Annotated in this window: 55 protein-coding genes (2 of these 55 only partly in view); 29 read left to right on the top strand and 26 right to left on the bottom strand. The window is 58.5% G+C overall.

Going from position 1 to position 56,902, the window contains the following annotated elements:
• The 5 genes from trxB to infA all read left to right on the top strand — a co-directional run.
• Nucleotides 1-570 carry the 3' portion of a thioredoxin-disulfide reductase gene (gene trxB / locus ABLU95_RS24000; protein ID WP_002898019.1) on the top strand. Its footprint begins 399 nt before the window's first position, so only the last 570 of its 969 coding nucleotides appear in the window; its start codon lies off the left edge, out of view; the stop codon is at nt 568-570.
• Between the two features lie 114 nt (nt 571-684).
• Entirely contained in the window at nt 685-2,451 is a 1,767-nt protein-coding gene (gene cydD, locus ABLU95_RS23995) for a cysteine/glutathione ABC transporter permease/ATP-binding protein CydD (RefSeq protein WP_023289008.1), read from the top strand.
• On the top strand, nt 2,452-4,173 hold the full coding sequence (cydC, locus tag ABLU95_RS23990; RefSeq protein ID WP_023289007.1) for a cysteine/glutathione ABC transporter ATP-binding protein/permease CydC: 1,722 nt from the start codon (nt 2,452-2,454) through the stop codon (nt 4,171-4,173).
• Nucleotides 4,174-4,212: 39 nt separating this feature from the next.
• Nucleotides 4,213-4,914, top strand: a complete 702-nt coding sequence (gene aat / locus ABLU95_RS23985; RefSeq protein ID WP_023289006.1) for a leucyl/phenylalanyl-tRNA--protein transferase — start codon at nt 4,213-4,215, stop codon at nt 4,912-4,914.
• 353 nt (nt 4,915-5,267) lie between these two features.
• On the top strand, nt 5,268-5,486 hold the full coding sequence (gene infA, locus ABLU95_RS23980; protein ID WP_001040187.1) for a translation initiation factor IF-1: 219 nt from the start codon (nt 5,268-5,270) through the stop codon (nt 5,484-5,486).
• Between the two features lie 122 nt (nt 5,487-5,608).
• Here infA and clpA read toward each other — a convergent pair whose 3' ends face one another.
• Together clpA and clpS are read right to left on the bottom strand one after the other, a co-directional pair.
• The gene (gene clpA / locus ABLU95_RS23975) at nt 5,609-7,888 is read right to left on the bottom strand and encodes an ATP-dependent Clp protease ATP-binding subunit ClpA (RefSeq protein ID WP_032455257.1); all 2,280 of its coding nucleotides are present in this window, start codon (nt 7,886-7,888) and stop codon (nt 5,609-5,611) included.
• Between the two features lie 30 nt (nt 7,889-7,918).
• The gene (gene clpS, locus ABLU95_RS23970) at nt 7,919-8,236 is read right to left on the bottom strand and encodes an ATP-dependent Clp protease adapter ClpS (protein ID WP_002896520.1); all 318 of its coding nucleotides are present in this window, start codon (nt 8,234-8,236) and stop codon (nt 7,919-7,921) included.
• 325 nt (nt 8,237-8,561) lie between these two features.
• On the opposite strand from clpS, the gene cspD reads away from it, so the two are divergent.
• Nucleotides 8,562-8,783 carry a cold shock-like protein CspD gene (gene cspD, locus ABLU95_RS23965; protein ID WP_002896516.1) on the top strand — a complete coding sequence of 74 codons (222 nt, stop codon included), beginning with the start codon at nt 8,562-8,564 and terminating at the stop codon, nt 8,781-8,783.
• A 76-nt stretch (nt 8,784-8,859) separates the two neighbouring features.
• Here the strand turns inward: cspD and macB are convergent, their stop codons facing one another.
• The 3 genes from macB to ABLU95_RS23950 form a co-directional block, all read right to left on the bottom strand.
• Nucleotides 8,860-10,800, bottom strand: coding sequence for a macrolide ABC transporter ATP-binding protein/permease MacB (gene macB, locus ABLU95_RS23960; RefSeq protein WP_044521907.1), 1,941 nt, complete (start codon nt 10,798-10,800; stop codon nt 8,860-8,862).
• Nucleotides 10,797-11,912: a macrolide transporter subunit MacA gene (macA, locus tag ABLU95_RS23955; protein ID WP_085550642.1), complete on the bottom strand. Its 1,116-nt coding sequence runs from the start codon at nt 11,910-11,912 to the stop codon at nt 10,797-10,799. Before macA ends, macB begins: the two co-directional genes overlap by 4 nt.
• A gap of 146 nt (nt 11,913-12,058) precedes the next feature.
• Nucleotides 12,059-13,717: an ATP-dependent endonuclease gene (locus ABLU95_RS23950; protein WP_023289003.1), complete on the bottom strand. Its 1,659-nt coding sequence runs from the start codon at nt 13,715-13,717 to the stop codon at nt 12,059-12,061.
• Nucleotides 13,718-14,135: 418 nt separating this feature from the next.
• Here ABLU95_RS23950 and aqpZ point away from each other — a divergent pair, with 418 nt between their 5' ends.
• From aqpZ to hcr, 4 genes are all read left to right on the top strand, one after another.
• Nucleotides 14,136-14,831, top strand: coding sequence for an aquaporin Z (gene aqpZ, locus ABLU95_RS23945; protein WP_004201355.1), 696 nt, complete (start codon nt 14,136-14,138; stop codon nt 14,829-14,831).
• A gap of 115 nt (nt 14,832-14,946) precedes the next feature.
• Nucleotides 14,947-15,846 carry a lysine exporter LysO family protein gene (locus tag ABLU95_RS23940; RefSeq protein ID WP_048334579.1) on the top strand — a complete coding sequence of 300 codons (900 nt, stop codon included), beginning with the start codon at nt 14,947-14,949 and terminating at the stop codon, nt 15,844-15,846.
• 143 nt (nt 15,847-15,989) lie between these two features.
• Nucleotides 15,990-17,642, top strand: coding sequence for a hydroxylamine reductase (gene hcp / locus ABLU95_RS23935; RefSeq protein WP_262962909.1), 1,653 nt, complete (start codon nt 15,990-15,992; stop codon nt 17,640-17,642).
• A 10-nt stretch (nt 17,643-17,652) separates the two neighbouring features.
• Nucleotides 17,653-18,621 carry an NADH oxidoreductase gene (gene hcr / locus ABLU95_RS23930; protein ID WP_032455254.1) on the top strand — a complete coding sequence of 323 codons (969 nt, stop codon included), beginning with the start codon at nt 17,653-17,655 and terminating at the stop codon, nt 18,619-18,621.
• 86 nt (nt 18,622-18,707) lie between these two features.
• On the opposite strand, the gene ABLU95_RS23925 is transcribed toward hcr, so the two are convergent.
• Nucleotides 18,708-19,142, bottom strand: a complete 435-nt coding sequence (locus ABLU95_RS23925; protein WP_032455253.1) for a DoxX family protein — start codon at nt 19,140-19,142, stop codon at nt 18,708-18,710.
• A gap of 151 nt (nt 19,143-19,293) precedes the next feature.
• Between ABLU95_RS23925 and poxB the strand changes: the two genes are divergently transcribed.
• The 4 genes from poxB to ABLU95_RS23905 all read left to right on the top strand — a co-directional run bounded on the left by poxB (nt 19,294) and on the right by ABLU95_RS23905 (nt 24,606).
• Nucleotides 19,294-21,012 (top strand): ubiquinone-dependent pyruvate dehydrogenase, encoded by a 1,719-nt coding sequence (gene poxB / locus ABLU95_RS23920; protein ID WP_023288997.1) that lies wholly within the window; start codon nt 19,294-19,296, stop codon nt 21,010-21,012.
• Nucleotides 21,013-21,050: 38 nt separating this feature from the next.
• A complete protein-coding gene (gene ltaE, locus ABLU95_RS23915) occupies nt 21,051-22,052 on the top strand; it encodes a low-specificity L-threonine aldolase (protein WP_023288996.1) in 1,002 nt (333 codons plus the stop codon).
• Between the two features lie 10 nt (nt 22,053-22,062).
• Nucleotides 22,063-23,505, top strand: coding sequence for an SDR family oxidoreductase (locus ABLU95_RS23910; protein WP_023288995.1), 1,443 nt, complete (start codon nt 22,063-22,065; stop codon nt 23,503-23,505).
• Between the two features lie 87 nt (nt 23,506-23,592).
• The gene (locus tag ABLU95_RS23905) at nt 23,593-24,606 is read left to right on the top strand and encodes an NAD(P)-dependent oxidoreductase (RefSeq protein WP_002896399.1); all 1,014 of its coding nucleotides are present in this window, start codon (nt 23,593-23,595) and stop codon (nt 24,604-24,606) included.
• Here ABLU95_RS23905 and ABLU95_RS23900 read toward each other — a convergent pair.
• Both ABLU95_RS23900 and ABLU95_RS23895 read right to left on the bottom strand, forming a co-directional pair.
• Nucleotides 24,603-25,433 (bottom strand): N-acetylmuramoyl-L-alanine amidase, encoded by an 831-nt coding sequence (locus tag ABLU95_RS23900; protein WP_101861863.1) that lies wholly within the window; start codon nt 25,431-25,433, stop codon nt 24,603-24,605. The genes ABLU95_RS23905 and ABLU95_RS23900 overlap by 4 nt on opposite strands.
• Before the next feature lie 31 nt (nt 25,434-25,464).
• Nucleotides 25,465-26,604, bottom strand: a complete 1,140-nt coding sequence (locus tag ABLU95_RS23895) for a GGDEF domain-containing protein (RefSeq protein ID WP_023288993.1) — start codon at nt 26,602-26,604, stop codon at nt 25,465-25,467.
• A 361-nt stretch (nt 26,605-26,965) separates the two neighbouring features.
• On the opposite strand from ABLU95_RS23895, the gene yahO reads away from it, so the two are divergent.
• The 7 genes from yahO to artJ all read left to right on the top strand — a co-directional run bounded on the left by yahO (nt 26,966) and on the right by artJ (nt 32,021).
• Complete coding sequence (yahO, locus tag ABLU95_RS23890; protein ID WP_023288992.1) at nt 26,966-27,238, top strand: DUF1471 family periplasmic protein YahO; 273 nt, start codon at nt 26,966-26,968, stop codon at nt 27,236-27,238.
• 254 nt (nt 27,239-27,492) lie between these two features.
• Nucleotides 27,493-28,008, top strand: a complete 516-nt coding sequence (locus tag ABLU95_RS23885) for a lipoprotein (RefSeq protein WP_023288991.1) — start codon at nt 27,493-27,495, stop codon at nt 28,006-28,008.
• A 226-nt stretch (nt 28,009-28,234) separates the two neighbouring features.
• A complete protein-coding gene (gene artP / locus ABLU95_RS23880) occupies nt 28,235-28,963 on the top strand; it encodes an arginine ABC transporter ATP-binding protein ArtP (protein ID WP_032428704.1) in 729 nt (242 codons plus the stop codon).
• Between the two features lie 20 nt (nt 28,964-28,983).
• Nucleotides 28,984-29,715, top strand: coding sequence for an arginine ABC transporter substrate-binding protein ArtI (artI, locus tag ABLU95_RS23875; protein WP_002896390.1), 732 nt, complete (start codon nt 28,984-28,986; stop codon nt 29,713-29,715).
• Nucleotides 29,716-29,721: 6 nt separating this feature from the next.
• Nucleotides 29,722-30,438 (top strand): arginine ABC transporter permease ArtQ, encoded by a 717-nt coding sequence (gene artQ / locus ABLU95_RS23870; RefSeq protein ID WP_023288989.1) that lies wholly within the window; start codon nt 29,722-29,724, stop codon nt 30,436-30,438.
• A complete protein-coding gene (gene artM / locus ABLU95_RS23865) occupies nt 30,438-31,106 on the top strand; it encodes an arginine ABC transporter permease ArtM (RefSeq protein ID WP_004201338.1) in 669 nt (222 codons plus the stop codon). Before artQ ends, artM begins: the two co-directional genes overlap by 1 nt.
• Before the next feature lie 183 nt (nt 31,107-31,289).
• Nucleotides 31,290-32,021, top strand: a complete 732-nt coding sequence (artJ, locus tag ABLU95_RS23860; protein WP_004201336.1) for an arginine ABC transporter substrate-binding protein ArtJ — start codon at nt 31,290-31,292, stop codon at nt 32,019-32,021.
• Nucleotides 32,022-32,104: 83 nt separating this feature from the next.
• On the opposite strand, the gene ABLU95_RS23855 is transcribed toward artJ, so the two are convergent.
• The 12 genes from ABLU95_RS23855 to ABLU95_RS23800 all read right to left on the bottom strand — a co-directional run bounded on the left by ABLU95_RS23855 (nt 32,105) and on the right by ABLU95_RS23800 (nt 43,224).
• Nucleotides 32,105-33,577, bottom strand: a complete 1,473-nt coding sequence (locus tag ABLU95_RS23855; protein WP_048334568.1) for an ATP-binding protein — start codon at nt 33,575-33,577, stop codon at nt 32,105-32,107.
• Nucleotides 33,574-34,290 (bottom strand): response regulator transcription factor, encoded by a 717-nt coding sequence (locus tag ABLU95_RS23850; protein WP_023288987.1) that lies wholly within the window; start codon nt 34,288-34,290, stop codon nt 33,574-33,576. Before ABLU95_RS23850 ends, ABLU95_RS23855 begins: the two co-directional genes overlap by 4 nt.
• Before the next feature lie 78 nt (nt 34,291-34,368).
• Complete coding sequence (gene rlmC, locus ABLU95_RS23845) at nt 34,369-35,496, bottom strand: 23S rRNA (uracil(747)-C(5))-methyltransferase RlmC (RefSeq protein WP_348880443.1); 1,128 nt, start codon at nt 35,494-35,496, stop codon at nt 34,369-34,371.
• Nucleotides 35,497-35,537: 41 nt separating this feature from the next.
• Nucleotides 35,538-36,026 carry a YbjO family protein gene (locus ABLU95_RS23840; protein WP_023288985.1) on the bottom strand — a complete coding sequence of 163 codons (489 nt, stop codon included), beginning with the start codon at nt 36,024-36,026 and terminating at the stop codon, nt 35,538-35,540.
• Nucleotides 36,027-36,083: 57 nt separating this feature from the next.
• Nucleotides 36,084-36,929 carry a putrescine ABC transporter permease PotI gene (potI, locus tag ABLU95_RS23835; RefSeq protein ID WP_023288984.1) on the bottom strand — a complete coding sequence of 282 codons (846 nt, stop codon included), beginning with the start codon at nt 36,927-36,929 and terminating at the stop codon, nt 36,084-36,086.
• Entirely contained in the window at nt 36,926-37,879 is a 954-nt protein-coding gene (potH, locus tag ABLU95_RS23830) for a putrescine ABC transporter permease PotH (RefSeq protein WP_004201331.1), read from the bottom strand. Before potH ends, potI begins: the two co-directional genes overlap by 4 nt.
• A 10-nt stretch (nt 37,880-37,889) precedes the next feature.
• Nucleotides 37,890-39,023 (bottom strand): putrescine ABC transporter ATP-binding subunit PotG, encoded by a 1,134-nt coding sequence (gene potG / locus ABLU95_RS23825; RefSeq protein WP_044521950.1) that lies wholly within the window; start codon nt 39,021-39,023, stop codon nt 37,890-37,892.
• A 161-nt stretch (nt 39,024-39,184) separates the two neighbouring features.
• On the bottom strand, nt 39,185-40,297 hold the full coding sequence (gene potF, locus ABLU95_RS23820; RefSeq protein ID WP_004201329.1) for a spermidine/putrescine ABC transporter substrate-binding protein PotF: 1,113 nt from the start codon (nt 40,295-40,297) through the stop codon (nt 39,185-39,187).
• A 348-nt stretch (nt 40,298-40,645) separates the two neighbouring features.
• Entirely contained in the window at nt 40,646-41,125 is a 480-nt protein-coding gene (locus ABLU95_RS23815) for a YbjN domain-containing protein (protein WP_002896365.1), read from the bottom strand.
• Nucleotides 41,126-41,213: 88 nt separating this feature from the next.
• Complete coding sequence (gene rimK, locus ABLU95_RS23810) at nt 41,214-42,116, bottom strand: 30S ribosomal protein S6--L-glutamate ligase (protein WP_023288981.1); 903 nt, start codon at nt 42,114-42,116, stop codon at nt 41,214-41,216.
• A gap of 114 nt (nt 42,117-42,230) precedes the next feature.
• Nucleotides 42,231-42,953 (bottom strand): nitroreductase NfsA, encoded by a 723-nt coding sequence (nfsA, locus tag ABLU95_RS23805; protein WP_348880442.1) that lies wholly within the window; start codon nt 42,951-42,953, stop codon nt 42,231-42,233.
• Nucleotides 42,937-43,224: a YbjC family protein gene (locus tag ABLU95_RS23800; RefSeq protein ID WP_004201326.1), complete on the bottom strand. Its 288-nt coding sequence runs from the start codon at nt 43,222-43,224 to the stop codon at nt 42,937-42,939. Before ABLU95_RS23800 ends, nfsA begins: the two co-directional genes overlap by 17 nt.
• Before the next feature lie 202 nt (nt 43,225-43,426).
• Here ABLU95_RS23800 and ABLU95_RS23795 point away from each other — a divergent pair, with 202 nt between their 5' ends.
• A complete protein-coding gene (locus ABLU95_RS23795; RefSeq protein ID WP_002896352.1) occupies nt 43,427-43,690 on the top strand; it encodes a GrxA family glutaredoxin in 264 nt (87 codons plus the stop codon).
• A gap of 6 nt (nt 43,691-43,696) precedes the next feature.
• Here ABLU95_RS23795 and ybjM read toward each other — a convergent pair whose 3' ends face one another.
• The gene (ybjM, locus tag ABLU95_RS23790; protein WP_002896351.1) at nt 43,697-44,080 is read right to left on the bottom strand and encodes an inner membrane protein YbjM; all 384 of its coding nucleotides are present in this window, start codon (nt 44,078-44,080) and stop codon (nt 43,697-43,699) included.
• A gap of 267 nt (nt 44,081-44,347) precedes the next feature.
• Between ybjM and ABLU95_RS23785 the strand changes: the two genes are divergently transcribed.
• Nucleotides 44,348-46,033: an aspartate:alanine antiporter gene (locus ABLU95_RS23785; RefSeq protein ID WP_004179131.1), complete on the top strand. Its 1,686-nt coding sequence runs from the start codon at nt 44,348-44,350 to the stop codon at nt 46,031-46,033.
• A gap of 178 nt (nt 46,034-46,211) precedes the next feature.
• On the opposite strand, the gene ABLU95_RS23780 is transcribed toward ABLU95_RS23785, so the two are convergent.
• Nucleotides 46,212-46,775 (bottom strand): TetR family transcriptional regulator, encoded by a 564-nt coding sequence (locus ABLU95_RS23780; protein WP_044521890.1) that lies wholly within the window; start codon nt 46,773-46,775, stop codon nt 46,212-46,214.
• 82 nt (nt 46,776-46,857) lie between these two features.
• Here ABLU95_RS23780 and ABLU95_RS23775 point away from each other — a divergent pair, with 82 nt between their 5' ends.
• Together ABLU95_RS23775 and ABLU95_RS23770 are read left to right on the top strand one after the other, a co-directional pair.
• Nucleotides 46,858-48,060, top strand: a complete 1,203-nt coding sequence (locus ABLU95_RS23775; protein ID WP_044521889.1) for an MFS transporter — start codon at nt 46,858-46,860, stop codon at nt 48,058-48,060.
• Entirely contained in the window at nt 48,060-48,872 is an 813-nt protein-coding gene (locus ABLU95_RS23770; protein ID WP_104467258.1) for a Cof-type HAD-IIB family hydrolase, read from the top strand. Before ABLU95_RS23775 ends, ABLU95_RS23770 begins: the two co-directional genes overlap by 1 nt.
• Nucleotides 48,873-48,910: 38 nt before the next feature.
• Here ABLU95_RS23770 and kdeA read toward each other — a convergent pair whose 3' ends face one another.
• Nucleotides 48,911-50,143 carry a multidrug efflux MFS transporter KdeA gene (gene kdeA, locus ABLU95_RS23765; RefSeq protein ID WP_004201293.1) on the bottom strand — a complete coding sequence of 411 codons (1,233 nt, stop codon included), beginning with the start codon at nt 50,141-50,143 and terminating at the stop codon, nt 48,911-48,913.
• A gap of 326 nt (nt 50,144-50,469) precedes the next feature.
• On the opposite strand from kdeA, the gene ybjG reads away from it, so the two are divergent.
• Together ybjG and deoR are read left to right on the top strand one after the other, a co-directional pair.
• A complete protein-coding gene (ybjG, locus tag ABLU95_RS23760) occupies nt 50,470-51,063 on the top strand; it encodes an undecaprenyl-diphosphate phosphatase (protein ID WP_023288976.1) in 594 nt (197 codons plus the stop codon).
• Between the two features lie 102 nt (nt 51,064-51,165).
• Nucleotides 51,166-51,924 (top strand): DNA-binding transcriptional repressor DeoR, encoded by a 759-nt coding sequence (gene deoR, locus ABLU95_RS23755; RefSeq protein ID WP_023288975.1) that lies wholly within the window; start codon nt 51,166-51,168, stop codon nt 51,922-51,924.
• 39 nt (nt 51,925-51,963) lie between these two features.
• Here deoR and dacC read toward each other — a convergent pair whose 3' ends face one another.
• Nucleotides 51,964-53,166 carry a serine-type D-Ala-D-Ala carboxypeptidase gene (gene dacC, locus ABLU95_RS23750; protein ID WP_004201290.1) on the bottom strand — a complete coding sequence of 401 codons (1,203 nt, stop codon included), beginning with the start codon at nt 53,164-53,166 and terminating at the stop codon, nt 51,964-51,966.
• Nucleotides 53,167-53,421: 255 nt separating this feature from the next.
• Between dacC and ABLU95_RS23745 the strand changes: the two genes are divergently transcribed.
• Nucleotides 53,422-54,048 (top strand): glutathione S-transferase family protein, encoded by a 627-nt coding sequence (locus tag ABLU95_RS23745; protein WP_044521882.1) that lies wholly within the window; start codon nt 53,422-53,424, stop codon nt 54,046-54,048.
• A 2-nt stretch (nt 54,049-54,050) separates the two neighbouring features.
• Here the strand turns inward: ABLU95_RS23745 and ABLU95_RS23740 are convergent, their stop codons facing one another.
• On the bottom strand, nt 54,051-55,160 hold the full coding sequence (locus tag ABLU95_RS23740; protein ID WP_277475309.1) for a PQQ-dependent sugar dehydrogenase: 1,110 nt from the start codon (nt 55,158-55,160) through the stop codon (nt 54,051-54,053).
• A gap of 115 nt (nt 55,161-55,275) precedes the next feature.
• A complete protein-coding gene (bssR, locus tag ABLU95_RS23735) occupies nt 55,276-55,659 on the bottom strand; it encodes a biofilm formation regulator BssR (RefSeq protein ID WP_348880445.1) in 384 nt (127 codons plus the stop codon).
• Between the two features lie 371 nt (nt 55,660-56,030).
• Between bssR and ABLU95_RS23730 the strand changes: the two genes are divergently transcribed.
• Nucleotides 56,031-56,902, top strand: partial view of an oligosaccharide MFS transporter gene (locus ABLU95_RS23730; RefSeq protein ID WP_023288971.1) — the 5' portion only. 370 nt of this gene lie beyond the right edge of the window; 872 of the gene's 1,242 nt are visible here — the first part of the coding sequence; the start codon lies at nt 56,031-56,033; the stop codon falls past the right edge of the window.

Raw genomic sequence — 56,902 nt, 5'->3', positions numbered from 1 at the left:
TCCGCGTGCGCCACCTGTGACGGATTCTTCTATCGCAACCAGAAAGTGGCGGTGATCGGCGGCGGCAACACCGCGGTTGAAGAGGCCCTGTATCTGTCGAACATCGCCTCTGAGGTACATCTGATCCACCGTCGCGATTCCTTCCGTGCGGAAAAAATCCTCATCAAACGCCTGATGGACAAAGTGGCAAGCGGCAACATCGTGCTGCATACCGATCGCACCCTCGAAGAGGTGACCGGCGACCAGATGGGCGTCAGCGGCCTGCGTCTGCGCGATACCAAAAACAGCGACAACGTCGAGTCCCTGGAAGTAGCCGGTCTGTTTGTCGCCATCGGCCACAGCCCGAACACCGCCATCTTTGAAGGTCAGCTGGAGCTGGAGAACGGCTACATCAAAGTGCAGTCCGGTATCCACGGCAACGCGACCCAGACCAGCATCCCGGGCGTGTTTGCCGCCGGCGATGTCATGGACCATATTTATCGTCAGGCTATCACCTCCGCCGGCACCGGCTGCATGGCGGCGCTGGACGCTGAACGTTACCTCGACGGTCTGGCTGACGCGTGCAAATAATCTTTACAAGTCAGTAACAAAGGTAAAGAAGGCGACGAAAAGTCGCCTTTATTTTTGCCGCGATGTAACATTGCCGTGCCCAATATTCCCATAACGACACCTGCTAAGCGCGCAATGAATAAAACCCGTCAACAAGAGTTAACCCGCTGGTTAAAACAGCAAAGCATTATCTCCCGTCGCTGGTTGATGATTTCCCGCCTCCTCGGCGTGGCGAGCGGTCTGCTGATCGTGGCGCAGGCCTGGTTCCTGGCGCGGATCCTGCACCGGATGGTGATGGAGAATATTCCTGCGACCGCCCTGCTGCTGCCGCTGACCCTGCTGGTGCTGACCTTTGTGCTGCGCGCCTGGGTGGTCTGGCTGCGTGAACGGGTCGGCTTTCAGGCCGGACAGCATATTCGCTATGAAATTCGCCGCCAGGTGCTCGACCGTCTCCAGCAGGCGGGCCCGGCGTGGATCCAGGGTAAACCGGCCGGCAGCTGGGCGACGCTTATCCTCGAGCAGATCGACGATATGCATGACTATTATGCCCGCTACCTGCCGCAGATGACGCTAGCGGCCTGCGTGCCGCTGCTGATCGTTATCACTATTTTCCCGATCAACTGGGCCGCCGCGCTGATCCTCCTCGGCACCGCGCCGCTGATCCCCCTGTTTATGGCCCTGGTTGGGATGGGCGCCGCCGATGCCAACCGGCGTAACTTCCAGGCGCTGGCCCGCCTCAGCGGCCACTTCCTCGACCGTCTGCGCGGCATGGAAACCTTGCGTATTTTTCACCGCGGTCAGGCCGAAACGGATAATATTCGCGACGCCTCACAGGATTTTCGCCAACGCACCATGGAAGTCCTGCGCCTGGCGTTCCTCTCCTCCGGAGTACTGGAGTTTTTCACCTCGCTCTCCATTGCGCTGGTAGCGGTTTATTTCGGCTTCTCATACCTGGGCGAGCTTAACTTCGGCCACTATGGCGCGGGCGTCACGCTGATGGCGGGCTTCCTGACGCTGATCCTCGCCCCGGAGTTTTTCCAGCCATTACGCGACCTGGGCACCTTCTACCATGCCAAAGCCCAGGCCGTCGGCGCTGCGGACAGTCTGAAAACGTTTATGGAAACCCCGCTGACCCAGGTGGAGCGTGGCGAAAAAACCTTAAATGATAACGATCTGATTGGCGTGGAAGCGCGCGATCTGCTGATTAAATCCCCCGACGGGAAAGTCCTCGCCGGGCCGCTGAATTTTTCACTGCCTGCAGGCGCGCGGGTGGTGCTGGTGGGACAGAGCGGCTCAGGGAAAAGTTCCCTGCTGAACACCCTGCTCGGCTTTTTGCCCTATGAAGGTTCGCTGAAGGTCAACGGCGTGGAGCTGCGCGAGCTGGACGCCGATCGCTGGCGTCGCCTGTTAAGCTGGGTGGGGCAGAATCCCCAGCTTCCTGCCGCCACGCTGCGGGAAAATGTGCTGCTGGCGTGGCCGGAAGCCAGCGATGCCCAGCTTCGGCTGGCGCTGGACAAGGCCTGGGTGAGCGAGTTTATCGCTCTGCTGCCGGATGGGATCCATACCGCCGTGGGCGATCAGGCGGGCCGTCTGTCGGTCGGCCAGGCGCAGCGTATCGCGGTCGCCCGCGCGCTGTTGGTGCCGTGCCGCCTGCTGCTGCTGGATGAACCCGCCGCCAGCCTCGACGCCCATAGCGAACAACGGGTCATGCAGGCGTTGACCCACGCCTCCACCCAGCAAACCACGCTGCTGGTTACCCATCAGCTTGAGGGACTGGCGGACTGGGATGCCGTCTGGGTGATGCAGAACGGACAGATTATCGAACAAGGCGACTACGCCACGCTGGCCCGCGCCGGCGGGGTCTTCTCGGCGCTGTTGGCCCATCGTCAGGAGGAGATTTAAATGCGCGCGCTCTTACCCTATCTGGCACTGTATAAACGCCACAAATGGATGCTGCTGCTCGGCATCGTACTGGCTATTGTGACCCTGCTGGCCAGTATCGGCCTGCTGACGCTCTCCGGCTGGTTTCTCTCCGCCTCTGCGGTGGTGGGCGTCGCCGGGATCTACAGTTTTAACTATATGCTGCCCGCCGCGGGCGTCCGCGGCGCAGCGATTATCCGTACCGCCGGACGCTATTTCGAGCGTCTGGTCAGCCACGATGCCACCTTCCGCGTGCTGCAGCACCTGCGCGTCTTCACCTTCAGCAAACTGCTCCCCCTCTCTCCGGCGGGGCTGGCGCGCTTTCGCCAGGGGGAACTGCTCAACCGCGTAGTCGCCGACGTCGACACCCTGGATCATCTCTACCTGCGGGTCATTTCGCCGCTGGTCGGCGCGCTGGTGGTGATTGTGGTGGTGACCTGCGGATTAAGCCTGCTCGATGTTACCCTCGCGCTGACGCTCGGCGGCATCATGCTGGTGACCCTGCTGGTTATGCCGCCGCTGTTCTATCGCGCCGGTAAACCGGCCGGAGAGAGTATGACCCAGCTGCGCGGTCAGTATCGACAACAGCTTACCGCCTGGCTGCAGGGCCAGGCGGAGCTGATGGTGTTTAACGCCAGCGACCGCTATCGCGCGCAAATGGAAAAAACCGAGCTCAGCTGGCAGGACGCGCAGCGTCGCCAGGCCGAGCTGACCGCGCTTTCACAGGCGCTAATGCTGTTAATTGGCGGAATCGCCGTGGTGGCCATGCTCTGGCTGGCCTCAGACGGCGTCGGCGGCAACAGTCAGCCCGGGGCGCTGATCGCCCTGTTCGTCTTCTGCGCCCTGGCGGCTTTCGAAGCCCTGGCGCCCGTCACCGGCGCTTTCCAGCATTTAGGTCAGGTGATCGCCTCCGCGCTGCGGATCTCGCAGATCACTGACCAGCAGCCGGAAGTCTCCTTCGTTGAGGGCGAGGCCAGCAGGCCTGCGCAGGTGGCCTTAACCTTCAGGCAGGTCACCTTCCGCTACCCGCAGCAGCCCTCCCCCGCCCTGGAGAACATCTCCCTGCAGATTGCCGCCGGGGAACATATCGCTATTCTTGGCCGAACCGGCTGCGGAAAGTCGACGCTGTTGCAGTTGCTCACCCGCGCATGGGATCCGGCGCAGGGAGAGATATTGCTCAACGACCAGCCGCTGTCCGGGCTGAGCGAAGCCACCCTGCGGCAGTCAATGAGCGTGGTGCCGCAGCGCGTGCATCTGTTCAGCGCCACCCTGCGCGACAACCTGCGGCTGGCGGCGCCTGAGGCTGATGACACTCTGCTCTGCGCCACCCTTGAGAAGGTAGGCCTGGAAAAACTGCTGGAAGATGGCGGACTCAACGGCTGGCTGGGCGAAGGCGGACGCCAGCTTTCCGGCGGCGAACTGCGCCGGCTGGCCATTGCCCGCGCGCTGCTCCACGATGCGCCGCTGATGCTGCTGGATGAACCGACAGAAGGTCTGGATGCCGCCACCGAAAGCCAGATCCTGCATCTGCTGGCGGAAGTCATGCGCGAGAAAACCGTGCTGATGGTCACCCACCGCCTGCGAGGCCTGGCGCGTTTTAATCAGATAATAGTCATGGACAACGGCCAGATAATTGAGCAAGGTAGTCACGCGGAGCTGCTCGCTAAACAGGGCCGGTACTTCCAGTTTAAACAGCGTCTGTAGGCTATTATCTAATTTTTGCTGATGCGTATTGAGGTTAAAATGCGTCTGGTTCAGCTCTCCCGGCATTCTATCGCCTTCCCTTCTCCGGAAGGCGCCCTGCGTGAACCTAACGGCCTGCTGGCGCTCGGCGGCGATCTAAGCCCCGCGCGTCTGCTGATGGCCTATCAGCGTGGTATTTTTCCCTGGTTTTCCCCCGGCGACCCGATCCTCTGGTGGTCGCCCGATCCCCGGGCAGTGCTTTGGCCGGAGCAGTTCCATCTCAGCCGCAGCATGAAGCGCTTTCATCAGCGCTCCCCCTACCGCGTCACGCTCAATCATGCCTTTGGCGAGGTGATTGAGGGCTGCGCCAGCGATCGTGACGAAGGCACCTGGATAACCAGCAGCATCGTTCGCGCCTATCACCAGCTGCATGAGCTGGGCCATGCCCACTCTATTGAAGTCTGGCAGGAGAATACCCTGGTGGGGGGAATGTACGGCGTGGCGCAGGGGGCGTTGTTTTGCGGCGAGTCGATGTTCAGCCGGGCGGAAAATGCCTCTAAAACCGCGCTGCTGGTATTTTGCCAGGACTTTGCGCAGAGCGGCGGTAAATTAATTGACTGTCAGGTGCTGAACAACCACACCGCGTCATTAGGCGCAGTGGATATTCCCCGCCGCGATTATCTGGACTATCTGTCGGTATTACGCGGCTACCGTCTACCCGAGCGATTTTGGGTACCACGGGTGCTATTTCCGGGCGGATAATAAAATGTTTTCAGCACATTTTGCGTCAGGATGGTATAATTGCGCGGTAGAGTAGCTTCTGCCTGTTGCCCCGCCGCCGTTTGGGAATAATAAGAGTCAGATAACGCCCATCGTTCTGTCACTCCCCTTTACGTTTGCGCCTGTCACGCGGCATGGCCGTGTGTGTCCCGGGCAATGCGCCAAAACTACTTCGGCGATTCATACCCGTCATATTTCCATTGCCGGCGTGCTGACTGCGCGCCTTGCGGTAAGGTGAATGATTCAGGGTAGACACGTAAAACTTTACTTACATGATGAACTTCGGCATTATCTTGCCGGTTCAAAACTACGGTAGTGATACCCCAGAGGACTAGATGGCCAAAGAAGACAATATTGAAATGCAGGGCACCGTACTTGAAACGTTGCCTAACACTATGTTCCGCGTAGAACTGGAAAACGGTCACGTGGTAACCGCGCATATCTCCGGTAAAATGCGTAAAAACTACATCCGCATTCTGACGGGCGACAAAGTGACTGTTGAGCTGACCCCGTACGACCTGAGCAAAGGCCGCATTGTCTTCCGTAGTCGCTGATTGTTTTCGCCACTAAGGCGTCAGATGCTGAAGGCCGGGATAATTCCCGGTCTTTTCATTTCTCCCGCCAGCCAGCAAAAAAAAACCGGCCAATGGCCGGTTTTTACATGCAAGATATCGCCTTAGTGGGCGGCTTCCGGTTTGTGCTTCGGCGCGCTCTGGAAGTCGTAAGTCAGCGTATTTTTCACGCTGTCCAGAGAGACCGTCACCTGCCCCCCGTCGACCAGCGAGCCAAACAGCAGCTCGTTCGCCAGCGGTTTTTTCAGGTTGTCCTGAATGACGCGTCCCATCGGACGTGCCCCCATCGCCCGGTCGTAGCCTTTTTCCGCCAGCCAGTCGCGCGCTTCCTGGCTGACTTCCAGGGAGACGCCTTTCTGATCCAGCTGAACCTGCAGCTCGACGATAAACTTGTCGACAACCTGATGGATCACCGTGGTGGAGAGGTGATCGAACCAGATAATGTTGTCGAGACGGTTACGGAACTCCGGCGTAAAGATCTTCTTGATCTCATCCATTGCATCCGGACTGTTGTCCTGCTGGATAAGGCCAATCGATTTACGCTCGGTTTCCCGCACCCCGGCGTTGGTGGTCATCACCAGCACCACGTTGCGGAAGTCAGCTTTACGTCCGTTGTTATCGGTCAGCGTTCCGTTATCCATCACCTGCAGCAGCAGGTTGAACACGTCCGGATGCGCTTTTTCGATCTCATCGAGCAGCAGCACCGCGTGCGGATGTTTAATCACCGCATCGGTCAGCAGCCCGCCCTGATCGAAGCCGACGTAGCCCGGAGGCGCCCCGATTAAACGGCTGACGGTATGACGTTCCATATATTCGGACATATCAAAACGCAGCAGCTCAATACCCAGCGCCTTCGCCAGCTGCACGGTCACTTCGGTTTTCCCCACCCCGGTCGGCCCGGCGAACAGGAATGAACCCACCGGCTTGTGCTCATGGCCCAGCCCGGCGCGCGCCATTTTGATGGCTTCCGTCAGCGCCTCGATGGCCTTATCCTGACCAAAGACCAGCATTTTCAGTCGATCGCCAAGGTTTTTCAGCGTATCGCGATCGCTGCGGGAGACGCTCTTCTCAGGGATCCGCGCAATGCGCGCCACCACTGACTCGATATCCGCCACATTGACCGTTTTCTTACGCTTGCTGACCGGCATTAAGCGCGCCCGCGCCCCTGCCTCGTCAATCACGTCAATCGCCTTATCCGGCAGATGACGATCGTTAATGTATTTCACCGCCAGCTCAACCGCGGCACGCACCGCCTTGGCGGTATAACGCACATCGTGGTGCGCTTCGTACTTCGGCTTCAGACCGTTGATAATCTGGACGGTCTCTTCCACCGACGGTTCGGTAATATCAATTTTCTGGAAACGGCGGGCCAGCGCACGATCTTTCTCAAAGATGTTGCTGAATTCCTGGTAAGTGGTGGAGCCAATCACCCGGATCTTGCCGCTGGAAAGCAGCGGTTTGATCAGGTTAGCCGCATCGACCTGACCGCCAGACGCCGCCCCCGCACCGATGATGGTGTGGATCTCATCAATGAACAGGATGCTGTTGGTATCCTGCTCCAGCTGTTTGAGCAACGCTTTAAAGCGTTTTTCAAAATCGCCACGGTATTTCGTCCCGGCCAGCAGAGAACCAATATCGAGCGAGTAGATGGTGCAGTCAGCCATGACTTCCGGCACATCACCCTGCACAATACGCCAGGCAAGGCCTTCGGCGATGGCGGTTTTACCGACGCCGGATTCTCCCACCAGCAGCGGGTTATTTTTACGCCGACGGCACAGAACCTGGATGGCGCGCTCCAGCTCTTTTTCACGGCCGATCAGGGGATCAATGCCGCCGACGCGAGCAAGCTGATTGAGGTTGGTGGTGAAGTTTTCCATACGTTCCTCCCCGCCGGCTTGCTCTTCATTGCCAGGCTGGCTTCCGCTGTTATCGGAAGACTGGCTCGGCTCGTCTTTGCGTGTACCATGAGAAATGAAGTTCACCACATCGAGTCGGCTCACTTCATGTTTACGCAGCAGGTAGGCGGCCTGCGACTCCTGCTCGCTGAAAATCGCCACCAGCACGTTGGCGCCGGTCACTTCGCTGCGGCCAGAAGATTGCACGTGGAAGACGGCGCGCTGCAGCACACGCTGGAAGCTCAGCGTCGGCTGGGTATCGCGCTCTTCTTCCGTGGCTGGCAGGACGGGTGTGGTTTGTTCGATGAAGGCTTCAAGTTCCTGACGCAATGCCACCAGGTCCACTGAACACGCTTCCAGGGCCTCACGGGCCGAGGGGTTGCTTAGCAGAGCCAGCAGCAAGTGCTCGACGGTCATAAACTCATGACGGTGCTCGCGCGCTCTGGCGAAAGCCATATTTAAACTGAGTTCCAGTTCTTGATTGAGCATAGGCACCTCCCCCAATTTTCATGCCTGTATTCAGGCTTTTTCCAGCGTACACAGCAATGGATGCTCGTTCTCCCTCGCGTACTGATTCACCATAGCGACTTTGGTCTCCGCCACTTCCGCGGTAAACACGCCACAAATCGCCTTACCTTCATAGTGAACCGTGAGCATCAGTTGCGTTGCACGTTCAACATCATAAGAAAAGAATTTTTGTAACACGTCAATAACAAACTCCATTGGAGTGTAGTCATCATTGACCAATATCACTTTATACATAGATGGCGGTTTAATCGCATCACGAACTTCGTCGTCAACCAGGTGCTCGAAGTCCAGCCAATCTCTCTTACTCATCGTCAGTGTTCATCATCGGTTGCTGTTGCCAACAGGCGGAGGCCTGTCGATGACCAGAGGTTATGCTCATCACAAATCTACAACAGATCATAGATAACTATCATCTATCGCTTCTATCCGCGACGGCTGTCACATTCCCCGGCAATAGCGTTAACTGCTTCAAATTTTGACGCATTTTTCGCCGCTCCCCCTCCTCAATCGCTTGACGCGTTTTCGTATTTCTCTAAATTGTAGTGGCGAGAGTTGGCGAGCAATTGAACAACTCGTCACTCCACCACCGGTTCATTCCATCTTACTAATAAAGATTTACGAAGGATGTCGAAGTATGGAAATGGGTACTGTTAAGTGGTTCAACAATGCCAAAGGGTTCGGTTTTATCTGCCCTGAGGGCGGCGGCGAAGACATTTTCGCCCATTACTCCACCATCCAGATGGATGGTTACAGAACGCTAAAAGCCGGACAAGCCGTTCGGTTTGATGTTCACCAGGGGCCAAAAGGCAACCACGCCAGCGTGATCGTCCCTGTGGAAGCGGAAACGGCTGCATAACTCTTTTGCTTCATTGTGTACATCCTGCTAATAAAATGCCAGTCCTTCTGACTGGCATTTTTATTTCTCATCCCGACTACTCCCGCGCCAGGGCATCCACCGGATCGAGCCGCGCCGCATTGCGCGCCGGCAGCCACCCAAACAGCACCCCGGTTAACGTCGAACAGAGAAACGCTGTCACCAGCGCCAGCGGCGAAAAACCGATCTCCCAGCCGGGGAGAAACAGCTGCAGAATAAACGCAATCATCAGCGACAATGTCACCCCCAGCGCGCCGCCGACCAGGCAAACCAGCACCGCTTCGATGAGAAACTGCTGCAGCACATCGCTGGCCCGGGCACCAACCGCCATGCGGATACCTATCTCACGCGTCCGTTCAGTCACCGACACCAGCATAATATTCATCACGCCAATCCCGCCGACCACCAGGGCGATCACCGCCACCAATGTAAGGAACAGCTGTAAGGTATGTGTGGTCCTTTCGGCGGTTTTCAAGATGCTGTCCATATTCCAGGTGAATACATCTTTTTTACCATGCCGCAGCTCCAGCAAACGCAGCAGCTGTTTTTCAGCGGTGTCGCTGTCATAGCCTTCATGAACGCGGACGGTGATCGAGTTCAGCCACGACTGGCCCATCACCCTTCCCGCCATGGTGGTGTAGGGCAACCAGACGCGGAGAATTTTACTGCTGCCGAACATCGACTGCTTTTCATCCGCAACGCCAATCACCGTGGCCGGCATATTGCCCACCAGAATCACCTCGCCCACCACTTTCGCTTTGTTGGGAAACAGCTGGCGACGGGTATTGCTGTCGAGCACCACCACCTGCGCCCGGCTGTTGAGCTGCAGCTCATTAAAGGTATTGCCCTCGCTAAAGGTCATGCCGTAAACATTAAAGTATTGCGGCCCCACCCCTTCCGCGCTGGCGGCTACGTCAATATTGTTGGCGCGCAGACGCAGGCTTTTTGACACCGCCGGCGTAGCGGAACGCACCCACGGCTGTTTCTGGATCGCCAGCAAGTCGTCATACTTCAGCGCCTGTTGATAGCGCGGGTCGTCATCGCCAAAATCCTTGCCAGGGTAGACGTCAATGGTATTGGTGCCTATCGCGCGAATATCTGCCAGCACCATCTGTTTGGCGGCATCGCCCACCACGACGATCGACACCACCGAGGCAATCCCAATAATAATGCCGAGCATGGTCAGCAGGGTGCGCATTTTATTCGCCGCCATCGCCCGCCAGGCCATGACCAGCGCCTCACGAAAGCCGCTGGTGAACTGACGCCACGCCGAGGGCTCCTCCTGCTGACGGGCGCGCAGCCCACCGCCCTGGCGGCTGGCGGAGGGGTTGCGGACGATTTCGCCATCGCGGATCTCGACGATCCGCTCCGCCTGAGCGGCGACCTGCGGATCGTGAGTGACAATGATGACCGTGTGCCCCTGCGCTTTCAGCTGGTGCAGGATCGCCATCACCTCTTCGCCGGAATGGCTGTCCAGCGCGCCGGTCGGCTCATCGGCGAGGATCACTTCCCCACCGTTCATCAGGGCGCGGGCGATACTGACCCGCTGCTGTTGGCCGCCGGACAGCTGCGACGGCTGATAGTCGGCGCGATCGCCAAGCCCCAGGCGCGCCAGCAGCTCATGAGCGCGCGCCAGGCGCGCCCGCCGTTCACTGCCGGCATACACCGCCGGCACTTCGACGTTCTGCGCGGCGGTCAGATGCGACAGCAGGTGATAGCGTTGAAAGATAAAACCAAAGTGTTCCCGCCGCAGACGGGCCAGCGCATCGCCATCCAGCTGCGCAATATCGGTTCCCGCCACCCGATAGGTGCCGCTGGTGGGTTTATCAAGGCAGCCAAGGATGTTCATCAGCGTTGATTTACCCGAGCCGGAGGCGCCCACGATCGCCACCATCTCCCCGGCATGGATACTGAGGGTGATCCCCTTGAGGACCTCAACGCTGCCGTCGCCGGAAGGATAGCTGCGACGAATATCACGCAGCTCGAGCAGGGCCGTCATTTTGCCGCCCCGCTCGCGCTCTCGCCGACGATCACCTCATCCCCCTCTTCAAGCCCCTGCACCACCGCGACGTCGGTATCATTGCGCGCGCCAATGACAATTTCACGCTCTTTGACCTCGCCGGTACGCAACAGCCGGACGTGGTAGCGGTTATCACCGACCGCATCGCCCAGGGCGCTCAGCGGGATGGTGATCACGTTCTTTACCTCGGCCAGTTGAATATGCACCTGCGCGGTCATGTCGAGGCGCAGGATCCCCTGCGGGTTCGGGACCTCGAAGCGGGCATAATAGAAGATGGCGTCGTTGACTTTTTCCGGCGTCGGCAGAATGTCCTTCAGCTTGCCTTCATAGCGGGTTAACGGGTCGCCCAGCACGGTAAACCACGCCTTTTGCCCCGGTCTGAGATGGATGACATCCGCTTCGGAGACCTGCGCTTTAACCAGCATGGTGCTGAGGTCCGCCAGGGTCAGAATATTCGGCGCCTGCTGGGCAGCGATCACCGTCTGTCCCTGCAGGGTGGTAATTTGCGTCACTTCGCCAGCCATCGGAGCCAGGATCCGCGTGTAGTCGAGGTTGGTCTTCGCGGTGTCGAGCGTCGCCTGGTTGCGCTTAATTTGCGCTTCAATGGTGCCGATTTGCGCCTGTTTCACCGCCAGGTCGGTGGCCGCGGTATCGAGGTCCTGTCGCGAGACCAGCTGGCGCTGCGCCAGCTGCTGCTGACGGGCCAGGGTCACCTGCGCCAGCTTACTCTCCGCGCGCGCCTGATTGAGCTGGGCGCGCAGCTCCATCAACGTCGCTTCCACCTCTTTGATCTGGTTTTGCGCCTGCTCAGGATCGATAACCCCCAGCAGTTGGTCCTTTTTGACCTTATCGCCGATATTCACGTGCAGCGTCTTCAGCTGTCCGCTGACCTGGGCGCCGACGTCAACTTTTCGCAGGGCATCCAGCTTGCCGGTAGCCAGCACGCTCTGCTGGAGGTCGCCTTTGCGCACCACCAGTGTCTGGTAGTGCGGCAGCGGCGCGTTGAGGATCTGCCATCCCCAGACCGCCAGACCCAGCACCACGATCGCCAACAGCCACCAGACGGTCCTGCGTTTTCCCTTCAATTTCATATTCCGATTCCTGCTGTTTCCCTGCCGCTCCAGGCGGTGATTCTATCGAAACCCATTGGCAACAGAACATCCATTTTTCGCGCCAATGACGTTTTGTTTAGCTGCCGGAGAGCTTTGCGCCGCCGAGCCCCCCGACGGTGAAGAGATTAATCGGCGCGACCGCGGGCCAGCCACAGTACCCGCGAGAACATTTTTTTCAGCAGCGTCGGCACTGCGTCCACCCCACGGCGGCCGGCTTCCATTGCCACCTCAATCGCCAGGTCCGGCTTGGATGAACGATGAATGGCCTTGGTGATCACCCGCCGCATATTCATGGGCACATTATCCGGGATCTGCGCCACCCGGTGGTAAACGTCATCAAATCCCTGACGATACATAAAGTGTTCCATATCCAGCGCCGGCAGAGTGGTCAGATGGTCGCGCTCCAGCTCGCGATCGTTATTCAGCAGGCCGCGTACGGTCGCGGCATATTTTTTCCCTGCCTCATCGCCGTCCACCAGCACGTGCCACTGGATCCCCATCCGGCGGGCGAATTTGATCAACGGCTTCAGGCCCGACTGGGCGAATTCAATGACTTTCACCCCTTCAGCATCAAAATGATGGCCGCACTGGCGGGCCAGTTCGTTGATAACCCAGGTTTCCGTCTCCCCTTCCACCAGCAGCCAACAGCGGGCGAAGAGCGATGAGGCGCGATTGAAGCGGATATGAAAGGCAATGCGCCGACTCTCTTCGGCATTCATTCCGCCGGGCCCCAGCCGCCATGCCGACACCCGCGCCGATTCACGCACCAGCCGACACACCTGCTCCACCGGCGTCAGGGACAGCAGCTCTCCGGAGTTGGTGGTGGTCACCCGCTGCAACGGCAGCAAATTCAGCAGATGCCAGGCGACGGAGAGCATGATCGGATGCAGGCGGGTCTCGGGATCTTCAATCAACAGCAGCGGCCGCGCGTCGCGATCGAGGCGCACCGTCCCTTTCGCCTGCAGCAGGGTGGCGAACAGCCCCAGCAGGATCACCCGATGGCTGCGCCCGCCGGGCTTGTCGATCATCCGGTTGATAATATCCAGATAACGCCAGCTACGCTGTTCATCATGGGAACGCCGCCGCATCAGGCGATGTCGCGTCTGGGCGCTGCTTTGCTCGGCAAAATAATGCTCCAGCAGCTGCACCATGGCCGACAACCCCTCGCGGATCTGACCGTCGGATAAATTTTGCGGGTGGCTGACCAGTTCGCGGGACAGAAAATCCAGCTGGCGGGCGGTGATCTCTATCTGCGGCGAGTGCGGTACCGTTCCGTTATGAATGCGCCGCATAAAGCGCGCATCGCGCAGGCGCAGCACCGGCATCAAACGCACCAGGTGTCTGGCCAGCTCATCGATATCCTCCAGCGCCAGCGCTTCGCCTTCGCCATCGATAAAACTGCGCAGGGTCATCACGCTGTCGTCATCGGCGAGTTCGCCTTCCAGGCGGTAGAACACCCGGTGATACCCGTCATCACAGGGCACCCAACAGCGCTGAAGCGGACGGAAACGCCGCACCCGATGGCGTCCCGGCTCCGTTTCGCGGAAGGTCAGAATAATATGCAAATGGTGCTCGCGCCCCTGGATGTCGCCCGCGGGGAACCAAAAGTCATCGCGAACAAAGTGATAAAGATCGAACTCTGGCGACAAAAGCAGGGTCAGCGCATCAAGCAGACTGGACTTCCCCCACGCGTTTTCCCCGATCAGGACGTTATTTTGCTCGAGCATCAACGACAGACGATTGATACCGCGAAAACCGACGATTTCTACGCGCTCAAGAAGCATATCCCCTCCGCTAAACCACCACTCTCCTTCAGTAATCAACAGTATAGCGAGGGCGGCGGCAAGATGACACTCCGCTTGGTCACCTCGCGCATCCTATTCAGGAGGTTAAATATATTCATAAAATTACACACTTACCGCCTATTAACCGCTGTTGATTATTCATCAAACAAAATAGTTTTATTTCAGACGTTATGTTCTACACTATTGATAATCTTGGATGGATATAGGAATAGTTAAACTGGCAAACGCAATCCCTTCACCTTGCCCTAAATCAAATAATATCAATATATTTAACTGGCTCTGGGACGGCGATTATCTCTAGAATAACGCCGCTTTATTTTTATCGTCGTCCCTTATCACGATAAATAAAGAACGGCACGGTCCGCTCGTGCGCGTATACATTTAAATTGAGGTGGTTATGTTCAGAAAATTAGCAGCCGAATGCTTCGGCACCTTCTGGCTTGTATTTGGCGGCTGCGGTAGCGCCGTCCTTGCCGCAGCATTTCCCGAGCTGGGTATCGGTTTTGCCGGCGTGGCGCTGGCATTTGGTTTAACCGTATTAACCATGGCGTATGCGGTTGGCCATATTTCCGGCGGTCATTTCAACCCGGCGGTGACCTTAGGCCTGTGGGCCGGCGGTCGTTTCCCGGCGAAAGAGGTCATTGGCTATATTATCGCCCAGGTGGTCGGCGGAATTATTGCCGCCGCGGTGCTGTACGTAGTGGCCAGCGGTAAAGCCGGCTTTGATGCCGCCGCCAGCGGTTTTGCCTCCAACGGCTATGGCGAACACTCCCCGGGCGGCTTCTCTATGCTGTCGGCTATCGTTATTGAAATCGTACTGACCTGCGGCTTCCTGCTGGTTATCCATGGCGCTACCGACAAACACGCGCCTGCGGGCTTCGCGCCGATCGCTATCGGCCTGGCGCTGACCCTCATCCATTTGATCAGCATTCCGGTCACCAACACCTCAGTCAACCCGGCGCGCAGCACCGCGGTGGCGATTTTCCAGGGCGGTTGGGCGCTGCAGCAGCTGTGGCTGTTCTGGGTCATGCCGATCGTCGGCGGGATCCTCGGCGGCGTGCTATACCGCACTCTGCTGGAAAAACGCGATTAATCTTTTCTAAAGCCCGGGTCCCCGGGCTTTTTCTTTCTGGCGACAGCTTTACTCGGCCCGGCTATTTGGATAGTGTCATGAGCGCTATTCTCATCATGCAAGGGTTGCATCGTTCATGTTCTCGGGACTGTTCATCATTCTGTTGCCGCTGGTCGTCGGCTATTTACTGCCTCTTCGTCACTCCTCCGCGTTAAAACTGATTAACCGGATGCTGAGCTGGATTGTCTATGTGATCCTCTTTTTTATGGGTATCAGCCTGGCGTTTCTCGACAATCTGGCCAGCAATCTGCTGGCGATATTGCATTACGCCTCGGTGAGCGTGGTCATCATTTTACTGTGTAATATTACCGCTCTGCTGTGGCTGGAAAGAAAAATGCCCTGGCGCAGTCTGCATCGTCAGGAGAAATTACCCTCGCGCCTGGCCATGGCCCTGGAATCACTCCAGCTGTGCGGTGTGGTGGTGCTCGGTTTCTTGCTTGGCCTGACCGGCCTGTCTTTTTTACAACACGCCACCGAAGCCAGCGAATATACGCTGATCTTTCTCCTGTTCCTCGTCGGTATTCAATTACGCAATAATGGAATGAGTCTGCGACAAATAGTCCTCAACCGGCGGGGAATGATCGTCGCCGTGGTGGTCACGGCCAGTTCATTACTCGGCGGCATCCTCAACGCCTTTATTCTGGATTTGCCGCTAAAGACCGGTCTGGCGATGGCCAGCGGCTTCGGCTGGTATTCACTCTCCGGTATTTTACTGACCGAATCCTTTGGCCCGGTGATCGGCAGCGCGGCGTTCTTTAACGACCTGTGCCGCGAGCTGCTGGCCATCATGTTAATTCCGGGCCTGATTCGCCGTAGCCGCTCCACGGCGCTGGGGCTGTGCGGCGCCACCTCCATGGACTTCACCTTACCGGTGCTGCAGCGTTCCGGCGGCGTGGAAATCGTCCCTGCCGCCATCGTGCACGGTTTTCTGCTGAGCCTGCTGGTCCCGATCCTGATCGCCTTTTTTGCCGCCTGAGCAGGCGCTGGCGGCAGACTTCTTGCCGCCAATTTTGCGCTAAATCAATCTCCCTTTAAGTTGCATCAGAAATACCTTTTCTCCTCACGCGCTCGGGCATAACCTTAAACATGTATATCAAATATAACTTTAAAGGTGTGACCATGTTTTGTGTGCAATGTGAACAAACCATTCGTACCCCGGCCGGCAACGGCTGCTCTTACGCGCAGGGGATGTGCGGTAAAACAGCGGAAACCTCCGATCTGCAGGATCTGCTGATTGCGTCACTGCAAGGCCTCTCCGCCTGGGCGCTCAAGGCCCGCGAATATGGCATTATCGACCACGACGTCGATAGCTTTGCGCCGCGCGCTTTTTTCTCTACGCTGACTAACGTTAACTTCGACTCCCCGCGTATCGTTGGCTATGCGCGCCAGGCTATCGCCATGCGTGAAGCGCTTAAAGCGCAGTGCCTGAACATTGATGCCCACGCGACGGTTAACAATCCGATGGCCGCTCTGCAACTGGCTAGCGACGATCTGGGCGACCTGCAGCGTCAGGCGGCGGAATTTACCCCGAACAAAGACAAAGCGGCCATCGGCGAGAACATTCTCGGCCTGCGCCTGCTGTGCCTGTACGGCCTGAAAGGCGCTGCGGCTTATATGGAGCACGCGCACGTTCTCGGCCAGTATGACAACGACATCTACGCCCAGTACCATAAAATCATGGCATGGCTGGGTACCTGGCCTGCCGATATGAACGCGCTGCTGGAGTGCTCAATGGAGATCGGCCAGATGAACTTCAAAGTCATGAGCATTCTGGACGCCGGTGAGACCACCAAATATGGTCATCCGACCCCAACCCAGGTCAACGTTAAAGCGACCGAGGGCAAGTGCATCCTGATCTCCGGCCATGACCTGAAAGATCTCTATAACCTGCTGGAGCAGACCGAAGGCACCGGCGTTAACGTCTATACCCACGGGGAAATGCTGCCGGCGCACGGCTATCCGGAGCTGCGTAAATTCAAACACCTGATTGGGAACTACGGCAGCGGCTGGCAGAACCAGCAGGTGGAGTTCGCCCGCTTCCCGGGCCCCATCGTCATGACCTCTAACTGCATCATCGACCCCACCGTCGGCGCCTACGACGATCGTATCTGGACCCGCAGCATCGTCGGCTGGCCGGGCGTGAACCACCTGGAAGGTGAAGACTTCGCGCCGGTTATCGCCCAGGCGCAGCAGATGGCTGGCTTCCCGTACAGCGAAATCCCGCATCTGATCACCGTCGGCTTTGGCCGTCAGACCCTGCTCGGCGCGGCGGACACACTGATCGATCTGGTCAGCCGGGAAAAACTGCGTCACATTTTCCTCGTCGGCGGCTGCGATGGCGCCCGCGGGGAACGTAACTATTTCACCGATTTCGCCACCAGCGTGCCGGACGACTGCCTGATCCTGACCCTGGCCTGCGGTAAATACCGCTTCAACAAGCTGGACTTCGGCGATATCGAAGGCCTGCCGCGTCTGGTGGATGCCGGGCAGTGCAACGATGCCTACTCGGCGATTATTCTGGCGGTCACGCTGGCGGAAAAACTGGGCTGCGGCGTCAACGATCTGCCGCTGTCGCTGGTGCTTTCCTGGTTCGAGCAGAAAGCGATCGTCATCCTGCTGACGCTGCTGTCTCTCGGCGTGAAAAACATTGTCACCGGCCCGACGGCGCCTGGCTTCTTCACTCCGGATCTGCTGGCTATCCTCAATGAGAAGTTTGGTCTGCGTTCCGTGACCACCGTGGAACAAGATATGCAGCAGCTGCTGAGCGCGTAAGGAGTCCCTGATGACCATGCCAACCTCACAATGCCCGTGGCGAATGCAGGTGCATCACATCCATCAGGAAACGCCGGATGTGTGGACCGTTTCATTGCTCTGCCATGACTATTATCCGTACCGTGCCGGGCAGTACGCCCTGGTCAGCGTGCGTCATTCGGCAGAGACCCTGCGCGCTTACACTATTTCGTCCACGCCGGGCGTCAGCGAATATATTACGTTGACCGTTCGCCGTATTGACGATGGCGCGGGCTCACAGTGGCTCACCCGCGACGTAAAGCGCGGCGACTATATCTGGCTGTCCGACGCGATGGGGGATTTCACCTGCGAGGATAAGGCGGATGATAAGTTCCTGCTGCTGGCCGCTGGCTGCGGCGTCACGCCGATCATGTCGATGCGCCGCTGGCTGGCGAAGTACCGTCCGCAGGCCGACGTGCAGGTGATCTATAGCGTTCGTTCGCCGGAGGATGTGATCTTTGCCGAAGAGTGGCGCAACTATCCGGTTACCCTGGTGGCGGAGCACCACGCGACGCACGGTTTTGTCGCCGGCCGTCTGACCCCGGAACTACTGCAGAGCGTGCCGGATATCGCCAGCCGCACCGTGATGACCTGCGGGCCAGCGCCGTATATGGAGAAAGTTGAACAGGACGTTGCCGCCCTGGGTGTTACCCGCTTCTTTAAGGAGAAGTTCTTCACCCCGGTGGCGGAGGCCGCCACCAGCGGGCTGAAATTCACCAAACTGCAGCCGGCGCGAGAATTTTACGCGCCGGTTGGCACCACCCTGCTCGATGCGCTGGAGAGCAATCAGGTGCCGGTGACCGTCGCCTGCCGCGCCGGCGTCTGCGGCTGCTGCAAAACCAGAGTCGTTTCCGGGGAGTATAGCGTCACCAGCACCATGACGCTGACCGACGGCGAAATCGCCGACGGCTATGTGCTGGCCTGCTCCTGTCACCCGCTGGGCGATCTGGTTCTGGCTTGACCTTAAAAGGCCGGATGACGCTATGCTTATCCGGCCTCTGTTTCTGCTTTACGTCGTACGCAGTTGTTCCGCCTTTCGGCGCATGGCTATCGCCAGACCGACTGACCGGCCAGCGAGTAACGCCCGGCGCCCAAAAGCGCTATCGCCAGCGCGCCAACAAAAAAATAGACCAGATTCTCGATCGCCCACGCGCCCACCGCATCAAGCGCAAACGTCTTGCCGAGACCGACCATCAGCCACGCCACTACCATGGTGAAAGCCAACACCAGCGCCGCTGGGCGCGTCAGGATGCCGACAATCAACAAACAGGGGGCAACCACTTCCCCCACCAGCACACCGTAGGCGATAAACCCCGGCAACCCCTTCGCCACCAGCATCCCGCTAATGCCGTCCACGCCATCCAGCAGCTTGTGCAAACCGTGAAAGAGCATTAACCCGCCGACGGCGAGTCGTAACAAGAGTTTACCGGCATCTTCATGCGACAGCGTTCTATTTACTGTGTTTAACAATCCCTTAACCATTTGATGTGCTTCCTGTTTTACACCATGTGAGACCCCAGAGTATGCCCAATACTTCAGCAATAAAACCAGCGAAAAATTGAGGGAAATCGGCAACGTACGCTGCAGTTTCATCTAAGCTTGAAGGCGTTATCAAAAAAAGGAGATGGAGATCATGAAACAAACCGTGGCCGCATACATTGCCAAAACGCTGGAACAGGCCGGCGTGAAACGTATCTGGGGCGTCACCGGCGATTCCCTCAATGGATTGAGCGATAGCCTGAACCGCATGGGCACCATCGACTGGATGGCCACCCGGCACGAAGAGGTCGCTGCTTTCGCCGCCGGCGCGGAGGCGCAACTGACCGGCGAACTGGCGGTCTGCGCCGGTTCCTGCGGTCCGGGTAACCTGCACCTGATCAACGGTCTGTTTGACTGTCACCGCAACCATGTCCCGGTGCTGGCGATTGCCGCCCACATCCCTTCCAGCGAGATTGGCAGCGGCTATTTCCAGGAGACCCATCCCCAGGAGCTGTTCCGCGAATGTAGCCACTACTGCGAGCTGGTCTCCACCCCGGAGCAGATCCCGCAGGTGCTGGCGGTGGCGATGCGTAAGGCGGTGATTAACCGCGGCGTTTCGGTGGTGGTTCTGCCCGGCGACGTGGCGCTGAAAGCCGCCCCGGAGAGCGCCAGCAGCCACTGGTATCATGCGCCGTTGCCGACGGTCTCCCCGGCCGACGAGGAGCTGCGCAAGCTGGCGCAGCTTATCCGCTACTCCAGCAATATCGCGCTCATGTGCGGTAGCGGCTGCGCCGGCGCCCACCAGGAGCTGGTTGAGTTCGCAGCAAAAATTAAAGCCCCCATCGTCCATGCGCTGCGCGGTAAAGAGCATGTGGAGTATGACAACCCGTATGATGTGGGCATGACCGGGCTGATTGGCTTCTCTTCTGGCTTCCACACCATGATGAATGCCGACACCCTGATCCTGCTCGGCACCCAGTTCCCCTATCGCGCCTTCTATCCGACCGACGCCAAAATTATTCAGATCGACATTAACCCCGGCAGCATCGGCGCGCACAGTAAGGTTGATATGGCGCTGGTGGGCGACATCAAATCAACGCTAAAGGCGCTGCTGCCGCTGCTGGAAGAGAAAACCGATCGCCGCTTCCTCGATAAGGCGCTGGAGCACTATCGCGACGCGCGAAAAGGACTCGACGATCTGGCGAAGCCCAGCGAGAAGGCGATCCACCCGCAATATCTGGCGCAGCAGATCAGCCATTTTGCCGATGAAGACGCCATTTTCACCTGCGATGTCGGCACCCCGACCGTCTGGGCGGCACGCTATCTCAAGATGAACGGCAAACGCCGCCTGCTGGGTTCATTCAACCACGGCTCCATGGCCAACGCCATGCCGCAGGCCATTGGCGCCAAGGCCACCGCGCCGGAGCGTCAGGTGGTGGCCATGTGCGGCGACGGCGGGTTTAGCATGCTGATGGGGGATTTTCTGTCGCTGGCGCAGATGAAGCTGCCGGTGAAAATTATCATCTTTAACAACAGCGTGCTGGGTTTCGTGGCGATGGAGATGAAGGCCGGGGGCTATCTCACCGACGGCACGGAGCTGCACGACACCAACTTCGCCCGCATCGCCGAAGCCTGCGGTATTAAAGGTATTCGCGTTGAGAAAGCTGCCGAAGTGGATGAAGCGCTGCAGACCGCCTTCCGCACCGACGGTCCGGTGCTGGTCGACGTCGTGGTCGCCAAAGAGGAGCTGGCGATCCCGCCGCAGATCAAGCTGGAGCAGGCGAAAGGCTTTAGCCTGTATATGCTGCGGGCGATCATCAGCGGGCGCGGCGATGAAGTCATCGAACTGGCGAAAACCAACTGGCTCAGGTAAAACAGAAGCAATACTCTGAACCAGAACAAGGAAAAGCCGTGATCGATCTGCGCAGTGATACCGTTACCCGTCCCGGGCGCGCCATGTTGGAAGCCATGATGGCCGCCCCGGTCGGGGACGATGTGTATGGCGACGACCCTACCGTCAATGAACTTCAGCGCTACGCCGCCGACCTGGCCGGCAAAGAGGCGGCGCTGTTTCTGCCCACCGGCACCCAGGCCAACCTCGTCGGCCTGCTCAGCCACTGCCAGCGCGGCGAAGAGTATATCGTCGGCCAGGGGGCGCATAACTATCTGTACGAAGCCGGCGGGGCGGCGGTTCTCGGCAGTATTCAGCCGCAGCCGATTGACGCCGCGGCGGACGGTTCGCTGCCGCTGGATAAAGTCGCAGCGAAAATCAAACCTGACGATATCCATTTTGCCCCGACCCGCCTGCTGAGCCTGGAAAACACCCATAACGGTAAGGTGCTGCCGCGCGACTATCTCCAGGAAGCCTGGGCGTTTACCCGCCAGCGCGATCTGGCGCTGCACGTCGACGGCGCGCGCATCTTTAACGCCGTGGTCGCCTACGGCTGTGAGCTGCGTGATATCGCCCAGTACTGCGACTCCTTCACCATCTGCCTGTCAAAGGGGCTTGGCGCCCCGGTTGGCTCGCTGCTGGTCGGCAGTGAGGCGTATATTCGCCGCGCCGTTCGCTGGCGGAAAATGGTCGGCGGCGGGATGCGCCAGGCGGGCATTCTGGCCGCCGCCGGGCTGTACGCGCTGAAAAATAACGTGCAGCGCCTGCAGGAGGATCATGATAACGCCGCGTGGATGGCGGATCAGCTGCGCGCCATCGGCGCCGACGTCACCCGTCACGATACCAACATGCTGTTCGTTCGCGTCGGTGATGAACAGGCCCGGGCGCTCGGCGAGTTTATGCAGGCGCGCGGCGTGCTGATCAACGCCTCGCCAATCGTCCGTCTGGTCACTCACCTGGATGTCAATCGTCAGCAGTTGAGCGAAGTGGTCGCCCACTGGCAGGCTTTTTTACAACGCTAAGGAGTCAGGCGTGTCGCAATCGGTTCTGGTGCTCGGCGCCAGCGGCTATATTGGTCAGCATTTAGTCCGCGAATTAAGCGCGCGGGGTTATCCGGTGCTGGCGGCGGCGCGCCATACTGACCGGCTGCAAAAACTCGCTTTGCCCGGCGTCACCTGCCGGTCAGTCGATCTCAATCAGCCGCAGGCTCTGCCTGCGCTGCTCACAGGTATCGATACCCTTTACTATCTGGTACACGGCATGGGCGAAGGCGGCGATTTTATCGCCCATGAGCGTCGGGTGGCGACGCATGTTCGCGATGCCCTGCGCCAGACGCCGGTGCGTCAGATTATCTTTCTCAGCTCGCTGCAGGCTCCAGCGCAGGAGCAGTCCGACCATCTGCGCGCTCGTCAGGTCACCGGCGATCTCCTGCGCGAGTCGGGCGTGCCGGTAACCGAGCTGCGGGCCGGAATTATCGTCGGCGCCGGCTCCGCCGCCTTCGAGGTGATGCGCGATATGGTCTATAACCTGCCGGTGCTGACCCCCCCGCGCTGGGTGCGTTCGCGTACCACCCCTGTCGCGCTGGAAAACCTGCTCGTTGACCTCGTTGAGCTACTGAATCACCCTTCCGACGCGCACCGCGTCTTCGAAGCCGCCGGTCCGGAGGTGTTAAGCTATCAGCAGCAGTTCATTCGCTTTATGGCCGTCAGCGGCAAACACCGCCCGCTCATTCCGATTCCCCTGCCGACGCGCTGGATCTCGGTGTGGTTCCTCAATGTCATCACCTCGGTGCCGCCGACCATCGCCAAAGCGCTAATTCAGGGGTTGAAGCACGATCTGATCGCCGATGACCGGGCGCTGCGGGCGCTGATCCCGCAAACGCTGATCCCCTTCGATCAGGCGGTTCGCCGCACCCTGAAAGAAGAAGAGCAGCTGGTAAACTCCAGCGACTGGGGCTACGACGCCCAGGCTTTCGCCCGCTGGCGACCGGAGTATGGCTATTATCCGAAACAGGCAGGCTGCACCATCACCACTCAGGCGAGCCGCAAAGCCCTGTGGCAGGTCGTTAACCAAATCGGCGGTAAAGAGGGATATTTTTTCGGCAATCTGCTGTGGAAAACCCGCGGCGCGATGGATCTGCTGGTCGGCCACCGGCTGGCCAAAGGGCGACCGCAGCGCGACTATTTGCAGACCGGCGATACGGTCGACAGCTGGAAGGTGATTATCGTGGAGGAAGAAAAACAGCTCACTCTGCTGTTCGGCATGAAAGCGCCGGGACTGGGCCGGTTAAGCTTTACCATTAACGATAAAGGCGATCGTCGTGAACTGGACGTCCGCGCCTGGTGGCACCCGCACGGTATGCCGGGCCTGGTCTACTGGCTGCTGATGATCCCGGCGCACCTGTTTATTTTCCGCGGTATGGCGCAACGCATCGCCCGGTTGGCCGAACAAATCTCAGGCAGAGTCGAAGGATAAGCATTATTCTTTCATGATTCTCATTGCATAGTCGGGAGAATCACGGAAAAATGCGCATGAAATTCTTTTCTGGGACAGTAGAGTAATATGAAGGTACTGGTTACCGGTGCGACCAGCGGATTAGGCCGCAACGCAGTGGAATATCTGCGCAACAAGGGCATCAGCGTGCGAGCGACCGGGCGCAACGAAGCGATGGGTAAGCTTCTGAGCAAAATGGGGGCGGAATTCATCCCGGCAGATTTAACCGAGCTGGTCTCTTCGCAGGCTAAAGTGATGCTCGCCGGTATCGATACCCTGTGGCACTGCTCAAGCTTTACCTCGCCCTGGGGCACGCAGCAGGCTTTCGATCTCGCTAACGTCCGCGCCACCCGCCGCCTCGGCGAATGGTCGGTAGCATGGGGCGTACGCAATTTCGTCCATATCTCTTCGCCCTCGCTCTATTTTGATTATCACCACCATCGCGATATTCAGGAAGATTTCCGCCCGCACCGCTTCGCCAATGAGTTTGCCCGCAGCAAGGCGGCCAGCGAAGAGGTGATCAACCTGCTGGCGCAGGCCAACCCGCACACCCGTTTTACCATTTTGCGCCCGCAGAGCCTGTTCGGGCCGCACGATAAAGTCTTTATTCCCCGGCTGGCGCAAATGATGCAGCACTATGGCAGCGTCCTGTTGCCGCGGGGCGGCAGCGCGCTGGTCGATATGACCTATTATGAAAATGCCGTCCACGCGATGTGGCTGGCGAGCCAGCCGGCCTGCGATCATCTTCCCTCCGCCCGCGCGTGGAATATCAGCAATGGCGAACCGCGCACCCTGCGCAGCATCGTGCAGAAACTGATCGATGAGCTGGGCATTAAATGCCGGATCCGTTCAGTTCCCTACCCGATGCTGGATATTATCGCCCGCAGCATGGAGCGTTTTGGCGATAAAACGGCCAAAGAGCCGGCCTTTACCCACTACGGCGTCTCTAAACTTAATTTTGATTTTACGCTCGATATCACGCGCGCGCAGGATGAGCTGGGCTATCAGCCGGTGGTGACGCTGGACGACGGGATTGTGCGTACCGCCGCCTGGTTGCGCGACCACGGTAAACTTCACCGCTAACCCTGGCCATATTTCTCTAACAGCGCCTCGGCTATCGCTTCGGTTTGCGCATCCGCTACGCCATCCCAGCGCTGGGGGCGGAAGTGCATCTGGAAGGCGATAATTACCCGTTTCCTCTGCGCGGGAGTCATCTCCGGCGTGACCTGATAGCCGTAGCGTGCCAGCAAATCCAGCACCACCTCAGGGTCCACTGGCTCACTGGGCGGCCGCCCGTTCAGATAAAAAGCCACCCGCTGCTCGTCCGGCCAGGCGCCAATCCCCTGCTGCGCCAGCTGTTGCCAGGGGAACAACGGCCCCGGATCGTCTTTGCGCTGCGGGGCGATATCGGCATGGGCCACCACGTTCTGCGGCGCGATGTGGTAGCGAGTGATAATATCGCGCGCCAGCGGGATCAGGGCCGCGATCTGTTCCGGGTGAAAGGGAGTAAAGCTTTTACCTCCCGCGGTCTTCTGCCAGCCGCGGTTTTCCAGTTCAATACCGATGGAAGTATCGTTGATGCGCGTGCTGCCGCGCCAGTAGCTTACACCGGCGTGCCAGGCCAGATCCTCTTCCGGCACCAGCTGCCAGATCCGCGGTTTATCATGGTGGCGCGGCGGCTGTTCAGGAATTAAATAGTGGGAGCTGACCTCTTTATCGGTCAGGGTCGCCAGAGAAGTATCAAAGTTGTCTGCCGTGTAGTGGATCACCAGCACTTTTATTCGCGGATAGGCCGCCTGCGCCGGATGGCGGGTGTCCAGCTGGTATCCATCGCGATCGATAATCCCTTTTTCGCCGGCACAGCCGCTTAGCAGTAACGCCAGCAGCGCGATCAGCGCAATCCGTGTCATTCTTTCATCCTTGCCCGGCAGCCTCTCCGGGTTAATAAGACCATCGATTTCGTCCTTTATTTTTCGCCTGGTACAGCGCGCTGTCCGCCCGGGCGATCAGCGTCTCCATCGGAACCGTGCCGTCGGAAGCGACGACCCCCATACTGACGGTCACCACCGAGGCCACCGCCGAAGCCTCATGGGGGATCGCCGCCTCGCTAATTTTCTGCTGAATGCGCTCGGCAATGGAGGTGGCTCGCGCTAAGGAAACCCCGGGCAGCGCGATGACAAACTCTTCGCCGCCGTAGCGGGCGACCAGATCGCCCTCGGCCCGTACCGCCATTTTAAGCACTTGGGCGACAGTCGATAAGCAATCGTCGCCAGCCTGGTGGCCATAGTGGTCGTTGTAACGCTTAAAGTAATCGACGTCGATCATCATCAGCGCCAACGGCGTTTTTTGCTGCCAAATCTCCGCCAGATAGGCATTCAGCGCCCGGCGATTCGCGGTCCCGGTTAATGCATCCTGGTTGGCAATGCTTTCCAGCCGCTGAATAAGCCGCATATTTTCCTGATGCGTATTCCAGGCCTCATCATACCAGCGCTTAAGAATACGCCTGCCATAGAGTAAAATCGCCGTAAAAATGCCCCACAGGATCAAAAAGCGGACCTCAGTGTGAGGGTGGATCTGTAGTCCCGCCAGCAGGGCGGTTCCCCATAGCGGAAGCAAAAAAGCGATAATGCCGGGCCAATGGTGATACAGCGCGGCGAGGCCGGTGGTCATTAATATCACCAGCAGCGGCCAGGCGAAGGGCAGTGTCCAGAAAAAGATAAAACAGTAATTACTCAGGGACCAGCACAGGCTGAGTGCCAGCTGCAGGCCGGTGATGATACTCAACGTATAGCGCCCCTGCGCCAGGCGCGGCGTGACGGCAATAATGGCTAAAATTACCGAAATAATAATAACCGCGATCAGCGCGACTTCGACATAAGGAATAACCGCCTGGTGCGTTAACAGCTTCTTATCAAAATGCGTAAAGATAAAATTGCGGAAGAAAACCATTAACGCAAAAGCGATATTGACAAAGGCCAGCCAGGGCATACTCATGGATAGCGCATGGCGCTGGACATTATCTCTGGTGGCCCACAGCTCGGTTCGCAGCTGGCGGACGCCCTCTTGCTTATTTGTTAACATCTTATCTCCCTGGTGACCTGCATGACCATGGGCGCAGACCCTGCTTTGCTTTATGATAAACCATGTTTCCGGGAATGTCTGTCAACGCTTCCCCCCTTTCTGCCCCGGCGCCTTAAGCTGATTTTCTGCTAACGTCAGATGAAAAGGGTCTGGTCCTCTCCCTATGTGTATCCGGCAAAAAAAAGCAAGCATTATCAATACGAAATACGTCATCTTTTCTTTAAAAAAGAGTTAACTAACCGTCATAAAATTGCAGTATTCCACTTGAAAAAAAAACGGTGTTAGTACAATCTGAAACCGCTCATTGGTGAGATAAAACAAGAGCATGATGATAGCAAGATAAACAATGGAGTCTAAAAATATGAAATATGCAGCTTTAGTGGCAGGTGCAGCATTGTTTTTAACGGCGAACGCCTTCTCTGCAGAAATTTTAACGAAAGAAGCCTTCGATAAGGTCCATACGCAATATACTAAAATCGGTACCATTTCTTCTACCGGTCAGACTGCACCCAGCGATGCCCGTGAAGAACTGATTAAAAAGGCCGATGAGAAAGGCGCAGACGTTATCGTGCTCTCTTCCGGTAATACCGATAAAAAACTGCACATCTCCGCTAACATCTATAAGAAGAAGTAATTAATCTTATATTTCAAGAAACATTATCATATTGCCCGGGTAATGTTTCTTGTTTGACCAAAAAGTCTGTTTATTTTTAAACGGCCCCCAGATTTTCCTGCCTTAATATCATACAGCGATCTCCCCTGTCGATGTCCTGCCCTAAGGCCGTAGTCACATCAAGGTCTTAGCTCTTTGCGTCAAGTACAATCCGTACGCTATACGCTATGCTTTAACGGAAACTGAAAACGTAGTTCGCTTATAAGGAAATCATCATGCGCTACAAACTTCTTGCAGCACTTCTCCCTTGCGCGCTGGCGCTCAGCGCCTGTACGACCGTCACCCCGGCCTATAAAGATAATGGCACCCGCAGCGGCCCCTGTGTCGAAGGCGGCCCTGACGACGTAGCGCAAAAATTCTACGACACCCAGCTCCAGAACCGTACGCAGGATCCGGCGGCGCTGCGCCCCTATCTCAGCGACGGCCTGGCGAAGCTACTCAATGACGCCCGTCAGGATCCGGCCAACAGCAAACTGCTGCAGGCTAACCTGTTCTCCAGCAGCAGCACCCCGGCGGACAGCGCCGTCGTCGCCAGCGCCTCAACCATCCCTAATCGCGATGCGCGCAACATTCCGCTGCGCGTGGAGCTGAAGCAGGGAACCCAGAGCTGGAAAGACGAAGTGCTGATGATCCAGGAAGGCCAGTGCTGGGCCGTCGATGACGTTCGCTATCTCGGCAACAACAGCCACGCGCCGGCCGGGACGTTGCGACAGAGTCTGGAGAAACGTTAGTTCCGGAGTTGAAGCGACGTCGCTGAAACGATAACCCCGGTAAAATGTCGGTATTCGCCCCGAGAATGCCGACATTTACTCCCCCCTCACCCACCAGGCAATATTTTGTGCTAACTTTAAAGCTAAACGTGGTTTAGATTTAACTTTTAACGCATAAATATTGCATAACTATTCTGCCAAAGGTAGTATTTGCGGCCTCAATAGCTATTCGTATCAGACTGCCCAGATGAGTATTAAACTAAACGGCATTAATTGCTTCTACGGCGCGCACCAGGCGCTGTTCGACATCACGCTGGATTGCCCGCAGGGGGAAACGCTCGTGCTGCTCGGCCCCAGCGGTGCCGGGAAGAGCTCGCTGCTGCGCGTACTCAACCTGCTGGAGATGCCGCGTTCCGGTTCATTAACCATCGCCGGTAACCATTTCGACTTCACCAGAGCGCCGTCCGATAAAGCGATTCGCGAACTGCGGCAGAACGTCGGCATGGTCTTTCAGCAGTACAACCTGTGGCCGCACCTGACGGTACAGCAGAACCTGATCGAGGCCCCCTGTCGCGTACTGGGGTTAAGCAAGGATCAGGCGCTGGCTCGCGCAGAGAAGCTGCTGGAGCGCCTGCGTCTGAAGCCCTACAGCGATCGTTACCCGCTGCATTTATCCGGCGGTCAGCAGCAGCGTGTGGCAATCGCCCGCGCGCTGATGATGGAGCCGCAGGTTCTGCTGTTCGATGAGCCTACCGCGGCGCTCGACCCGGAAATCACCGCCCAGATCGTTAGTATCATCCGCGAGCTGGCTGAAACCGGCATCACCCAGGTTATCGTCACCCATGAAGTTGAAGTGGCGCGCAAGACGGCCAGCCGGGTGGTGTATATGGAAAATGGCCATATCGTCGAGCAAGGGGATGCCTCCTGCTTCACGCATCCGCAAACTGACGCGTTTAAAAACTATCTTTCACACTGATGTTTTTCGGGGAAATGACGATGAAAAAAGTACTGATTGCCGCCCTGCTCGCAGGCATGAGCCTCTCCGCTTCCGCCGCGCAAACCATTCGTTTCGCCACCGAGGCCTCCTACCCTCCGTTTGAGCTGGTGGATGCCAACAACCAGATCGTCGGTTTCGATGTGGATCTGGCTAACGCGCTGTGTAAAGAGATCGACGCCACCTGTACCTTTACCAACCAGGCCTTTGACAGCCTGATCCCGGGCCTGAAATTCCGCCGTTTCGACGCGGTCATGGCCGGGATGGACATCACGCCTGAGCGTGAAAAGCAGGTCCTGTTCTCCACCCCGTATTATGACAACTCGGCGCTGTTCGTCGGTCAGCAGGGCAAGTTCACCAGCATTGACCAGCTGAAGGGCAAAAAAGTGGGCGTACAGAACGGCACCACCCACCAGAAATTTATCACGGATAAACATCCGGAAATCACCACCGTGCCTTACGACAGCTACCAGAATGCGAAGCTGGATCTGCAGAACGGTCGTATTGACGCGGTCTTCGGTGATACCGCTGTGGTCACCGAATGGCTGAAGAGCAATCCGAAGCTGGCGGCCGTGGGCGATAAAGTGACCGACAAAGCCTATTTCGGCACCGGGCTGGGCATTGCCGTGCGTCAGGGCAACACCGACCTGCAGCAGAAATTTAACGCTGCGCTGGAAAAAGTGAAGAAAGACGGCACTTACCAGACCATCTATAACAAATGGTTCCAGAAGTAAGACTGAATGAACGAAATTTTTCCATTAGCAAGCGCCGCCGGGATGACCGTCGGCCTTGCCGTTTGCGCGCTCGCCATCGGCCTCGTCCTGGCGATGCTCTTCGCGGTACTGGAGTCAGTGAAATGGCGCCCGGTAGCCTGGCTTGCAACCGGCATTGTGACCATTCTGCGCGGCCTACCGGAAATTCTGGTGGTGCTGTTTATCTATTTCGGCTCGTCCCAGCTGCTGCTGACGCTCTCTGACGGTTTCACCATCCCGCTCGGGTTCACGCAGATCCCGGTGCAGATGCAGATTGAGAACTTTGACGTCAGTCCGTTCCTCTGCGGGGCGATCGCCCTGTCGCTGCTGTATGCCGCCTACGCCTCGCAAACGCTGCGCGGCGCGCTGAAAGCCGTTCCGCAGGGTCAGTGGGAGTCCGGCCAGGCGCTGGGGCTGTCGAAAGCGGCCATTTTCTTCCGCCTGGTGATGCCGCAGATGTGGCGCCATGCCCTGCCCGGTCTCGGCAACCAGTGGCTGGTGCTGCTGAAGGACACCGCGCTGGTGAGCCTGATCAGCGTCAACGATCTGATGCTGCAGACCAAAAGCATCGCCACCCGCACTCAGGAGCCCTTTAACTGGTATATCATTGCCGCAGCAATCTATCTCGTCATCACCCTGTTGAGTCAATACATCCTTAAGCGGATTGACCAGCGTGCGACGCGCTTCGAACGGAGACCAGGCTGATGCTCGACTACTTACCCGAACTGCTGAAAGGCCTGCATACCAGCCTGACGCTGACCGTGGCGTCGATTATCGTGGCGCTGATCCTGTCGCTGATCTTTACCATTATCCTGACGCTGAAGACGCCGGGGCTAGTGTGGATAGTGCGCGGCTACATCACCCTGTTTACCGGTACGCCGCTGCTGGTGCAGATCTTCCTGATCTACTATGGCCCCGGGCAGTTTCCTTCGCTGCAGGAATATCCATGGCTGTGGCATCTTATCTCCGAGCCGTGGCTGTGCGCCCTGATCGCCCTGTCGCTTAACAGCGCCGCCTATACCACCCAGCTGTTTTATGGCGCCATCCGGGCGATCCCCGACGGGCAATGGCAGTCGTGCAGCGCGCTGGGGATGAGTAAAAAGGATACCCTGGCGATCCTGCTGCCGTACGCCTTTAAACGCGCGCTGTCGTCCTACTCCAACGAAGTGGTGCTGGTATTCAAAAGTACTTCTCTGGCCTACACCATCACCCTGATGGAAGTGATGGGTCACGGCCAGCTGCTGTACGGAAGGACCTACGACGTGATGGTGTTCGGCGCCGCCGGGATTATTTATCTCATCGTCAACGGGTTGCTGACCCTGTTGATGCGCCTGGTGGAGCGCAAAGCGCTAGCTTTCGAACGGCGTAACTAGCGCCTGGCGTATTTGCATAATAAGCGAACAACAAGACGGACAAGTCAAACACCTGTCCGTCTTTTTTTCTATCAATTAAAATATTTAATCATTTTTATTGCATACAAATTCATTTAATGGCATTGTCACCCTATGCCGCAGACACGGCGAATAATCATAAGATTGACAGACGGGAGTTCCACGATGAAAAAGTTAGTTCTGGCTGCACTGCTCACCACGTTCACCTTCGGCGCCGCCGCCGCGGAGAAAATCAGCTTCGGCGTGTCCGCGACCTATCCGCCGTTTGAATCGATGGACGCGAATAACCAGATTGTCGGCTTTGATATCGATCTGGCCCATGCGCTGTGCAAACAAATGCAGGCAGAATGCACCTTTACCAACCACGCGTTTGACAGCCTGATCCCGGCGCTGAAGTTTAAGAAGTATGACGCGGTGATTTCCGGAATGGATATTACGCCGGAACGCAGCAAGCAGGTGGCCTTCACCGACCCGTACTACGCCAACTCCGCGCTGGTGATCGCCAAAAAAGACGCGTTCCACTCGTTCGATGATTTGAAAGGCAAACGGATCGGCATGGAAAACGGCACCACCCACCAGAAATATCTGCAGGATAAACATCCTGAGGTGAAGACCGTCGCCTATGACAGCTACCAGAACGCGATTATCGACCTGAAAAATGGCCGTATCGACGGCGTGTTCGGCGACACGGCGGTGGTCAACGAGTGGCTGAAAACCAACCCGCAGCTGGGGGCAGCCACGCCGAAAGTAACCGATCCGCAATACTTTGGCACCGGCCTTGGGATTGCCGTGCGCCCGGATAACAAGGCGCTGCTGGAGAAACTGAACGCCGCGCTGAAGGCGATTAAAGCCGACGGTACCTACCAGAAAATCAGCAACCAGTGGTTCCCGGAGTAACTTTTTTGCCGGGTGGCGCTGCGCTTACCCGGCCTTCTCCGTCCCCGTAGCCGGGTAAGGCGTAGCCGCCATCCGGCAATTTCTCAAAGTGGCACGAAGAACCTGAATCGCGCCCCGCTTACCGACTCCACCAGCCGGATCCCGCCCCCGTGCAGCTCCAGCATCCGTTTCACAATCAGCAGTCCTAACCCACCGCGATCCTCCCGCGACGCCTGGGTAGACAACGCCGACGGCCGCTGGAACAGATCATCGCGCAGCGCGGCATCGACGCCCGTTCCGTTGTCTGCCACTTCGACCTGGAGCTGTTGATTCTCCTGCCAGACCGCCAGACGGATCTCCCCGCCGACGGGAGTATGCCGCATCGCGTTATCGAGCAGGTTGGTCACCACCCTCTCAATCATCGACACATCGGCGTTGATCAGCGGCAACGGCCCCGGCACATCAATTTGCAGGTTCACCTCGCGCGTGCGGGCGGTGAGTTCAAACTTCTGCGCCACGTCGGAAATCAGCTCCGCCATCGCGAAACGCTCGCGCTGCGGCTTAATGCTCCCGTGCTCCAGTCGCGCCAGCTCAAACAGCTGCTGTGAAAGATGGCGCACCTTGTTGCCCTGGCGCAGGGCGATGGTGAGATACTGCCTGCGCTCCTCGGCGGTCAGCCGTTCGTCCTTCAGGGTCAGCGTTTCCAGATACCCCAGCAGCGAAGTCAGCGGTGTGCGCAAATCGTGGGAAATATTGGCCACAAATTCGCGGCGCTGGCGGTCGCTGTCGGCCAGCCGATCCCACTGACCGGCTATCTGCCGGGCAAGGTCAATAAAGCGGTTCTCAAGGACCGCTACCTCGTTACCGGGCTGTGGCTCCGGCGTGCGGGCCGCCAGGGTTTTGATGGCGCTGATGCTGTCCCGATCGTTCGCCGCCACCTGGGCGGTGAGCTGGCGGACAGGCCGTGTAACCCAGAACCATGCCAGGCCTCCCGCCAGCAGACCAAACAGGGCCACCAGCAGCAGGGTCCACAGAACAATGCTCCACAGCGTTTTTTGCCAGGCGTCGGCCGCCAGCTGATTAAAGGTCTCCCCCTGCAAAATGATATACAGGTAGCCGCGCAGTTGGCCGTCGACGCGCAGCGGGGCGGCGCTGAAGACTTTTCGCCCGTCAAGGCTGCGGGGATCGTCGCCATACACCGGCGACGTACTGCCGGTGAGAAAAACCTGTACCGGCGCCATGTCGATCCGCTGGCGCTGGATATGGCCCGGCGGCGCCGCATCGGCCAGCAGGTCGCCATCCGGCGACAGCAGATAGAGCTCCACGCTGGGATTAAAGGTCATCAGGCGGTCAAACAGCGACTTCAGGGTTTGCCGGTTGACCTCGCCGTGGGCGTCCAGCAGCGGTTCGCGGGCCACAATTTGCTGAGCCAGCCCGGCGGAGAGGCGCTGCACCATGGCGTTGCCATACTGCGCGCTGCTGTGTAACTGAACGGCGCACACCGCCGCCGCGCACAGCATCAGCAGGGAGACCACCACCAGCGCCAGCCGCTGGCTGAGGCTCAGGCGGCGGATCACGGGGCGGCCTCCTGGGTCACCGGGGCGAACTTATAGCCTTTTCCCCAGACGGTCAGAATGATGTCCGGCTCGGCCGGGTCACGTTCGATTTTGCTGCGCAGGCGGTTGATATGGGTATTGACCGTGTGCTCATAGCCCTCATGCTGATATCCCCAGACCTGCTCCAGCAGCGCCAGCCGGGAAAACACCTCCCCGGGATGGCGGGCAAAGTAATACAGCAGCTCGAATTCGCGCGGGGTGAGGTCCACCATCTCGCCGCGCAGCCTCACTTCGCGGGACAGCGGATCGATGCTCAGACCATGGCAGGACAGGCGCCCGGCGTCCATCAGCAGATTCTGCCCCATCGCCTCCTGGCGACGAAACAGCGCTTTAACGCGGGCGATAAGTTCCAGTAACGAAAAGGGTTTCGCCAGATAGTCGTCGGCGCCCATCTCCAGGCCCAGCACACGGTGCATTTCGCTGGTGCGAGCGCTGATGATGATCACCGGCAGATAGCGGGTCATCTGGCGGATGCGCCGGCAGATCTCCAGGCCATCGACGCCGGGCAGCATCAAATCAAGGATCACCGCATCCCAGACCCGCGTTTCCAGTCGGGCGAGGGCCTGGCCGCCATCGGCCTCATGCACAATCTGATAGCCCTCATCCTGCAGATTGAGCCGCAGCAGCGTGGCTATATCCTCATCATCTTCCACCAGCAGAATGGTTTTGGCCATTAGATTCCCCCCACCAATAACAAAACATGCTGCGTCAAGCTTACCCGATTTCGGCGGCGCAAAGCCTTCACATTTTGTTTAAACTTCGCGGACCAGCAGGGTCAGCACTTCGTAGTGGGCGGTATGAGGGAACATATCAAACAGCTGGACCCGCTCGACGCGATAGCCGCTAAGACGGGCAATGTCGGTCGCCATGGTGCGGGCGTTACAGCTGGAATAGATAATGTAGGGCGGCGCCATGCGGCTCAAATAGTCGCACAGTTCAGCGCCAATGCCGCGTCGCGGCGGGTTGACCAGCACCAGCTGCGGGATATCCGCTTCATGCGTGGCGAACCGCGTGGAGTCCAGCGCCTGAAAATGCAGATTGCCGAGCCCCAGCTGCGCGGCAGACTGCCTGGCGCAGGCGATCGCTTCCGGGGCTATCTCTATCCCGGTCAGGCGCATCGCCGGCGTCACGCAGTGCAGGCCAAAACCGCCGACGCCGCAAAACAGATCCCACATATGCTGGACCGGCAGCGCGCGCACCCAGTCGCGGGCGGTGGCGTACAGCCGGCTGGCTACCGTCGGGTTAGTCTGAAAGAAGCTTTGCGGACGGATCCACAGCGGCACCTCATTAAAGACCTCGCCCAGCGCCTGCTGTTCGGTGAAGAAGATCTCCTGCTCGCCTTCCATGATTGCCATATGCACCGGCTGGATATTCGCCGTGATCACCTTGAGCTGCGGGAGCTGTGCCTGCAGCCAGGGCAGCGCGGCGCGCAGCTGGGCCACCTTGGCCTCTGAGCGCAGCACAAAGCGCAGCATCATCTCCCCCTGCTGGCTGGCGGTCAGCAGCAGATATTTCAGCTCCCCGCGCTTGCGCGCGACGTTGTAGGGAGTTAACCCGGCGCGGGCGATAAAGGGCTTCAGGCCGGCAAACACCGGCGCAAACTCGGCGGGATAGAGCGGGCAGTCGGTGAGGTCCACCGGGGTGCCATCGCGGTGCAGCATCCCCAGCAACGGACGCTCCACGCTGCCGCTGACCACCATTTTGGCCTTGTTACGGAAAGCCGCCTCCGGCCCGCTGACCGGCTCGCCCCAGTCGGCGACGGGGATTGCCGCCAGCAGCGTGCGCAGGTCGGCCATTTTATCGGCGAGCTGTTGCGGAACCGACCGTTCCAGCCATTGACAGGAACGGCAGCGGCCGGCGTCGTAGAGTGCGCAATGCATAATTGACCTTCAAAATTCCAGGGGCGGGGATTGTATCACCGTTATTGCAGGCGGAAAAACCGACGGCAGGTCGCTGGCACAAACAGCAGCGTCAGGACCAGCAGATCCGGCAGTTTTTGCATCACCAGCGAGTGGAAGATCTCCCGTTTGGATTCGCCGGGAATACTGAACAGCTCCGGATACCCGTAGCCCAGCGACGCCGCCCACAGGTAGCCGGCGGCTATCATCTGCGTCAGCAGATAAACCCAGCGCGCCCAGTTGCGCCCTTTCACCAGCGAGAAGGCGCACCAGATTTCGATAAACACCAGCGCCAGGCTGCCGAGGAAGACCAGCGTCAGGTTCCAGGTCTGGACGCTACGGTGTATGAATTCGTTCAGCCCCTGCAGGCCCAACAAATTGAGGATCATCAGCAGATCCAGACCGCGAATCAAAATAATCGCAAAGGCCGCCACCTGCACCAGCGCAGGGACGTTAAGGCGGGCATGCGATGAGCGAGTTTTCGTAAACAATCCCAACGTAATGTCTTCCATGAAAACGGCGCCACAGAGTGGCGCCGACCGGAGGCTGCTGTACCGATTTTAGGTGGTTCAGCCTTGTCTTGCACGCTGGATATCGCGCACTCGCTGCTTTTCTGCGCGGGCCATCAAATACCAGGCGATAAAACCAACAACGCCGACCACGCCGAGGATGAGCGTCGCCAGGGCGTTAATCTCCGGGTTGACCCCCATGCGCACGCTGGAGAAGACCAGCATCGGCAAGGTCGTGGCCCCGGGACCGGAGACAAAGCTGGCGATCACCAGGTCATCCAGCGACAGCGTGAAGGCCAGCAGCCAGCCGGAGATCACCGCTGGCATAATCATCGGCAGCGTGATGACGAAGAAGACCTTCAGCGGCGCGGCGCCCAGATCCATCGCCGCCTCTTCGATCGAGTGGTCCAGCTCACGCAGGCGCGAGGAGATCACCACCGCCACGTAGGCGGTACAGAAGGTGACGTGCGCCAGCCAGATGGTCAGCATCCCGCGATCCGACGGCCAGCCTATGGCATGTCCCAGCGCCACGAACAGCAGCAGCAGCGAGAGCCCGGTGATCACGTCCGGCATGACCAGCGGCGCGGTGATCATAAACGCGAAGCCGTTGGAGCCGCGAAAACGTCCAAAGCGCACCATCACCACCGCGGCGATGGTGCCAAGGATCGCCGCCGCCGTCGCCGCGCAGGCGGCGATAGTCAGGCTGAGCCCCACCGCGCTCATCATCGCGTCATCGTGGAACAGCTCGCTATACCAGCGCGTTGACCACCCGGCCCAGACCGTCACCAGCTTTGAGCTATTGAAGGAGTAGATCACCAGCATCAGCATCGGGGCATAGAGGAAAGTGAACCCGAGCACGAGGATCAGAATGCGCCACGGCGAGCGTACTACCGGCAAGTCGTTCATCCCTGCTCTCCCATCTGTTTTTGCTGGTGCTTATGGAACCACATGATCGGCACGATCAGCAGCAGCAGCATGACAATCGCCACCGCCGAAGCCACCGGCCAGTCACGATTGTTAAAGAACTCCTGCCACAGCACGCGGCCAATCATAATGCTGTCCGGCCCGCCCAGCAGCTCCGGGATCACGAACTCCCCCACCGCCGGGATAAACACCAGCATGGAGCCAGCGATAATCCCCCCTTTGGTGAGCGGAACGATCACCTGAAAGAAGGTCTTCAGCGGCCGGGCGCCGAGATCCAGCGAGGCCTCCACCAGCGAATAGTCGATGCGGGTCAGCGCGGTGTAGATAGGCAGCACCATAAACGGCAGATAGGCATAGACGATACCGATATATACCGCCAGGTTGGTGTGCAGGATCTCCAGCGGCTGATCGATAACCCCTAGCCACAGCAGGAAGTTATTCAACACCCCGTTGCTTTTCAGCAGTCCCATCCAGGCATAGACGCGGATCAAAAACGACGTCCACGACGGGAGGATCACCAGCAACAGCAGAATATTGCGCGTCGACGGCTTGCTGTGCGCCACCGCCCAGGCCAGCGGATAGCCCAGCAGCAGGCAGCAGAGCGTCGAGATGCCCGCCACCTGCAGCGACTGCAGATAAGCCTCAAAATAGAGCGGATCGTCGGTCAGCTGCAGGAAGTTGGCAAAGTTAAGGGTCAGCGTCAGCTGACCATCCGCCCACTCCATCAGATCGGTGTAGGGAGGGATCGCCCGCGCCATCTCGGCAAGACTTATCTTGAACACGATCAGGAACGGCAGCATAAACAACAGGATCAGCCACAGATAGGGCAGCGCGATCACCAGCTTGCGGCCATGCGCCATCTGCAGGCGCGCCGCCCACAGCGCGAAGCCGCCCGGTTTTTTCGCCCCTGACGGGGATTCAACGGTACTCATCGCCCTCTCCTTACACCGTCAGTACAACGCAGCTGTCCGCATCCCAGCATAAACGCACCTCGTCACCCCAGGTGGGCGTCCCTTTCCGATGGCGGTGCTCATTCTGCAGCTGGGCGCTGATCATCTGCCCGCTTTGCAGGCGCACATGGTAGATGGAGAGATCCCCCAGATAGGCGATATGAATCACCTCGCCGACGGCAAAATTGTAGCCATCTGCCGGCGGCTCATCGCACAGCATGATCTTCTCCGGACGCAGCGCCACCCACACCGGCACGTTGTCCACCACCGAGGCGTCGGGGTCGACCTTCAGCGGATGCACCAGTCCCGGCGAGCGCAGCACCAGGCCATCTTCCAGACGCTCTTTCACCAGCCCTTCAAAGACGTTCACCGAGCCGATGAACTCGGCGCTGTAGCGGGTGGTCGGGTGCTCGTAAATCTCTTCCGGTTCGCCAATCTGCACAAACTTGCCGCGGTTCATGATGGCGATACGGCCCGCCATGGTCATGGCCTCTTCCTGATCGTGAGTCACCATCACGCAGGTCACGCCAACGCGCTCAAGAATATCCACCACCTCCAGCTGCATGCGATCGCGCAGCTTTTTATCCAGCGCCCCCATCGGCTCGTCGAGCAGCAGCAGCTTAGGTCGTTTCGCCAGGCTGCGCGCCAACGCGACGCGCTGGCGTTGACCGCCAGAGAGCTGGTGCGGCTTACGTTTAGCGAACTCCTGCATGTGCACCAGAGCCAGCATCTCCTGCACCCGGGCGGTGATTTCCGCCTTAGGCAGACGATCCTGCTTCAGACCGAAAGCGATATTCTGCTCAACGGTCATATGGGGAAACAGGGCGTAGGACTGGAACATCATATTGATAGGCCGCTGATAGGGCGGTACGCGCGCCAGATCCACGCCGTCGAGCATAATCTGTCCGGCGGTCGGTTGCTCAAAGCCCGCCAGCATGCGCAGCAGGGTCGATTTCCCGCAGCCTGATGCGCCCAGCAGAGCAAAAATTTCGCCTTTATAAATAGTGAGACTGACATCGTCGACAGCGTGCTGGCCATCAAACGACTTGGTTAAGTTACGGATTTCCAGCAGCGGGGTCAGCGCTTTGGGGGCTTTCGCCTGTGGGCGGGGCATTACGTCGTTCAATCGGGTGCTCTCCGGCAAAAAAACGATCACCATATGGTCCGGTGCCATACTTCGTGCTTAACAGTGCAGGTGCACCATCCTGGTGCTTCTGCTCGCCGGGCGCGCTGCCATTTCCCGGCGAGTGCCGTTCTGATACGGCCCGCTTACCGGGCCGTCAGAGTTTATTTACCGCTCTTCACTTTGGTCCACGCGCGGGTGCGCACGCGGTCGATCTTCGGATCCTGCACCTTCAGCGTGAACAGTTTGGCGAACACATCCGCTGGCGGATAAATCGCCGGGTTGTTACGGATAGTCTCGCTGACCAGCGGCGTGGAGGCCTTGTTGCCGTTGGCGTAGAACACCTGGTCGCTGATTTTGGCGATCACATCCGGGCGCATCAGATAGTTAAGGAACTGATAGGCCTCATCTTTATTCTTAGCGTCGGCCGGCATCGCAAAGACGTCAAAGAACGCCAGGGCGCCTTCCTTCGGAATAAAGTAGGAGACGTTGACGCCGTTCTTCGCCTCTTTCGCGCGGTTCGCCGCCTGCCAGACGTCCCCTGCCCAGCCGATCGCCACGCAGATGTCGCCATTGGCGAGGTCGTTAATATATTGCGAAGAGTGGAAGTAGCGGATGTTCGGCCGCAGCTTCAGCAGCAGATCGGTGGCCGGACCGGTGTAATCATTCGCTTTGCTGCTGTTCGGATCCTTGCCAAGGTAGTTCAGCACGGTGGCGAAAATCTCTTCCGGCGCGTCGAGGAAGGAGACGCCGCAGCTTTTCAGTTTTTCAAGGTTCTCCGGCTTCAGCACCAGATCCCAGCTGTCCACCGGCGCATCTTTGCCGAGGACGGCTTTCACCTTATCCACGTTGTAGCCAATGCCCGTCGTCGCCCACAGGTAAGGCATGGCGTATTTATTATCCGGGTCATGCTTGGCGACCAGCTTCAGCACTTCGGGGTCGAGATTCTTCCAGTTCGGCAGCTTGCTCTTATCCAGCGGCTGGAACACGCCCGCCGCCAGCTGGCGCTCAAGGAAGCTGGCCGATGGCACCACCAGATCGAAACCGGTGCTGCCGGCCATTAATTTACCTTCCAGCACTTCATTGGAATCAAAAACGTCATACACGACTTTAATCCCGGTCTCTTTTTCGAAATTGGCCACGGTGTCCGGCGCAATATAATCAGACCAGTTATAGACATGCAGGGTTTTTTGTTCGGCGGCGAGCGAACCGGCAGAGACGGCCATCAGCGCACCCGTAACCAGACCTGTTAACCATTTTTTACCAAAGGCGGTCATATCTCTTTTCCTTCTCAACGCCCGTTAACTTACGGGCTCAAATATACGCATTTCTACGCATGCAAAAATCATGCATATTTTTTCATTGCCTGAGAAAAGGAGAGCGGATCTCTCCCGGAGTGGTTGCTCGCAACTGGAAGCATCGCCAGAATAACTGTAGCCAGAATAAGAGGCTATAGCCCAGGTAAAAAAACGCCTTTTATCAAATTTTTATGCAATAACGGTCTACGTGATAAGCCAAAACGGCCTGAATGGCGGTGAATAATGCTTTAAAGAAAGGTTAAATGCAGAATAAAAGCGGGTAATACGCAGCCGCTGCGGTAGTGGCTGCGCTAATTTTAGGCAGGTTTAGTGAAGAAAATGGTATTGCACGTTTTCTGCGGCCGGCTCTTCTTCTTCGCCTTTGTACAGCAGCTGATTGGCGCCGGCTTCGAGGATCACCATCGAGATCTGCTCCTCGCTTTGGCGGAAGAACCAGGCGAACTGCTCCATCGTCACCCCGGGGCCGATAGACAGCGACTGGCAGACCACCAGCTTGGGCAAATTATCGTCCTGAATGTCGATAAACGCCTTCACGGTTAACGAACTGGCGTTGATGGCCGAGAGATCCGCCGACAGCGCCAGTAAAGCAGACGGCTTCACCTCCGCGAGGGCGGAAAAGAGCACCACGTTATCCACCAGGTCAATTTTGGCATCAAAAATACCGTCGAAATTCTGCATATGCGGCAGGTGCAATGCCTGACAGGAATCGCACTCAAAAAAGCTGATGCCGATCTCATCCAGCCAGCGACGTAGCGTATCCAGACCTGGAACGACCAGTGAATCCATAGTGCCTGTGACCTCTTACAGTGGAAAAACGACGCCATAGCTTACGCAAAAAAAGCGCCGCATACCATGACAGTCTTGCATCCGGCGGTTAGCCGCCTATTTTCAAACAGAATTCCGGTGTCGCCTGGCGCTCGATCCAGGCGATCATCCTGCTGGCGATGTCCACGCCGGAGGTGGTTTCCACTCCTTCCAGTCCGGGCGAGGCATTCACCTCCATCACCAGCGGCCCGCGGGTGGCGCGTAAAATATCGACACCGGCGACGTCCAGGCCCAGGGTTTGCGTCGCCTTGATGGCAATGGCGCGCTCCTCATCGCTAATCTGCGCCACCGTAGCCATGCCGCCACGGTGCAGGTTAGAGCGAAAATCGCCCTCTTTCGCCCGCCGTTCGATCGCCGCCACCACCTCATTGCCGACCACCAGGCAGCGAATATCGCAGCCTTTCGCCTCGGCAATATACTCCTGCACCAGGATGTGGGCGTTCAGCCCGCGAAAGGCGTCGATCACGCTCTCCGCCGCCTGGCGGGTCTCCGCCAGCACCACGCCGATCCCCTGGGTACCCTCCACCAGCTTCACCACCAGCGGCGCGCCGCCGACCATGGCGATCAGATCGCTGGTGTCATCGGGGGAGTGAGCGATGCCGGTCAGCGGCAGATCGATGCCCTGGCGCGCCAGCAGCTGCAGCGAGCGCAGCTTATCGCGAGCGCGGGTGATGGCGACCGATTCGTTCAGCGGATAGCTTCCCAGGAGCTCAAACTGACGCAGGGCCGCGGTGCCATAGTAGGTGATCGCCGAGCCAATGCGCGGGATCACCGCATCAAAGTGCGGCAGCTGGCGCCCTTTATAGTGGATCGAAGAGGCCACCGGGCTGACGTTCATATAACAGGAAAGCGGATCGAGGATCTCGACCTGATGCCCGCGCTGTTGCGCCGCTTCGCGCAGGCGTCGACATGAATAAAGCGTTCCATCCCGGGATAATATGGCAATTTTCATCCTGCACCTCGGCAAAAAGACCCGCACTGGCGGGCCTCAGCTATCGAACACACTTCCACCTTTCCTGCCGCCAGCGGCGGATACCGCCTGGCCGGAGCTGCAGTGTACACGTAATCAGCGCGTTGCCCACCCCTGCTTATGCAGATAGTCGAGAATAAACGGACGACTCTCTTTCACGATAGTGCGACGGATATGATCGCTCCAGGTATCGCGGCGGGCGTTGCTGCCGCGCGACAGATAATAGTGCGCCAGCTGTTCGTCATACTCCGCCAGCAGCGCGTTATCCAGCGGCTGATAGCGGTTCTCATGCACCAGCATGGCGGCCGGCATCCGCGGCTTGATGTCTGGGTTATCCGCCGGCCAGCCAAGGCAAAGACCGAACAGCGGCAGGACGTGCTGCGGCAGCGCCAGCAGCTCGGTCACCGCCTCGATGCTGTTGCGCAACCCGCCGATATAGACGCCACCCAGCCCGAGGGACTCGGCGGCGGACAGCGCGTTTTGCGCCAGCAGCGCCGTATCGACAACGCCGATCAGCAGCTGTTCCGCCAGCCCCAGCTCCGCCTGCGGGCAGATCTGCAGGTGGCGGTTAAAGTCGGCGCAGAAGACCCAAAACTCCGCCGCCTGGGCGACGTGCTGCTGGCCGCCGGTCAGCGGGACCAGACGTTCACGCAGGGCCGGGTCGGTAATACGGATGATGGAGGTGCACTGTAAAAAACTCGAGGTAGATGCCGCTTGCGCGCTGGCGATAATCGCCGCGCGCTGTTCGTCGCTCACGGGCGCATCGGTGAAGTGGCGGATAGAACGGTGGCTGCGCAGCAGCTCAATGGTCGGCGTCATTTCGTTTTTCTCTGTCAGACAAGGATTCAGGCTCAGGAGAGTGGGTTAACTGCGGGGCCACGATCTGCGCCATCCGCCACATCACGACGATGGCGGCGGGGATCATCAGCACGATCCCGGCAAAGAGCATCACCAGCGCCGCGGTCGGGCTGGCAATGGGCGCAGGCAGCTGGACATACTGGTTAAGCGAGAGCCAGGCGAGGGTTAACAGCCCCATCCCGAGGATCTCAACCAGCAGTATGCTTTTTGGCAACGGGGCAAATTTTCGCATCACGCCTCTCCGGTTGATAAACGCGGCGCGCCAGCCAATGCCACCGCGCCGCCGGGTCAGTATACGGGTTTTGATAGTACGACATTTATCAAACATAGCCGTAAACCATCGAAGCAAAAGGCAGAACCTTCTTTCCCTCACCGGCCAATGCAGGCATCATAAGCGCCATTCGCCATCCGGCTGAGGTTTAAGGAGAGAAGCAATGTTTACCGTTATTTTTGGTCGTCCAGGCTGCCCTTACTGCGTTCGCGCCAAAGAGCTGGCAGAAAAACTGACCAACGAGCGTGATGACTTTAACTACCGTTACGTGGATATTCACGCCGAAGGCATCAGCAAAGCTGATCTGGAAAAAACCGTCGGCAAACCGGTTGAGACCGTACCGCAGATTTTCGTCGACCAGAAACACATCGGCGGTTGCACCGATTTCGAAGCCTGGGCGAAAGAGAACCTTGGCCTGTTTGCCTGAGTAAATTTATTTACTCGATGAATGACTGCGCCAGGTATCAAGCCAGGCGCAGATAAACAAAAAGCACAACGCCCCGAGCGCACACCAGAACACCGCGCTCAGTACCCACGCCATCTCCTGCCAGAACGTCCGGTGCGTGACGAAAAACAGCCGCATCGTCACCATACAGACCGGCGCCGCCAGTATCGCGCCGAGCAAAGGACGCAGCACCCGCCGTCCGGGAGAGAGACAGCTCGCCGCCGCCCCTGGCAGCAAAAAGAAGAGCAGGCCCAGCTCCGGGTTGCCGCTGGCGCGAAAGGCCCCTTTCATATGTAACAACAACGATAAGCACACCACAATGAACAGAACGAAGCCACAGATAATGCCGGCCCAACTACGCTCAGATTTCACCGTATCCTCCTGATGTTGCCTCTAACTCACGTCCACGTCGCCCAGTCAGATAAAGCATTTCGGCAATCCATGCCAATAACTCCCCTACCAGCCTAAAAACGATTGTCACTAGCCGCCGCATCCAGGAAGGATTAAACTAGCGGGTATATTTTTGCTGGTTATAACAGGGTGCCAGAATAGGTTCGCGACAACGCGAACGCCTGAGCAACCTTAGACCAAATAACCATTTCCTTCAACAACTTACTAGTAAACGAGAAGTTGGCTTTCGTGAATATAAACGTCGCAGATTTGTTAAACGGGAATTACATCCTGTTATTATTCGTTGTACTTGCATTAGGACTATGCCTGGGAAAACTGCGTCTCGGCTCAGTACAACTTGGTAATTCCATTGGCGTTTTAGTCGTTTCTCTATTATTAGGTCAGCAGCATTTCGCGATTAACACCGATGCCCTTAATCTCGGCTTTATGTTGTTTATTTTTTGCGTCGGCGTGGAAGCCGGTCCTAACTTTTTTTCGATTTTTTTCCGCGACGGGAAAAACTATCTGATGCTGGCCCTGGTGATGGTCGGCAGCGCGATGCTGATCGCCATGGTGCTGGGTAAAGTGTTCGGCTGGGATATCGGGCTCACCGCCGGTATGCTGGCGGGGGCGATGACCTCCACCCCGGTGCTGGTGGGCGCGGGGGACACCCTGCGCCATTTCGGCCTGCCCAGCGATCAGCTGGCGCAGTCGCTTGACCACCTGAGCCTCGGCTATGCCCTGACCTACCTGGTTGGTCTGGTGAGCCTGATCGTCGGCGCCCGCTATATGCCCAAGCTGCAGCATCAGGATCTGCAGACCAGCGCCCAGCAAATCGCCCGCGAGCGCGGCCTCGATACCGATTCCAAACGTAAAGTCTACCTGCCGGTGATCCGCGCCTATCGCGTCGGCCCGGAGCTGGTGGCATGGGCGGATGGCAAAAATCTGCGTGAGCTGGGCATTTATCGCCAGACCGGCTGCTATATCGAACGCATCCGTCGCAACGGCATTCTGGCCAACCCGGACGGCGACGCGGTGCTGCAGATGGGCGACGATATTGCGCTGGTGGGCTACCCGGACGCGCACGCCCGCCTCGACCCGAGCTTCCGCAACGGTAAAGAGGTGTTCGACCGCGACCTGCTCGACATGCGCATCGTCACCGAAGAGATTGTGGTCAAAAACCACAATGCCGTCGGCCGCCGCCTGGCGCAGCTCAAGCTTACCGATCACGGCTGCTTCCTGAACCGGGTCATTCGCAGCCAGATCGAGATGCCTATCGACGACAACGTGGTGCTGAACAAAGGCGACGTGCTGCAGGTCAGCGGCGACGCCCGCCGCGTGAAGACCGTAGCCGACCGCATCGGCTTTATCTCCATTCACAGCCAGGTGACCGACCTCCTCGCCTTCTGCGCCTTCTTTATCGTCGGCCTGATGATCGGCATGATCACCTTCCAGTTCAGCTCCTTCAGCTTCGGCATCGGCAACGCCGCCGGCCTGCTGTTCGCCGGCATCATGCTTGGCTTCCTGCGCGCCAACCACCCAACCTTTGGCTATATCCCGCAGGGGGCGCTGAACATGGTGAAAGAGTTTGGCCTGATGGTGTTTATGGCCGGGGTCGGGCTCAGCGCCGGGGCCGGGATCAATAACGGGCTGGGCGCCGTCGGCGGCCAGATGCTGGCGGCCGGGCTTATCGTCAGCCTGGTGCCGGTGGTGATCTGCTTCCTGTTCGGCGCCTACGTGCTGCGCATGAACCGGGCGATGCTGTTCGGCGCCATGATGGGGGCCCGCACCTGCGCCCCGGCGATGGAGATCATCAGCGATACCGCGCGCAGCAACATCCCGGCGCTCGGCTACGCGGGCACCTACGCCATCGCCAACGTGCTGCTCACCCTCGCCGGGACGCTCATCGTGATCATCTGGCCAGGGCTACAATAAATTTTTTGCGAAAAAAGCCGCCACAGGCAGAACTTTTTCTCAGGGCATCAGTCATAAGTAATGCCACTGCTTTTCTTTGATGTCCCCATTTTGTGGAGCCCATCAACCCCGCCACTTCGGTTCAAGGTTGATGGGTTTTTTGTTGCCTGCGGTTAGCCATTCCGGCTGAAACGCCGCCTCAGCGCCCCTCTTCCTGCGCCCTCTCCCCTGCCAGCTGCCCGACCATCATGCGGATCGCCGCCTTCGACAGCGGCGCGCGGTCGGTGACAAAGTGCAGGGTCATCCCTTCAATAAAGGCGTCAAGGCCGCGGGCGGTGTCGGGGGCAAACCACTGCTCCAGCGTCTGCTGGCTGCGCCGCATCCAGTTCTGCATCACCGCCTTCAGCGCTGGCTGGCTGCTGCAGAACGCGTACAGCTGGTACATCAGCTCCATATTGCGCGCCGTGGTCACCTGGGCGCTGAAGATCAGCTCCGCGATGGCATCGCAGGCTTGTTGCCGGTTCGTTACTCCGGCGAAGCTTTGCTGATACTGCGCCGACATCTCGGCGGTAAACAGGTTGAACGCCTCCGCGATCAGCGCCTCGATGCCGCTGAAATAGTAGGTCAGCGACCCCAGCGGCACATTCGCGCAGGTGGCGATTTTACGGTGCGTCACCGCATGGACGCCGTGCGCCGCGATGGTGTCCAGCGTCGCCTGCAGGATGCGCTCGCGGCGCTGCGGATCGTTCGGTCTACGGGCCATGATTTTCCTCTTCCGGTTTATGTACAAATGTACACATGCTTGCTACTGTTGTCTTCACTCTTCTCCTTTAAGGCGTTTACGGATGACGACGCAATCTTCGCGCAGAGCGCTCCAGCTTCGACTGTGGGCGCTGTTTATGTTCTTTTTCATCCCCGGCTTATTAATGGCCTCCTGGGCCACCCGCACGCCGGCGATCCGCGATCTGCTGGCGCTTTCTACCGCAGAGATGGGCGTCGTGCTGTTTGGCCTGTCGGTGGGATCGATGAGCGGTATTCTCTGCTCGGCGTGGCTGGTGAAGCGCTTTGGCACCCGCAAGGTCATCCGTACCACCATGTCCTTCGCCGTACTCGGCATGCTGGTGCTCAGCCTGGCGCTGTGGGTCACCTCCGCCCCGCTGTTCGCCTTTGGTCTGGCCATCTTTGGCGCCAGCTTTGGCTCGGCAGAGGTCGCCATTAACGTCGAGGGGGCGGCGGTTGAGCGGGAGATGAATAAAACGGTGCTGCCGATGATGCACGGCTTCTACAGCTTTGGCACCCTGTTCGGCGCCGGGGTGGGCATGGCGGTGACCGGGTTCGGCCTGCCCGCCGCTCCGCATATTCTGGCGGCCGCGCTGGTGGCCATTCTGCCCATCGCCATTGCCATCCGCGCCATTCCGGAGGGTACCGGTAAAAATGCCGCCGAAGCCGCCCACGGCGAGGCGAAAGGTCTGCCGGTATGGCGCGACGCGCAGCTGCTGCTTATCGGGGTCATCGTCCTGGCGATGGCCTTTGCCGAAGGCTCGGCCAATGACTGGCTGCCGCTGCTGATGGTGGACGGCCACGGCTTTAGCCCCACCTCCGGCTCGCTGATCTATGCCGGCTTCACCCTCGGCATGACGCTGGGCCGCTTTACCGGCGGCTGGTTTATCGATCGCTACAGCCGGGTGACGGTGGTTCGCGGCAGCGCGGTGATGGGCGCCCTGGGTATTGGCCTGATTATCTTCGTCGATAACCCCTGGGTGGCGGGCATCTCGGTGCTGCTGTGGGGCATCGGCGCCTCGCTCGGCTTCCCGCTGACTATTTCCGCCGCCAGCGATACCGGTCCGGATGCCCCTAAGCGCGTCAGCGTGGTGGCGATTACCGGGTATCTTGCTTTCCTCGTCGGGCCGCCGCTGTTGGGCTTCCTCGGCGAGCACTTCGGCCTGCGCAGCGCGATGCTGGTGGTGCTGGGCCTGGTGATGGTGGCGGCGCTGGTCGCCCGCGCGGTGGCTAAGCCACAGTCTGAACCCGTTATGGAGAACAGCTAATGAGCATCAAACTGATTGCGGTGGATATGGACGGCACCTTTTTAAGCGATGCCAAAACCTACAACCGGCCGCGCTTCCTCGCCCAGTATCAACGAATGCGCGAGCAGAACATTCGCTTCGTGGTCGCCAGCGGCAACCAGTACTACCAGCTGATCTCCTTCTTTCCGGAGATCGCCCACCAGATCGCCTTCGTGGCGGAAAACGGCGGCTGGGTAGTGAGCGGCAATGAAGATGTCTTCAACTGCCAGCTGCCGGTTCACCATTTCAACGCCGTGGTCGATCATCTGCAGACGCTGCCGAATATCGAAATCATCGCCTGCGGGAAGCGCAGCGCCTACACCCTCAACCGCTACAACGACGCGCTGAAGACGGTGGCGGCGAAGTATTATCACCGCCTTGAACTGGTGGATGATTTTAACCATCTCGATGACACCATCCTCAAATTTGGTCTCAACGTGCCGGACCGCCTGATCCCGGAAATTCAGCCGAAGCTGCACGCGGCGCTGGGGGACATGGTGACCGCAGTGGCCACCGGCTACGGCAGCATCGACTTAATTATCCCGGGGGTGCACAAAGCCAACGGCCTGCGTATTTTGCAGCAGCGCTGGGGCATCGAGGATCATGAGGTGGTGGCGTTCGGCGACAGCGGCAACGATATCGAAATGCTGCAGCACGCCGGGTTTGGCTTCGCCATGGCCAACGCCCGGGAAGACGTCAAAGCCGTCGCCCGCTATCATGCGCCGCACAACAACGAAGAGGGGGTTCTGCAGATTATCGATAAGGTGTTGGATCGCGAAGCGCCGTTCGCCTGATAAGACCCGGATGCAAGCGCATCCGGGTTGAAAACCGGTTACCCCTGCTGCGAATTGCCGACGCTTTTATCTTTCAGGAAGTAGATCATCAGCCCCAGCCACAGCACCCCGCCCAGCAGGTTAAACAGGCTGAACAGCCCATTGCCGCCCAGCTCGTAAGCATGTTTGCTGAGCTCGATGCCGACGGTGAAGATCAGCATCTGCAGCATTCCCATCGCCGCCGAAACCGTGCCTTTGCTCATCTCGCTGGCGAACAGGGTTAAGCGCACCAGGCCGGCGTTCGCCAGGCCAATCCCGAAGGCGTAGAAGCTCAGGCCGGCGGTCATCCACAGATAGGCGTGGGAAGAGACCACCGTCGCCGCCGCGGAGAGGAGCAGGCCAAACACGATCGGCCAGCCGCCCATGATAATCAGCGAGCGCACGGTACGGCGCGAAGTCAGGCGCGCCAGCACCAGGTTGCCGGCAATCAGCGCGCCGAAAATCGGCACCTGCAGCATGCCATACTCATAGCTGGTGGCTTGTTCGCCGCTGATAATAATGACCGGCGACTGGGCAATCCACGCCAGCAGCGGCAGGCTGACAAAGCCGGTGGCCAGCGCGCCGGCGACGAAGCGCAGGTTCTTCAGCACCAGCCGATAGTCGCGGCCAAGCTCTTTGACCGACAGCTTTTCACCCAGCCGCGTCGCGGTCTCCGGCATCGCTCGCTGCAGGCCGACAAACGAGATGGCCGCCAGCACGGCGAACAGCACGAACATCATCTCCCACGGCAGGATATGCACCCAGGCGGCGCCCACCAGTGGCCCCAGCAGCGGAGCAATCAGCGCCACGTTGGCCATCAGGGCGGTGATTTTAATACACACCGCCTCCTCAAAGGACTCCTGGATCGCCGCGTAGCCGACCGCGCCGATAAAGCACAGGCTGATCCCCTGCAGGAAGCGCAGCAGGGTGAACTGCTCAATGGTCTGCGCCAGCAGCGTCGCCAGGCAGGTGACGATAAACCACACCACCCCGGTCAACATCACCGGACGGCGGCCAATACGGTCCGACAGCGGCCCCAGCAGCCACTGTAAAAACATGCCGCCGGCCAGATAGGCGGTCATCGAGGTGGGAACCCACTCGTTGCCCACCTGGAATTCCTGAACCACGGCCAGCATACCCGGCTGGATCATATCGTTGCCGATATAGGTGGAAAACTCGTACAGCACCAGACATAGCGGGAACAGCAGCGCCTGCCTTCCGAGGCGGCGGCCTGAAAGCGAATAATTTTGCATGAAATCTCTTATCTATCAAAAATCGCGCAAAGTGTAATGAAACTCCCGGCGCGGAGATAGTGAATTGTGGGTGACACCGCACAATATTGCGAGTTGCGCGCCCCCGTCAGGCTTCTTCTTTGCAATTCACTCTGCGTATATATTCCGTTTATGTTTCAGCAATGTGACAAAGGATATACTGACGCTTTTCAGGGGGTTAGCGCCGCGCCTCAGGAGACGACATTTCATAACAACCTGATCTTTAAGACAATGCTGCTTTATCTCCGTACCGCTTTTATTTAGGGTAGGCGGCTTATTTGCTATCGGACCAACGAGCCTGGAAGTCTATGCTGGAAAATATTAACTACGCGCTGTTCGCCCTGCTCAACGCGACCCCGGCCTCGCCGCAGTGGGCCATTGAGGTGGCGATTTTCATCGCTAAAGATTTGATTCTGATCGTGCCCCTGCTGGTGGTGACCTTGTGGCTGTGGGGGCCTGCCCAGCGGCAGATGGTTTTTAAGCTGATGCTGGCGCTGACGATCAGCCTGACCGTCTCATGGGCGATCGGCCACCTCTATCCGCACGATCGGCCATTTGTCGCCGGCGTGGGCTATAACTTCCTGCACCATGCGGCGGACGACTCCTTCCCCAGCGACCATGGCACCGTCAGCTTTACCTTTGCCCTGGCCTTCCTGTTCTGGCATCGCCTGTGGTCCGGCGCCCTGCTGATGGCCCTTGCCGCCGCCATCGCCTGGTCCCGCGTCTATCTCGGCGTCCACTGGCCGCTGGACATGGTTGGCGGCCTGCTGGCCGGGATGTGCGGCTGCCTTGGCGCGGCGCTAATCTGGCATACTGTCGGCCCGGCGCTGTACCGTCAGCTGCAGCGCCTCTATCGCCTCTGCTTCTCCCTGCCGATCCGCAAAGGCTGGGTGCGCGGCTAAACGCCGACCGTCGCGGCGGCCACCGCGTGACTAACCCGCAAGCGACAGGTAAAATCCCGCTAACGCCCTGCCTCCGCAGGGCGATTTTAGCGCAGAGGGAATATGGAAACTCGCCGTGACGAACGCATCAGTCAACTCATTCAGGCACTCAAGCGCAGCGATAAGCTGCATCTGAAAGAAGCGGCCTCCCTGCTTGGGGTGTCGGAAATGACCATTCGTCGCGACCTCAACGGCCACAGCGGTCCGGTCGTGCTGCTCGGCGGATACATTGTGCTGGAGCCGCGCAGCGCCACCCATTACCTGCTCAGCGACCAAAAGACCCGGCTGGTCGAGGAGAAACGCCGCGCCGCCCGCCATGCGGCCGCGCTGCTGGAGCCCCATCAGATGGCCTTCTTCGACTGCGGGACCACCACCCCGTGGATCATCGACGCCATTGACGATGCCCTGCCCTTCACCGGCGTCTGCTACTCCCTGAACACCTTTCTGGCCCTGCAGGAAAAGCCCCAGTGCCGCGCGGTCCTGTGTGGTGGAGAATTTCATGCCAGCAACGCGATTTTTATGCCGCTGAGCCTTGAGGATACCCTCAGCCATCTGAGCCCTGACATCGCCTTTTACTCGGCGGCGGGCATTGACTGCGAACAGGGGGCGACCTGCTATAACCTGGAGGAACTGCCGGTCAAACACTGGGCGATGCGACACGCGCGCTACCACGTGCTGGTGGTCGACCACAGCAAGTTTGGCAAAGTGCGTCCGGCGCGCATGGGGGCGTTAGCGAAGTTTGACGTGATCGCCAGCGATATCTGCCCGGATGATGAGCTGGTGGCGCTGGCGAAGGCACAGCAGATCTCCCTGCTGTATTGAAGCGTAACTGACCGCGCCCCGCCGGGCGCGGTCATGGCATCAGGAGAACCAGCTGCCGAACCAGCCGTGCAGTTTCATCAGTACGAAGTCGATCATCCGGCTGAAGAAGCCGCCCTCTTTCACCGGCTCCATGACGATCAGCGGGCGCTGCTCGATGGTTTTATCATTCAGCTTAAAGTCGATAGTCCCGACCACCTGCCCCTTCTCCAGCGGCGCGGTAAGCTGCGGCTGGTTTAAGGTGTAGCTGGCTTTCAGGTTTTTCAGCTGGCCCTTCGGCAGGGTGATAGAGCCCGCTTCGCCGGCCCCCAGTTTCGCTTCGCTGCTATCGCCAAACCACACGCGCTGGGTGACGAAGGTGGCATCCGGTTTAATCGGCGTCACGGTTTCATAGAAGCGGAAGCCCCAGGTCAGCAGTTTTTCCGACTCGTTAAAGCGAATGCGGTCGGTTTTGGTCCCCAGCACCACGGCAATCAGACGCATATCGCCCTGAGTGGCCGAAGATACCAGGTTATAGCCGGCCCCGGCAGTGGTCCCGGTTTTCACGCCATCGGCGTTGAGGTTGGTGCTCCACAGCAGGCGGTTACGGTTTGGCTGGCGAATTTTATTAAAGGTAAACTCTTTCTCTTTATGTACCGCGTACTCTTCCGGTACGTCGTGGATCATCGCTTTGGTCAGTAACGCCATATCGCGGGCGGTACTGAACTGCCCCGGCGCATCGAGGCCGTGGACGGTCATAAAGGTGGTGTTGGTCAGCCCCATTTTTTTGGCGTAGCCGTTCATCAGGCTGACGAAAGCGTCCTGGCTGCCCGCCACGTAGTCCGCAATGGCAATGCTGGCGTCGTTACCGGACTGAATGATGACCCCTTTGTTCAGATCTTCTACTGAAACCTGCATGCCGGGCTTGAGGAACATCACCGATGAGCCGCGCAGCGCCGGGTTGCCGGTCGCCCAGGCATCGCGCCCGACGGTCACCATATCGGTCAGTTTAATTTTTCCCGCTTTTATCGCCTGCCCCACCACGTAGCTGGTCATGATCTTCGTCAGACTGGCCGGGTCGAGTTTTTCATCGGCATTGCCTTCGCTCAGCACCTTCCCGCTGGCGTAGTCCATCAGGATCCAGGCGCGAGCGTCAATCGAAGGGGCGTCGGGGAGTTGTTCTGCAGCCTGCACCGCAGGTGCGACAAGAAATAACAGCGCGCAACCTGCCGCGAGGCCGCGAAGGGAAAAAGCGTCATGCATCATAAGAGCCACCCAAGTATCCTTTCCAAACAAAATATGCCGCGCCACTCTGACCGCGCCGCAGCAACCGGTGAGTAAAGCGTACAAATGACCTTAAAGAAACAGCGAGTTGGTAAAGTTTTTAAAGTTTACGCAATAACATGCCGCTGTGCTTTAATCAGAACAATTTTTTTGATCGTGATTGCCTAAATATTAACTTTATCCCAACATGATCGCCGATCGCGCTGCAACGGCAGTGAAACAAACTCAGGAGCGAAAATGATTACACTGTGGGGACGTAATAACTCGACCAACGTGAAGAAAGTGCGCTGGGTGCTGGAGGAGCTGGATCTGCCGTATGAGCAGATCCTCGCCGGGCTGGAGTTTGGTCTCAATCGTGACCCGGAATATCTGGCGATGAACCCCAACGGGCTGGTGCCGCTGTTAAAGGACGATGCCACCGGGGTGGTGTTGTGGGAATCAAATACGATTATTCGCTACCTTGCCGCCCAGTATGGCGCTGACCGTCTGTGGCTGGCCGCGCCGGCGCAGCGCGCGCAAGGCGATAAGTGGATGGACTGGTCCAACGGCACGCTCTCTCCCGCCCATCGCCCGGTGTTAATGGGCCTGGTGAGGACGCCGCCGGAGCAACGCGACCCGGCGGCCATCGCCGCGGGGATCAGCGCCTGCGAAGCGCTGTTCGCCATGCTGGATGACGAGCTGGCGAAAACGCCGTGGCTCTCCGGCGAGCAGTTCGGCCTTGGCGATATTGCCGTCGCCCCCTTCGTCTACAACCTGCTGTCGATCCTCGACAGCTGGCAACCGCGTCCCCATCTGCAGCGCTGGTATCAGCAGATTAGCCAGCGTCCGGCCTGGCGCGAAGTGGTGCAGATCCCGGTCACCTGAAATTAACTCTCCGGACTCAGCCGCAATAGCTCGCCGTTAGACTCGTCGGTTAATACATACAGATAGCCGTCGGGTCCCACGCGGACGTCGCGGATCCGTTTCCCGCGCGCCTCGAGCAGGCGCCCCTCCTCACGGACCTGATTGCCGTCCACCGTCAGGATAATCAGCGATGTCTCCTTCAGCGCGCCGATAAACAGCTTATGTTGCCACTGGGGAAAGGTCTGCGCCGCGTAAAAGGCCATCCCGCTCACTCCCGGTGAGACCGGCCAGACATACAGGGGAGGCTCGGTCCCCGGCACCGTCTTGCCCCTGGCCTCCGGAATGGGCAGGCCGCTGTAGTTAATGCCGTGCGTCGCCAGCGGCCAGCCGTAGTTTTTTCCCGCCTGCGGGATATTAATTTCATCCCCGCCGCGCGGGCCATGCTCGTTCAGCCACAGCGCCCCGCTCCACGGATTCATCGCCATACCCTGCGGATTGCGGATGCCGTAGGCCCAGATCTCCGGCCTCACGTCGGCCCGGCCAACAAAGGGGTTATCCGGCGGAACGCCCCCGGTCTCCGTCAGACGGACCACTTTTCCCTGTAGCTTGCCGAGATCCTGAGCGGTGGGACGCTGATTGTTCTCCCCGAGGCCAATAAACAGATGCCCTTTGCCGTCGAACACCAGCCGGCCGCCAAAATGATTGCCGACGGAGAGTTTCGGCTGCTGGCGAAACACCACGGTGAAGTTCGTCAGCTGCGTGGCATCCTGGCTCAACTGCCCGTAGCCCACCGCGGTGCCCGCTTTGCCGCTGGCGTCGCTCTCCGCATAGCTTAGCCACACCCGCCGCGACTGCGCGAAATCCGGGGCCAGCGCCACGTCCAGTAAGCCTCCCTGGCCGTTGGCCCACACCTGCGGCACGCCGGCTATCGGCGCCGACAAGCCTTTACCCGGCTGCCAGCGCTTGAGCTCGCCGCCGCGCAGAGTAATCAACATGCCCTGGTCGCCGGGGAGAAACGCCAGGCCCCACGGATGGGCCAGCCGGTTCTGCAATACTTCCACCCGCACCGCGGCCTGGCTCAGGGCCGGCAGCGACAGGGCGCTCAATAGCAACAGCAGCGGGATCGGACGCATGGCATTCTCCTTTCGTCAGCTCTGCGCTAAAGGGTAGCCAGCGGGGAAATTTGCGCGGGGATTTTTACATAACCTTTAACAGGGGAAGCGTCCACTTCCCCTGGGTTTCAGCCGATCAGGCATGAGGGATTGGCGACAATTTATTCAATTTATGAATATTTGAAGTCAATCCTGTCAGACAGCGTTCTAGCTTCTCTACGTTAATAGCGATGTACAGCGGACAATCATGATGTCCGCTCATCAGGCATACTGCAGCGGCGGCGACGGACTCGCCGGCCAAACGAAGGGCATCCCTCTCCTCCGGTGAAATGACATTCTGCAGGCGCGGCGCCTGAGCACGCATTTCACGGCAAAGCTCAAACAAGTTTTCACGCAGATGGTCATTTTCGCTGACTGACATGTAGCCTTTGGCCTTTCGCAGCTGCAGATAGGCGTCAATATCGATATTGGCGTTAATGAGCTTCTGCAAAAGGTGGCGGTATAGTCTGTCAACGGTCATCACGGTTCCTCCTCTGTCGTCCTTTACCTCATCCATAATACGGTTATTTTTTGTACAAAATGATGCGCCAGGTCAATTATTCCCAAGCCTTTAACACCCTTTACAATGTAACAACCTTGCCGCTTTGTCAGGTATATAACAAAGATTATGTTATACGATCACATTTAATTTCATAAAGAAATCAATTCGCATTCGCCGCCATAAAAAGGCCAAAATAGTGCTGCAATGATCACATTATATTGCTGGCGCTATTGCACGATTGCCAGCCAGGATGCCATAACAAACCATTAATGTAATACGTATAACATTTAATAAAAACAGCGACCGCGGTTCGCTGATAATCTCTCTGCCCATTTGCAAGGAACTGAACCATGACGCCCGGTAAAAGAAACTACCTTCTGTTGAGTCTTTTCGATTTCCTCTACCTGTTCGCCTGGTCGTCGACCATGGCTTTCTTTGTCATCTGGACCACCCAGCACCTTGGCATCAGCGCCACGAAAACCGGCCTGCTCTATTCGGTCAACGCCTTTATCGCCCTGCTGATGCAGCCTTTCTTCGGCTTTATCTCCGACAAGTTCGGCCTGAAAAAACGCCTTATCTGGCTGCTGGTGGCGCTGCTCCTGCCGGTAGGCCCCTTCTTTATCTACGTTTACGCGCCGCTGCTGATGCACAGCTTCTGGATTGGCGCGCTGCTGGGGGGGATCTATCTGGGGATCATCTTTAACTCCGGCTGCGGGGTAATCGACTCTTATATCGATAAGATTTCCCGCCGCTACCAGTTCGAATACGGTCGGGTGCGGATGTGGGGCTCGTTAGGCTGGGCGGCCGCGGCCTGGATCGTCGGTAAATATATCGACAGCAATCCCAATCTGGCCTTCTGGCTCGCCAGCCTCGCCATCGTCATCGCCGCCGTCTGCTTTATGCTGACCAAAATCGAATTAACTGACGCCGATGTGGCGCGAAGCGAATCGCTGAAGGTCTCCCATGCCCTTGAGCTGGCGAAGAACCGCCAGTTCTGGATGCTGCTGATCTTTACCCTGTTCGTCACGCAGATTTATGACACCTACGATCAGCAATTTGCCCAGTACTTCTCGCTGCAGTTCCCGACGCCGGAGGAAGGCAACCGCTGGTATGGGATCCTCGCCTCCATTCAGGTGTGCGGCGAAACGCTGTTCTTATGCCTGATGCCGTGGTTTGTTAACCGGACCGGCGCCAAATGGGCGCTGATCATTGCCGGGCTGAT

The organism is Klebsiella sp. GG_Kp146, from assembly GCF_040061975.1.
Taxonomy (GTDB): Bacteria; Pseudomonadota; Gammaproteobacteria; order Enterobacterales; family Enterobacteriaceae; genus Klebsiella; species Klebsiella quasipneumoniae.
The sequence above is the reverse complement of the archived record's forward strand: the minus strand, read 5'-3'. Positions and strand labels throughout refer to the sequence as shown.

Bases quoted from the DNA above. Each gene is read 5' to 3' on its own strand.
- cydD (WP_023289008.1), top strand. From the start codon at position 685: ATGAATAAAACCCGTCAACAAGAGTTAACCCGCTGGTTAAAACAGCAA.
- cydC (WP_023289007.1), top strand. From the start codon at position 2,452: ATGCGCGCGCTCTTACCCTATCTGGCACTGTATAAACGCCACAAATGG.
- aat (WP_023289006.1), top strand. From the start codon at position 4,213: ATGCGTCTGGTTCAGCTCTCCCGGCATTCTATCGCCTTCCCTTCTCCG.
- infA (WP_001040187.1), top strand. From the start codon at position 5,268: ATGGCCAAAGAAGACAATATTGAAATGCAGGGCACCGTACTTGAAACG.
- clpA (WP_032455257.1), bottom strand. From the start codon at position 7,888: ATGCTCAATCAAGAACTGGAACTCAGTTTAAATATGGCTTTCGCCAGA.
- clpS (WP_002896520.1), bottom strand. From the start codon at position 8,236: ATGAGTAAGAGAGATTGGCTGGACTTCGAGCACCTGGTTGACGACGAA.
- cspD (WP_002896516.1), top strand. From the start codon at position 8,562: ATGGAAATGGGTACTGTTAAGTGGTTCAACAATGCCAAAGGGTTCGGT.
- macB (WP_044521907.1), bottom strand. From the start codon at position 10,800: ATGACGGCCCTGCTCGAGCTGCGTGATATTCGTCGCAGCTATCCTTCC.
- macA (WP_085550642.1), bottom strand. From the start codon at position 11,912: ATGAAATTGAAGGGAAAACGCAGGACCGTCTGGTGGCTGTTGGCGATC.
- ABLU95_RS23950 (WP_023289003.1), bottom strand. From the start codon at position 13,717: ATGCTTCTTGAGCGCGTAGAAATCGTCGGTTTTCGCGGTATCAATCGT.
- aqpZ (WP_004201355.1), top strand. From the start codon at position 14,136: ATGTTCAGAAAATTAGCAGCCGAATGCTTCGGCACCTTCTGGCTTGTA.
- ABLU95_RS23940 (WP_048334579.1), top strand. From the start codon at position 14,947: ATGTTCTCGGGACTGTTCATCATTCTGTTGCCGCTGGTCGTCGGCTAT.
- hcp (WP_262962909.1), top strand. From the start codon at position 15,990: ATGTTTTGTGTGCAATGTGAACAAACCATTCGTACCCCGGCCGGCAAC.
- hcr (WP_032455254.1), top strand. From the start codon at position 17,653: ATGACCATGCCAACCTCACAATGCCCGTGGCGAATGCAGGTGCATCAC.
- ABLU95_RS23925 (WP_032455253.1), bottom strand. From the start codon at position 19,142: ATGGTTAAGGGATTGTTAAACACAGTAAATAGAACGCTGTCGCATGAA.
- poxB (WP_023288997.1), top strand. From the start codon at position 19,294: ATGAAACAAACCGTGGCCGCATACATTGCCAAAACGCTGGAACAGGCC.
- ABLU95_RS23905 (WP_002896399.1), top strand. From the start codon at position 23,593: ATGAAGGTACTGGTTACCGGTGCGACCAGCGGATTAGGCCGCAACGCA.
- ABLU95_RS23900 (WP_101861863.1), bottom strand. From the start codon at position 25,433: ATGACACGGATTGCGCTGATCGCGCTGCTGGCGTTACTGCTAAGCGGC.
- ABLU95_RS23895 (WP_023288993.1), bottom strand. From the start codon at position 26,604: ATGTTAACAAATAAGCAAGAGGGCGTCCGCCAGCTGCGAACCGAGCTG.
- yahO (WP_023288992.1), top strand. From the start codon at position 26,966: ATGAAATATGCAGCTTTAGTGGCAGGTGCAGCATTGTTTTTAACGGCG.
- ABLU95_RS23885 (WP_023288991.1), top strand. From the start codon at position 27,493: ATGCGCTACAAACTTCTTGCAGCACTTCTCCCTTGCGCGCTGGCGCTC.
- artP (WP_032428704.1), top strand. From the start codon at position 28,235: ATGAGTATTAAACTAAACGGCATTAATTGCTTCTACGGCGCGCACCAG.
- artI (WP_002896390.1), top strand. From the start codon at position 28,984: ATGAAAAAAGTACTGATTGCCGCCCTGCTCGCAGGCATGAGCCTCTCC.
- artQ (WP_023288989.1), top strand. From the start codon at position 29,722: ATGAACGAAATTTTTCCATTAGCAAGCGCCGCCGGGATGACCGTCGGC.
- artM (WP_004201338.1), top strand. From the start codon at position 30,438: ATGCTCGACTACTTACCCGAACTGCTGAAAGGCCTGCATACCAGCCTG.
- artJ (WP_004201336.1), top strand. From the start codon at position 31,290: ATGAAAAAGTTAGTTCTGGCTGCACTGCTCACCACGTTCACCTTCGGC.
- ABLU95_RS23850 (WP_023288987.1), bottom strand. From the start codon at position 34,290: ATGGCCAAAACCATTCTGCTGGTGGAAGATGATGAGGATATAGCCACG.
- rlmC (WP_348880443.1), bottom strand. From the start codon at position 35,496: ATGCATTGCGCACTCTACGACGCCGGCCGCTGCCGTTCCTGTCAATGG.
- ABLU95_RS23840 (WP_023288985.1), bottom strand. From the start codon at position 36,026: ATGGAAGACATTACGTTGGGATTGTTTACGAAAACTCGCTCATCGCAT.
- potI (WP_023288984.1), bottom strand. From the start codon at position 36,929: ATGAACGACTTGCCGGTAGTACGCTCGCCGTGGCGCATTCTGATCCTC.
- potH (WP_004201331.1), bottom strand. From the start codon at position 37,879: ATGAGTACCGTTGAATCCCCGTCAGGGGCGAAAAAACCGGGCGGCTTC.
- potF (WP_004201329.1), bottom strand. From the start codon at position 40,297: ATGACCGCCTTTGGTAAAAAATGGTTAACAGGTCTGGTTACGGGTGCG.
- ABLU95_RS23815 (WP_002896365.1), bottom strand. From the start codon at position 41,125: ATGGATTCACTGGTCGTTCCAGGTCTGGATACGCTACGTCGCTGGCTG.
- rimK (WP_023288981.1), bottom strand. From the start codon at position 42,116: ATGAAAATTGCCATATTATCCCGGGATGGAACGCTTTATTCATGTCGA.
- nfsA (WP_348880442.1), bottom strand. From the start codon at position 42,953: ATGACGCCGACCATTGAGCTGCTGCGCAGCCACCGTTCTATCCGCCAC.
- ABLU95_RS23800 (WP_004201326.1), bottom strand. From the start codon at position 43,224: ATGCGAAAATTTGCCCCGTTGCCAAAAAGCATACTGCTGGTTGAGATC.
- ABLU95_RS23795 (WP_002896352.1), top strand. From the start codon at position 43,427: ATGTTTACCGTTATTTTTGGTCGTCCAGGCTGCCCTTACTGCGTTCGC.
- ABLU95_RS23780 (WP_044521890.1), bottom strand. From the start codon at position 46,775: ATGGCCCGTAGACCGAACGATCCGCAGCGCCGCGAGCGCATCCTGCAG.
- ABLU95_RS23775 (WP_044521889.1), top strand. From the start codon at position 46,858: ATGACGACGCAATCTTCGCGCAGAGCGCTCCAGCTTCGACTGTGGGCG.
- ABLU95_RS23770 (WP_104467258.1), top strand. From the start codon at position 48,060: ATGAGCATCAAACTGATTGCGGTGGATATGGACGGCACCTTTTTAAGC.
- kdeA (WP_004201293.1), bottom strand. From the start codon at position 50,143: ATGCAAAATTATTCGCTTTCAGGCCGCCGCCTCGGAAGGCAGGCGCTG.
- ybjG (WP_023288976.1), top strand. From the start codon at position 50,470: ATGCTGGAAAATATTAACTACGCGCTGTTCGCCCTGCTCAACGCGACC.
- deoR (WP_023288975.1), top strand. From the start codon at position 51,166: ATGGAAACTCGCCGTGACGAACGCATCAGTCAACTCATTCAGGCACTC.
- dacC (WP_004201290.1), bottom strand. From the start codon at position 53,166: ATGATGCATGACGCTTTTTCCCTTCGCGGCCTCGCGGCAGGTTGCGCG.
- ABLU95_RS23745 (WP_044521882.1), top strand. From the start codon at position 53,422: ATGATTACACTGTGGGGACGTAATAACTCGACCAACGTGAAGAAAGTG.
- ABLU95_RS23740 (WP_277475309.1), bottom strand. From the start codon at position 55,160: ATGCGTCCGATCCCGCTGCTGTTGCTATTGAGCGCCCTGTCGCTGCCG.
- bssR (WP_348880445.1), bottom strand. From the start codon at position 55,659: ATGACCGTTGACAGACTATACCGCCACCTTTTGCAGAAGCTCATTAAC.